This window comes from Faecalibacterium sp. OF04-11AC, from assembly GCF_003460645.1.
Classification (GTDB): Bacteria; Bacillota; Clostridia; order Oscillospirales; family Ruminococcaceae; genus Faecalibacterium; species Faecalibacterium prausnitzii_I.
Genome location: NZ_QTVP01000008.1, coordinates 56682 through 107723 on the forward strand (window position 1 = coordinate 56682; position 51042 = coordinate 107723).

Annotated in this window: 50 protein-coding genes, 2 tRNA genes and 6 pseudogenes (1 of these 58 cut by a window edge); 31 read left to right on the top strand and 27 right to left on the bottom strand. The window is 58.6% G+C overall.

From position 1 onward, the window contains the following. On the top strand, window positions 1-986 hold the final stretch of the coding sequence (locus tag DXA70_RS05910; protein WP_128117881.1) for an MMPL family transporter. The gene continues 1492 nt to the left of window position 1, outside the view; the window shows 986 of its 2478 coding nt (coding positions 1493-2478); the start codon falls outside the window, past its left edge; it ends in the stop codon at window positions 984-986. Then, window positions 955-4785: a GLUG motif-containing protein gene (locus DXA70_RS05915; RefSeq protein ID WP_243001140.1), complete on the top strand. Its 3831-nt coding sequence runs from the start codon at window positions 955-957 to the stop codon at window positions 4783-4785. The genes DXA70_RS05910 and DXA70_RS05915 overlap by 32 nt, the downstream gene beginning before the upstream one ends. A 99-nt stretch (window positions 4786-4884) precedes the next feature. Here the strand turns inward: DXA70_RS05915 and DXA70_RS05920 are convergent, their stop codons facing one another. The 9 genes from DXA70_RS05920 to DXA70_RS05955 all read right to left on the bottom strand — a co-directional run bounded on the left by DXA70_RS05920 (window position 4885) and on the right by DXA70_RS05955 (window position 12471). Further along, on the bottom strand, window positions 4885-6207 hold the full coding sequence (locus tag DXA70_RS05920; protein ID WP_128117882.1) for an MATE family efflux transporter: 1323 nt from the start codon (window positions 6205-6207) through the stop codon (window positions 4885-4887). A 174-nt stretch (window positions 6208-6381) separates the two neighbouring features. After that, window positions 6382-7971, bottom strand: a complete 1590-nt coding sequence (locus DXA70_RS05925) for a hypothetical protein (RefSeq protein ID WP_128117883.1) — start codon at window positions 7969-7971, stop codon at window positions 6382-6384. Between the two features lie 33 nt (window positions 7972-8004). Beyond that, window positions 8005-8817, bottom strand: a complete 813-nt coding sequence (locus tag DXA70_RS05930; protein ID WP_128117884.1) for a hypothetical protein — start codon at window positions 8815-8817, stop codon at window positions 8005-8007. A gap of 16 nt (window positions 8818-8833) precedes the next feature. Next, window positions 8834-9124: a hypothetical protein gene (locus tag DXA70_RS05935; protein ID WP_022256546.1), complete on the bottom strand. Its 291-nt coding sequence runs from the start codon at window positions 9122-9124 to the stop codon at window positions 8834-8836. 67 nt (window positions 9125-9191) lie between these two features. Further along, complete coding sequence (locus tag DXA70_RS14210; protein WP_243001142.1) at window positions 9192-9635, bottom strand: CpsB/CapC family capsule biosynthesis tyrosine phosphatase; 444 nt, start codon at window positions 9633-9635, stop codon at window positions 9192-9194. Further along, entirely contained in the window at window positions 9548-9946 is a 399-nt protein-coding gene (locus DXA70_RS14215; protein WP_243001143.1) for a CpsB/CapC family capsule biosynthesis tyrosine phosphatase, read from the bottom strand. The genes DXA70_RS14210 and DXA70_RS14215 overlap by 88 nt, the downstream gene beginning before the upstream one ends. Continuing rightward, window positions 9939-10769, bottom strand: a complete 831-nt coding sequence (locus DXA70_RS05945) for a CpsD/CapB family tyrosine-protein kinase (protein WP_128117885.1) — start codon at window positions 10767-10769, stop codon at window positions 9939-9941. The genes DXA70_RS14215 and DXA70_RS05945 overlap by 8 nt, the downstream gene beginning before the upstream one ends. 6 nt (window positions 10770-10775) lie before the next feature. Next, the gene (locus DXA70_RS05950; RefSeq protein WP_243001145.1) at window positions 10776-11450 is read right to left on the bottom strand and encodes a Wzz/FepE/Etk N-terminal domain-containing protein; all 675 of its coding nucleotides are present in this window, start codon (window positions 11448-11450) and stop codon (window positions 10776-10778) included. A 361-nt stretch (window positions 11451-11811) separates the two neighbouring features. After that, on the bottom strand, window positions 11812-12471 hold the full coding sequence (locus tag DXA70_RS05955; protein ID WP_128117887.1) for a hypothetical protein: 660 nt from the start codon (window positions 12469-12471) through the stop codon (window positions 11812-11814). Between the two features lie 326 nt (window positions 12472-12797). Here DXA70_RS05955 and DXA70_RS05960 point away from each other — a divergent pair, with 326 nt between their 5' ends. From DXA70_RS05960 to DXA70_RS14220, 3 genes are read left to right on the top strand one after another with little or no spacing between them, the layout of a single operon-like run. Further along, the gene (locus DXA70_RS05960; protein ID WP_112114790.1) at window positions 12798-13058 is read left to right on the top strand and encodes a cation transporter; all 261 of its coding nucleotides are present in this window, start codon (window positions 12798-12800) and stop codon (window positions 13056-13058) included. 29 nt (window positions 13059-13087) lie between these two features. Then, window positions 13088-13789 carry a 2-dehydropantoate 2-reductase N-terminal domain-containing protein gene (locus DXA70_RS05965; protein WP_243001146.1) on the top strand — a complete coding sequence of 234 codons (702 nt, stop codon included), beginning with the start codon at window positions 13088-13090 and terminating at the stop codon, window positions 13787-13789. Next, on the top strand, window positions 13762-14058 hold the full coding sequence (locus DXA70_RS14220) for a hypothetical protein (RefSeq protein ID WP_243001148.1): 297 nt from the start codon (window positions 13762-13764) through the stop codon (window positions 14056-14058). The genes DXA70_RS05965 and DXA70_RS14220 overlap by 28 nt, the downstream gene beginning before the upstream one ends. Here the strand turns inward: DXA70_RS14220 and DXA70_RS13595 are convergent. After that, window positions 14041-14193, bottom strand: a complete 153-nt coding sequence (locus DXA70_RS13595; protein WP_158565138.1) for a hypothetical protein — start codon at window positions 14191-14193, stop codon at window positions 14041-14043. The genes DXA70_RS14220 and DXA70_RS13595 overlap by 18 nt on opposite strands. Before the next feature lie 421 nt (window positions 14194-14614). Here DXA70_RS13595 and DXA70_RS05970 point away from each other — a divergent pair. Continuing rightward, window positions 14615-17541 (top strand): annotated as a pseudogene (locus DXA70_RS05970) (acyl-CoA dehydratase activase). A gap of 3 nt (window positions 17542-17544) precedes the next feature. After that, window positions 17545-18876 carry a 2-hydroxyacyl-CoA dehydratase gene (locus DXA70_RS05975; protein ID WP_128117888.1) on the top strand — a complete coding sequence of 444 codons (1332 nt, stop codon included), beginning with the start codon at window positions 17545-17547 and terminating at the stop codon, window positions 18874-18876. Between the two features lie 76 nt (window positions 18877-18952). Here the strand turns inward: DXA70_RS05975 and DXA70_RS05980 are convergent, their stop codons facing one another. From DXA70_RS05980 to rpsF, 4 genes are all read right to left on the bottom strand, one after another. Further along, a complete protein-coding gene (locus DXA70_RS05980) occupies window positions 18953-19690 on the bottom strand; it encodes a hypothetical protein (protein ID WP_128117889.1) in 738 nt (245 codons plus the stop codon). A gap of 141 nt (window positions 19691-19831) precedes the next feature. Continuing rightward, window positions 19832-20089 carry a 30S ribosomal protein S18 gene (gene rpsR / locus DXA70_RS05985; RefSeq protein WP_022256536.1) on the bottom strand — a complete coding sequence of 86 codons (258 nt, stop codon included), beginning with the start codon at window positions 20087-20089 and terminating at the stop codon, window positions 19832-19834. Window positions 20090-20136: 47 nt separating this feature from the next. Continuing rightward, window positions 20137-20613, bottom strand: a complete 477-nt coding sequence (locus DXA70_RS05990) for a single-stranded DNA-binding protein (RefSeq protein ID WP_022256535.1) — start codon at window positions 20611-20613, stop codon at window positions 20137-20139. A 30-nt stretch (window positions 20614-20643) separates the two neighbouring features. Beyond that, on the bottom strand, window positions 20644-20928 hold the full coding sequence (gene rpsF / locus DXA70_RS05995; protein WP_112114795.1) for a 30S ribosomal protein S6: 285 nt from the start codon (window positions 20926-20928) through the stop codon (window positions 20644-20646). Between the two features lie 347 nt (window positions 20929-21275). Between rpsF and DXA70_RS06000 the strand changes: the two are divergent. Then, a pseudogene (locus tag DXA70_RS06000) lies at window positions 21276-22465 on the top strand (cation:proton antiporter). Between the two features lie 84 nt (window positions 22466-22549). Here the strand turns inward: DXA70_RS06000 and DXA70_RS06005 are convergent. Both DXA70_RS06005 and DXA70_RS06010 read right to left on the bottom strand, forming a co-directional pair. Next, complete coding sequence (locus DXA70_RS06005; protein WP_128117890.1) at window positions 22550-23425, bottom strand: UTP--glucose-1-phosphate uridylyltransferase; 876 nt, start codon at window positions 23423-23425, stop codon at window positions 22550-22552. Window positions 23426-23469: 44 nt separating this feature from the next. Further along, window positions 23470-24438 carry an RING finger protein gene (locus tag DXA70_RS06010; protein ID WP_128117891.1) on the bottom strand — a complete coding sequence of 323 codons (969 nt, stop codon included), beginning with the start codon at window positions 24436-24438 and terminating at the stop codon, window positions 23470-23472. A gap of 198 nt (window positions 24439-24636) precedes the next feature. Here DXA70_RS06010 and prfB point away from each other — a divergent pair, with 198 nt between their 5' ends. After that, complete coding sequence (gene prfB / locus DXA70_RS06015; protein ID WP_128117892.1) at window positions 24637-25758, top strand: peptide chain release factor 2; 1122 nt, start codon at window positions 24637-24639, stop codon at window positions 25756-25758. Window positions 25759-26013: 255 nt separating this feature from the next. Further along, the gene (locus DXA70_RS06020) at window positions 26014-26967 is read left to right on the top strand and encodes a hypothetical protein (protein ID WP_128117893.1); all 954 of its coding nucleotides are present in this window, start codon (window positions 26014-26016) and stop codon (window positions 26965-26967) included. 91 nt (window positions 26968-27058) lie between these two features. Here DXA70_RS06020 and DXA70_RS15350 read toward each other — a convergent pair whose 3' ends face one another. The 3 genes and pseudogenes from DXA70_RS15350 to DXA70_RS14240 form a co-directional block, all read right to left on the bottom strand. Continuing rightward, entirely contained in the window at window positions 27059-27298 is a 240-nt protein-coding gene (locus DXA70_RS15350) for a DUF1653 domain-containing protein (protein ID WP_347553504.1), read from the bottom strand. Between the two features lie 21 nt (window positions 27299-27319). Then, window positions 27320-27457 (bottom strand): hypothetical protein, encoded by a 138-nt coding sequence (locus tag DXA70_RS14235; protein WP_243001165.1) that lies wholly within the window; start codon window positions 27455-27457, stop codon window positions 27320-27322. A 124-nt stretch (window positions 27458-27581) separates the two neighbouring features. Then, window positions 27582-27884, bottom strand: a pseudogene (locus DXA70_RS14240) (DUF1836 domain-containing protein); the annotation flags it as partial. Between the two features lie 144 nt (window positions 27885-28028). Between DXA70_RS14240 and DXA70_RS06035 the strand changes: the two are divergent. The 10 genes and pseudogenes from DXA70_RS06035 (at window position 28029) to DXA70_RS06070 (ending at window position 36053) form a co-directional block, all read left to right on the top strand. Further along, window positions 28029-28868 carry a DegV family protein gene (locus DXA70_RS06035; RefSeq protein ID WP_128117894.1) on the top strand — a complete coding sequence of 280 codons (840 nt, stop codon included), beginning with the start codon at window positions 28029-28031 and terminating at the stop codon, window positions 28866-28868. Window positions 28869-28942: 74 nt separating this feature from the next. Further along, on the top strand, window positions 28943-29344 hold the full coding sequence (locus tag DXA70_RS14245; protein ID WP_243001152.1) for a PLDc N-terminal domain-containing protein: 402 nt from the start codon (window positions 28943-28945) through the stop codon (window positions 29342-29344). Next, on the top strand, window positions 29254-30483 hold the full coding sequence (gene cls / locus DXA70_RS06040; RefSeq protein ID WP_243001153.1) for a cardiolipin synthase: 1230 nt from the start codon (window positions 29254-29256) through the stop codon (window positions 30481-30483). Before DXA70_RS14245 ends, cls begins: the two co-directional genes overlap by 91 nt. Before the next feature lie 102 nt (window positions 30484-30585). Continuing rightward, window positions 30586-31023 (top strand): hypothetical protein, encoded by a 438-nt coding sequence (locus tag DXA70_RS14250; protein WP_243001156.1) that lies wholly within the window; start codon window positions 30586-30588, stop codon window positions 31021-31023. Further along, window positions 31020-31613, top strand: a complete 594-nt coding sequence (locus tag DXA70_RS14255; protein ID WP_243001157.1) for a hypothetical protein — start codon at window positions 31020-31022, stop codon at window positions 31611-31613. The genes DXA70_RS14250 and DXA70_RS14255 overlap by 4 nt, the downstream gene beginning before the upstream one ends. Window positions 31614-31785: 172 nt before the next feature. After that, window positions 31786-32586, top strand: a complete 801-nt coding sequence (locus DXA70_RS06050; protein WP_128117895.1) for an aspartate dehydrogenase domain-containing protein — start codon at window positions 31786-31788, stop codon at window positions 32584-32586. Between the two features lie 17 nt (window positions 32587-32603). Further along, complete coding sequence (locus DXA70_RS06055) at window positions 32604-33500, top strand: NAD(P)-dependent oxidoreductase (protein ID WP_128117896.1); 897 nt, start codon at window positions 32604-32606, stop codon at window positions 33498-33500. A gap of 217 nt (window positions 33501-33717) precedes the next feature. Continuing rightward, entirely contained in the window at window positions 33718-34566 is an 849-nt protein-coding gene (locus DXA70_RS06060; protein ID WP_128117897.1) for an amino acid ABC transporter substrate-binding protein, read from the top strand. 43 nt (window positions 34567-34609) lie between these two features. Then, window positions 34610-35255, top strand: a pseudogene (locus DXA70_RS06065) (amino acid ABC transporter permease). A gap of 15 nt (window positions 35256-35270) precedes the next feature. Beyond that, on the top strand, window positions 35271-36053 hold the full coding sequence (locus DXA70_RS06070) for an amino acid ABC transporter ATP-binding protein (RefSeq protein ID WP_128117898.1): 783 nt from the start codon (window positions 35271-35273) through the stop codon (window positions 36051-36053). Between the two features lie 69 nt (window positions 36054-36122). Here the strand turns inward: DXA70_RS06070 and DXA70_RS06075 are convergent, their stop codons facing one another. From DXA70_RS06075 to DXA70_RS06085, 4 genes are all read right to left on the bottom strand, one after another. Then, complete coding sequence (locus DXA70_RS06075) at window positions 36123-37613, bottom strand: DUF1846 domain-containing protein (protein WP_128117899.1); 1491 nt, start codon at window positions 37611-37613, stop codon at window positions 36123-36125. 35 nt (window positions 37614-37648) lie between these two features. Continuing rightward, window positions 37649-38071 carry a hypothetical protein gene (locus DXA70_RS06080; protein ID WP_128117900.1) on the bottom strand — a complete coding sequence of 141 codons (423 nt, stop codon included), beginning with the start codon at window positions 38069-38071 and terminating at the stop codon, window positions 37649-37651. A gap of 84 nt (window positions 38072-38155) precedes the next feature. After that, entirely contained in the window at window positions 38156-38374 is a 219-nt protein-coding gene (locus tag DXA70_RS15355; RefSeq protein ID WP_347553502.1) for a hypothetical protein, read from the bottom strand. Further along, window positions 38308-38970: a YoaK family protein gene (locus DXA70_RS06085; protein ID WP_347553503.1), complete on the bottom strand. Its 663-nt coding sequence runs from the start codon at window positions 38968-38970 to the stop codon at window positions 38308-38310. The genes DXA70_RS15355 and DXA70_RS06085 overlap by 67 nt, the downstream gene beginning before the upstream one ends. A gap of 221 nt (window positions 38971-39191) precedes the next feature. On the opposite strand from DXA70_RS06085, the gene DXA70_RS06090 reads away from it, so the two are divergent. Then, window positions 39192-40019 (top strand): RNA methyltransferase, encoded by an 828-nt coding sequence (locus DXA70_RS06090; RefSeq protein ID WP_128117901.1) that lies wholly within the window; start codon window positions 39192-39194, stop codon window positions 40017-40019. Between the two features lie 179 nt (window positions 40020-40198). Here DXA70_RS06090 and DXA70_RS06095 read toward each other — a convergent pair whose 3' ends face one another. Both DXA70_RS06095 and DXA70_RS06100 read right to left on the bottom strand, forming a co-directional pair. Beyond that, window positions 40199-40750, bottom strand: a complete 552-nt coding sequence (locus DXA70_RS06095) for a DUF4364 family protein (protein WP_128117902.1) — start codon at window positions 40748-40750, stop codon at window positions 40199-40201. Window positions 40751-40804: 54 nt separating this feature from the next. Then, window positions 40805-41739: pseudogene (locus tag DXA70_RS06100) on the bottom strand (S1 RNA-binding domain-containing protein). Window positions 41740-41929: 190 nt separating this feature from the next. On the opposite strand from DXA70_RS06100, the gene DXA70_RS06105 reads away from it, so the two are divergent. The 6 genes from DXA70_RS06105 (at window position 41930) to DXA70_RS06130 (ending at window position 47029) form a co-directional block, all read left to right on the top strand. Further along, window positions 41930-42118, top strand: a complete 189-nt coding sequence (locus tag DXA70_RS06105) for a DUF951 domain-containing protein (RefSeq protein ID WP_022257080.1) — start codon at window positions 41930-41932, stop codon at window positions 42116-42118. A gap of 53 nt (window positions 42119-42171) precedes the next feature. Beyond that, window positions 42172-43266, top strand: a complete 1095-nt coding sequence (prfA, locus tag DXA70_RS06110) for a peptide chain release factor 1 (RefSeq protein ID WP_128117903.1) — start codon at window positions 42172-42174, stop codon at window positions 43264-43266. A gap of 58 nt (window positions 43267-43324) precedes the next feature. After that, on the top strand, window positions 43325-44350 hold the full coding sequence (locus DXA70_RS06115) for an L-threonylcarbamoyladenylate synthase (protein WP_128117904.1): 1026 nt from the start codon (window positions 43325-43327) through the stop codon (window positions 44348-44350). Beyond that, on the top strand, window positions 44347-44976 hold the full coding sequence (gene coaE, locus DXA70_RS06120) for a dephospho-CoA kinase (RefSeq protein ID WP_128117905.1): 630 nt from the start codon (window positions 44347-44349) through the stop codon (window positions 44974-44976). Before DXA70_RS06115 ends, coaE begins: the two co-directional genes overlap by 4 nt. Further along, window positions 44973-45539, top strand: coding sequence for a lytic transglycosylase domain-containing protein (locus DXA70_RS06125; RefSeq protein WP_243001159.1), 567 nt, complete (start codon window positions 44973-44975; stop codon window positions 45537-45539). Before coaE ends, DXA70_RS06125 begins: the two co-directional genes overlap by 4 nt. Before the next feature lie 86 nt (window positions 45540-45625). Beyond that, window positions 45626-47029, top strand: a complete 1404-nt coding sequence (locus DXA70_RS06130; protein WP_128117906.1) for an aminopeptidase — start codon at window positions 45626-45628, stop codon at window positions 47027-47029. A gap of 77 nt (window positions 47030-47106) precedes the next feature. On the opposite strand, the gene DXA70_RS06135 is transcribed toward DXA70_RS06130, so the two are convergent. Further along, entirely contained in the window at window positions 47107-47937 is an 831-nt protein-coding gene (locus DXA70_RS06135; RefSeq protein ID WP_112114812.1) for a polysaccharide deacetylase family protein, read from the bottom strand. Between the two features lie 173 nt (window positions 47938-48110). Between DXA70_RS06135 and DXA70_RS06140 the strand changes: the two genes are divergently transcribed. The 4 genes from DXA70_RS06140 (at window position 48111) to spo0A (ending at window position 50742) form a co-directional block, all read left to right on the top strand. Further along, window positions 48111-48191 (top strand) — tRNA-Leu (locus DXA70_RS06140). Between the two features lie 226 nt (window positions 48192-48417). Beyond that, a tRNA-Leu gene (locus DXA70_RS06145) sits at window positions 48418-48497 on the top strand. A 144-nt stretch (window positions 48498-48641) separates the two neighbouring features. Further along, entirely contained in the window at window positions 48642-49826 is a 1185-nt protein-coding gene (gene spoIVB, locus DXA70_RS06150) for a SpoIVB peptidase (protein WP_243001161.1), read from the top strand. A 154-nt stretch (window positions 49827-49980) separates the two neighbouring features. Beyond that, complete coding sequence (gene spo0A, locus DXA70_RS06155; RefSeq protein ID WP_199522855.1) at window positions 49981-50742, top strand: sporulation transcription factor Spo0A; 762 nt, start codon at window positions 49981-49983, stop codon at window positions 50740-50742. A 59-nt stretch (window positions 50743-50801) separates the two neighbouring features. Here the strand turns inward: spo0A and DXA70_RS06160 are convergent. Further along, window positions 50802-51042, bottom strand: a pseudogene (locus DXA70_RS06160) (IS3 family transposase); the annotation flags it as partial.

Consider the following 51042-nt stretch of genomic DNA (forward strand, 5'->3'; position numbering starts at 1 on the left):
ACGTCTGTGACGAGGTCGATTCCGGCATTGTCAGCCTGGACCAGGATCAGATCGACGACCTGCATGATGCCCAGACCCAGATGCTGAGCGCAAAGGCCCAGCTGCAGGGCGCGGATTACAACCGTATTCTGGTCTACCTGAACCCCAGCCTCCAGAGCGGGGATGAGATGTATGAGTTCACCGACCAGATGCGCACCATCGCCCGGAAGTATTACCCGGACGGCGACATCTATCTGGCGGGCGACGCCACCAACGAGTACGACTTCCAGAAGTCGTTTGCCATCGACAACATCGTGGTCAGCGTGGTCTCCGTGCTGATCGTCCTGATCGTCCTGCTGTTCACGTTCCAGTCAGTGGCAATGCCCATCCTGCTGATCCTCGTCATCGAGGGCGCGATCTGGGTCAACTTCTCCATCCCCGCTTTTATCCACACGCCGCTGTACTTCATGGGCTACCTGATCGTCAGCTCCATCCAGATGGGTGCAAACATCGATTACGCCATCGTCATTGCAACCCGATACAACGAGCTGCGGGATAAGATGGACCATAAGACGGCCATGATCGAGACGCTGAACTTTGCGTTCCCCACCATCCTCACCTCCGGCACCATCATGACGGTGGCCGGTACCCTGATCGGTCAGATGACGTCCGATGCCTGCATCGTGGGCATCGGCCAGTGCCTGGGCCGCGGTACCATCATCTCCATCTTCCTGGTACTGTTCGTCCTGCCGCAGATCCTGCTGGTGGGCGGCAAGCTGGTGGATATGACATCGTTCTCCATGCATCATGTGGTGCTCCACACCAATACGGCCAGCGGCCGGGTGCGAGTCAACGGCATGGTGCAGGGCGAGGTGCACGGCTCGGTGGCTGGCACCATGAACGCCATCGTGGACGGCGATGTCCACCTGACCGTTCTCTCGGGCAAAATCTTACAGGAGGTGCAGGAGGAAAACCATGATGAACCCAAAGCAGAACCGAAACAGTGAGTCTGCGGCGGGCAGCACCCGGCTGCTGCACCGCCTGACCGCTGCGCTGCTGGCCCTTGTGCTGGCAGTGAGCATTGCATTGCCGGTCTTTGCGGCTGATGAAGCGCAGACCGACACCGTTTATATCAACAGCGTGCAGGACCTGCTGGCCTTTGCTGAGAATTGCGGCTACGACCAGTGGTCCCGCGGCAAGACCGTGATCCTGCAGGAAGACCTCTCGCTGGAGGATACGGAGTGGGCCCCCGTTGCGTCGTTCAGCGGCGCGTTCAAGGGCAACGGCCACACCATCTCGGATGTCAGCCTCATGGGGGCTTATTCTCCAGCCGGCTTCTTCGGCATCCTGGAAGAGGGCGGTTCCATTCAGGACCTTACCATCAAGGGTGTGGTCAATCCCGCTGGTACCCAGAAGACCGCAGGCGGTCTGGTGGGCACCAACTACGGCACCATCATCAACTGCACGTTCTCCGGTGCTGTCCACGGCGAGGAGGAGGCGGGCGGTCTGGTGGGCCGCAATGAGACGAGCGGAACCATCGACCACAGCACCTCCCGTGCCATGGTCAGCGGTGCGTATTCCACCGGCGGCATCGTGGGCTACAACCTCGGTGTCATCACCGGCTGCACCAATGTGGGTGCCGTCAACTCCGAGTATCAGGAGTCCGCCCTCGATATGGAGGGCCTCCCGGCCACTCTGCTGGAGCTGGTCAAGAAGGATATGGGCGATGACCTGAGCAATAACATCTCCAATGTCTCCTCGGATACCGGCGGCATTGCCGGCCGCTCCTCCGGCCTGATCCTCAGCAGTGCCAACGCGGGCGACGTGGGCTATGCCCATGTAGGCTATAATGTGGGCGGTATCGTGGGCCGGACCGATGGCCTGATCTCCGGCTGTGTCAACCAGGGCCTGGTACAGGGCCGCAAGGACGTGGGCGGCATTGCCGGCCAGGCAGAGCCCTATGTGGAGCTGGACCTGGACCAGAGCACCATCAACCGTCTGCGCACCGAGCTGGACACGCTGCACACCATGGTCAACGGCGCGGCCGATGACATGGACGGCAGCACCAGCCTCCTCAATACCGACCTCAACACCCTGAACTCTCAGATGGACACCGCCGTGCAGGCAGCCCGCCGTCTGCAGGAGCAGGGAGGCGATTACTTTGACGAAGTGGCGGACGAGGTGGACCGCACGGGCGACCTCATCTCCGATACATTTACCCGGCTGGAGCCCGTGATGGACACGGGTGCCGACGCACTGGATAAGATGACCACCGCCGTGGGCCAGCTCAAGTGGGTCACCGCGGAGATGGCGGCCGAGATGCTGACCGCCTCCACGGCACTGGCCAAGGCTTCTTCCGGCGCGCACAAGGCCAGCGACGCGCTGGATTCCAGCAAACAGGGTCTGGAGCAGATCAGCAAGGGCCTGGACGACCTGATCGCCTCGCTGCCGGGCAAGGATGACAGCGGCCTGAGCAGCGCCATCAGCACCATTCTGGGCGGCTATTCCAGCGTGTCCGGTGACGCGGTGGACGATCACATCAAAACAGCCATCTCCCTGCTGCAGGTAGCGAATTCCGCTATGAGCATCCTCTCGTTGGGTTCCGGCATGAGCGGCCAGATGAAGCTGCTGACCACCGGCCTGGGCCTGCTGCGGAGCGCCACGCTGCTGGCCGATGACGGCCAGCTGGCTTCCGCCGGCAAGCAGGTCACCCGCGCCGTGGGCAATATGGCAGGCCTGGCCACGCAGATCGGCGCGCTGCTGGGCAACACCGCCAACCTCGTTTCGGAGCAGGGCGATACCCAGATGGCTTCTGCCCTTACCAGCATGTCCGGCGCGCTTGGCAATGTGGGCGACCGGCTGGGCAATCTGGAAGATATTCTGGATCAGCTGGGCTTCAACACCGGCAACATCAGTTCCGGCAATGCCTCCATTCAGGCGGGTCTGGATTCCCTGAGCGATGCCGCACAGGATCTGGGCAAGGCTGCGGATGATTTTGACAAGTCTCTGGATATCCTCAAGACGGATTCCGCCCTCACCAGCGCAACGCTGGGCCACATGTCCGCCAGCCTCGGCATCATGGCGGAGGGCATGAGCGGCCTGACCAGCATGACCAGCCAGGCGGCAGATATCGTCCACTGGCTGGCGGAGCAGGATCCCATCCATGTGCCGCGCCCCTCTTCCGAGATGACCGCGACCAAGGATGAACTGTTTGACGCTGTGACGAACATGACCGACCAGATGAGCACCCTCAACCGGGATATGCTCTCGGCCAGCAATACCCTCACCAGCAACCTCCGCTCCATCAACGACCAGATCAATGTGGTCTCCAACCTGCTGCTGGATGCTGTGGAAGAGATCAGCGACCCCGGCAGCAAGAACATCTTTGAAGATGAGTCCGAGAACCTGACGGCTCAGAACGAGGGCAAGATCGAGGGCTGTACCAACCGCGGCACCGTGGAAGCCGACATGAATGTGGGCGGCATTGCGGGTACCATGGCGGTGGAGAACACCCTTGACCCCGAAGACGACGATAAGGATGAGAACCGTTCGCTCCTGCGCACCGAGTACACCATCAGCGCGGTGGTGATGAACTGTGTCAACGAGGGCACCGTTACCTCCAAGAAAGAGGCGGCGGGTGGCATCTGCGGCGAGATGGATCTGGGCTACATCACGGGCTGCGAAGCTTACGGCAAAGTGGATGGCAACAACAAGGTGGGCGGCATTGCAGGCCGTTCCTCCGCAAAGCTGATCTCCAACTGGGCCAAGTGTGAGCTGACCGGCAGCAAGTACATTGGCGGCATCGTGGGCCAGGGCGCGGACAGTGTCCTGACCGGCAACAGCTGCATCATCAAGGATAACCGCGCCATGGTGGATATCCATGAGCCGGACGATGACGGGGATGACTCCGAAGTGGCCCTCTCCACGAGCAGCAGCAACACCGACGGTCAGTATTGGGGCGCCATTTCCGGCGGCCAGGATGGTACGTTCACGGGGAACCTGTTTGTCTCCGATACCCTGCACGGCGTTGACCGCATCAGCCGTGCCGGTCAGGCAGAGCCCATTGATTACGATACCATGCGGGCACTGGAGGGCGCGCCCAAGGGCTTCCAGAAGCTGACGCTGACCTTTATGGCCGACGGCCACATCGTGGACCAGCGCACCTTTACTTACGGTGCATCGTTTACCGAGGCGGATTACCCCGAGCTGCCCCGGAAAGACGGCTACTTTGCCGAGTGGAACACCCCGGTGCTGGATGACCTCCATCTGGATACCGTGGTCACGGCGCTGTACACCTCTTACATCCCGGCACTGAAGAGCATTGATGTCCGCACCAACGGCCGTCCGATCTTCTATGTAGATGGCCTGTTTGGCGGCTCCAATACCCTGAGCGTTACTTCCCAGACGCCGTCCGGCGTGGCCAATGCCACCGAGCAGTGGCTGCTGGACTTCTCGGACGACGGGCAGGAGACCCACACCATTCGCTATCTGCCGCAGGGCAAGCAGGGCAGCGTCTATGTCCAGCAGGATGGCAAATGGATCAAAGTGCCTACCGATACCTTTGGCAGCTACATCACCTTTACGGCTGCCGGGACCGAGATCGTCATGGCCTTTGTGCCCAAGGGCATCCCGCTCTGGGAGCTCTGCGGCGGCACGGCAGCCGCGCTGCTGGTGGCAGCATTCCTCGCACGGAAGCTGATCCACAAGCGTAAGGCCCGTAAGGCCAAAAAGAACGCTGCCCCCGTGGAGGAACTGGAAACGCCGATTGAATCGGACGACCAGAGCACCGAGCAGCACACCAAATAAAAACCAGCCCTTGGGCTGAAATGGAAAAGGCTCCGGGCCTGCCTCCCTGTGAAAGGGGAGTGCAGGCCCGGAGCCTTTTTTGCGTATACGGAAAACGTGTCAGACGCTCTTTTTGTAGACGATAAGGGAAACGATGGCGGAGAGCACTTCCGTGGCCCAGAACGCGTTCCAGACGCCCACAGGGCCAAACTGTCGGCAGAGCACCCAGGCCAGCGGCATGATGAAGACGATGTAGCGGCACAGGGAGATCACCAGCGACTGCGTGCCCTTGCCCAGACCCTCCAGCGCGCCGGAAGAGGTGGTGGAGATGGCGGAGATCACAAAGCCCAGGCAGATGATCCGCAGAGCAACTTTTCCGGCTTCCACCGTCTCCGGGGTAGAGGTAAAGAGCCGCATGAGAGGCTCCGAGGCTGCCAGACAGCCAAGGGTGCCCGCTGCCATGATGGCGGCGCTCAGGATGAGGGTGATCTGGTAGAGCTGGCGTACCCGTTTGTGCTCCCCGGCACCGTAGTTGTAGCCGATGAGGGGACGCATTCCCTGCACGATGCCGTTGGCGGGCAGGTAGAGGAATGTCTGTAGTTTGTAGTAGATGCCCAGCACCACCACATAGCTGCCCGAGAACGCGGCCAGCAGGCTGTTGAGGAACGTGACCAGCAGAGAGGGAAGCGCCAGATTGAGGATGGCCGGGATGCCGATGGAGTAGAGCCGGGTGTCCAGCTCTTTGTCCAGCTTCAGGCAGGCACGGCGCAGCCGGACGGGCAGCTCCGTGGAAGCGTACACCACGAGGTAGACACCAGTGCTCAGTGCCTGGCCGATACCGGTGGCCAAAGCCGCGCCTGCAATGCCCATGGCAGGGAACGGCCCGATGCCAAAGATGAGCAGCGGGTCCAGGATGATGTTGCCCACACAGCCCACGATGAGGGCTACCATGGTCACTTTCATCCGGCCCACGGACTGGAAGATCTTCTCAAAAGCCAGGGAGGCCATGTTGACCGTGGCAAAGCCAAACACGATGCGGGAATAGGTCAGGCCCATGGAGAGCACTTCGGCATCCGTTGTAAAGCGCCCCAGGAAAAACGGCATGATGGCAATGGCAATGGCCGAGCCGAGGATGCCGTGCAGCAGGGAAAACGCCATGCCGTGGGTAGCGGCCTGATCGGCTTTTTCGTGCTCCCCGGCACCCAGGCAGAGGGCCACCAGTGCATTGATGCCGATGCCAAAGCCGATGGCAATGGCGTTGAGCAGGTTCTGCACCGGGAAGACCAGCGAGAGGGCCGTCATGGCGGATTCGTTGATGCGGGCCACAAACAGGCTGTCCACAATGTTGTACAGCGAGTTGACCAGCATGGAAATGACATTGGGCAGCGCCATGGACATCAAAAGCGGGAAGACCGGGCGCTCTTTCATAAAGGTGTTGTTCACAGAAGAGATCTCCTTTCATCGGGTGGGGCTGCAGAGGTTTGGACGCAAAAAGCCACACAATGGCTTTTGCACCATTGTGTGGCGAAAAATAGCTTGATACTGTAAAAATCCACACGATATTTTAGGAGTTTTAGGATATCACAGCCGAGGCGATTTGTCAAGAGGGCCGAGCGCTCAATCCTGCATGGTCAGGTTGCCGCCTGCGGAAAGGCCCTCTTTCACGCCTGCATCGGTATAGCTGTAGGTGCCGCCTTTCCGCGCTTTGCCTGCTTTCCAGGTGCCGCGGTAGGTGGTGCCATTGGCCCAGGTGTAGGTGCCGCTGCCGTCCCGCAGGTCGGCGGCAAAGCTGCCGGAGAACTGATCCCCGTTGGCATAATTCACCGTGCCGGAGCCGCTGCGCTGGCCATCGGCCCAGCTGCCCGTGTAGGTGCTGCCGTTGGCATACTTCATGGTACCGGAGCCGCTGGGCTGGCCACCTGCAAAATTGCCGTCATAGCTGTTGCCGCTGGCGGCTTTCAGGGTACCTTTTCCCTCCAGCTTGCCGTCCGTAAAGGTGCCAGTATAGACATCGCCGTTGGGTTTGGTCAGGGTGCCAGTCTGCTTGGAGCCGTCCACCTTGCCCACAAACTTGCTGCCGTCGGCAAGGGTCAGCGTCTGGGTCACGTTTTCCGGGGCCGCGGAGCTGGCAGCAGCCTCCGAAGAAGCCGTGCTGGATGCACTGCTGGCCGAAGAAGCGGGCTTCTCCTCTTTTTTGCTGGAAGCGCTGGCGGCCTTGGAACTGCTGGCTGCACTGGATGCTACCTTGGAAGAAGCCGCGCTGCTGGCGGGCTCCTCCGGCTTGGTGGAGGGAGCGCTGGCCGGAGCTTCGCTGGCGGCGGGGGAGGAGGCAGCAGCCTCACTGGAAGAAGCTGCTTCGCTCTCTGCCGCACTGGAAGCGGCTTCACGTTCCGGTTCCGCGGCTTTGGAGCTGCTGGAAGTCTTGGTCGTTGCCGTGGGCAGGAAGAGCTCTTCCGCCGTCGGGGTGCCCCGCAGGGTGAACTGATAGGCCAGCAAGCCGCCCAGGAACGCAACCGAGAGGACAGCCACCGGGAGCAGGGGGCCAAGCTTGACGGATTTTTTCTGGGCCGTGGGTTTGTAGACCGCCTGCGGCCCCTTGGGTGCATCGACGGTGCGTACCTTGCTCAGGTCCAGCTGGCCTGCCTGCAGGGCGGGGGTGTCGTCGGTTTTTTCAGGAGTGTCATCCACCGCGATCTCGATTTTGGTGGCATCGACCAGAGCCGCCCGGAATGCCTCCAGCGACGGCCAGCGGTCGGCTGCGTTCAGAGCAAGGCCTTTCTGGAGCACGTTGTTCAGCGCGTCCGGGATGTCGGGCAGGGTGCGAAGCGCCGCACCGTTCAGCCGGGCTTTGGCCGCCATGGGCAGGTGGCCGCTCAGAGCGCCGAACAGGCAGGCCGCGACCGGGTAGACCTGAGCAGCCGGGGTGCGGGCACTCCAGGCGTTCCAAAACTCCCAGGGCAGCAGCTGCGGGTTGGCGGCATCGGCGGCGTCCCACTCTTTCAGGGAGTGGGGCTTACCGCAGGAGAGCACTTCCCGGGCGTCTTTGCTCAGTACGATCTGCTCCGGGCAGACATCTATATAGGTGGTTTCCGGGTCTGCCTGAGCCGAAATGGTTTGGATGGTCAGCAGCGTCAGGCGCACAGCGTCCTGCCAGGGCAGGGAACCGCCGTTTGCCGCAACGTGCTGCGAAAATGTGAGTTGTTCCACGCTGGTTCCTCCAAAGGGTGATCAAAAAGCGGCTCAGCCGTAAAGCTGGCTCATCAGAGCCGCCCGCCGGGCGCTCTTCTGGCTTTTGTAACTGCTCATGGCCTGGTCTGCCAGGGCGGTGCTCTGGCCGTTGGCCTTGAGCACCGAGCGCATCTGGCTCACAATGCGGTTGACCTCACTGTCGCAGGAGGCCTGCAGGGCCGAGAGCTGGCCGGCTTTGGACATGCAGATGGCAATTTTGCGGCTGCGGGTCTGCTGCTCCGGCGGCAGAGATTTATACTCTGCCTTGGCGGAAGCAATGCAGGCATTCAGGCCGCCTTCCGCCCGGCCTTTCACAGCATAGAGCTGCTGGACCAGTGCCTTGACTTCGCCCTCATAGGCGGCCTCCGAGAGGCTGGCATTGCCGGAAGCTCCGGTGCTGCCAGAGACAGCACTGCTCTGGGCGGGCGTTTCTGCATCGGCCTGTGCCTCACGGGAAACAGCGTCCGAAGAAGCTTCGCTCTCTGCAATGGCAGAAGCGGAAGTCTCGTCCGCAGGGGAGCGATTGGCCGCGCCGCCGCCCAGGGCGGCACCTGCCGTGGTGCCGACGGGCTCCACGGTGATGACGCCGGGCAGGTCGGCCAGTGCATCCAGGGTCAGCTCACCGCTGATGAGCTGGGAAAGTTCGGTATCCGAGATGGTGACCACCTCCCGCGTGCTGCTTTCGGCTTCCAGGATGGTCTCATCCAGCGGAGCCGTGCGGGCCTTGATGTAATTGCTCACCGGCACGAGCCAGAAGCCGATCACGGCAGCCAGAACCGCGCCCACAGCCAGAAGCACGAGCTGAAAAATTTGTTTCTTTTGCATATACGTTACTTTTTAATTAGCCCAGGTAGCCCTTAACGTCTCTCCAGATGTGCCAGAAGCCGTAGAAGTAGCCCAGGTGTGCAATGACACCCATGTCGTCCACGTTCTTGAACCAGTTGGCAATGGGAGTGAAAGAACTCTGCTTGGCGCTGTTCCAGATGGCGTTGCGGACGTCGCTCTTGACGGTGTCACGCAGGAAGTCGCCGATGAAGTAGTTGAACAGCTTCTCGTACTGAACATCGCCGCTGCCGACGATGTAGGTCTTTTCTTCTTCGGGAATGACAGCATAAGCAACAGGATAGTTCATAATAAAATTCCTCTTTTCCAAAGTTTGTGATAAAAATATCGGATTTTCAATCAAAGACAAAAGATGATCAAATCCACATGCCCAGCATCTTTTTGGGCTGGTGCGGGGAGATGATGTCCAGCTCCTGGTCGTCAAACAGCTCGTCACCGTTGCGGACGATCCGGTCGGCGATCTCAGTGCCCAGAGTCTTCTGCAGCATCTGGATGCCCTCCGCCATCCGGGGCGGGCGCTTGTCCGGGGAGTGGGTGTCCGTGGAGAGCACATGCACGAGCCCCCACGAGATGAATTTACAGAGCTTCTTGCGGAGCTTTGCATCTTGCAGCAGGGCCCCGGCGTTGATTTGCGCGTAAGCACCGGCGGCCACCCACTCATACAGCAGGGTGGGGTCGTCCAGCACATAGGGGTAACGCTCAATGTGCGCGATCAGCGGCAGGATGCCCTGTTCCTGCAAAGCGTACAGGGTCTGCTTGATAAAATGAGGCTTATGGGTGGTGGGAAACTCAATGAGCATGTAGCGGTGTCGCCCATGCAGAGGGCCTTGGCGTCCAGCTCACAGAGCTTGGGAGAAAAGTAAACTTCGCTGCCCAGCTTGAACCGGAAGTCCATCGGCTCTTCTTTCAGTGCCTCGGTCAGCCGCGCGTAGGCGGCGGCACGCTTTTCCAGAAAAGCTTCCACCGTGGTGCGCTCGCTGTTGAAATGGCTGGTGAACGCGATGTTGCGCACGCCGTCCTCATACTCCTTGTGGAGCAGCTCCAGCGAGACCGAGACATCTTTGGCACCGTCGTCAATACCGGGCAGGATATGGCAGTGCAGATCAGTCATGGTTCGTTACCCTTTCGGCTGGCTTTGCGTGCTTTCGCTTTTCCAAGCCTTGCGATGCCGCCGGATCCGTCTGGGAGGGGGTACCGTAGGAGTAGCCGTAGCTATAATAGTTGTAAGCGTAGTTGGAGCCCTTGAGCGCCGTCTTGGCGTCATAGCGGGTCAGCACGGCACCCAGCACTTTTACGCCGGTGTCTTTCAGCTTCTTGACAGCGGCCTCCACGGACTCGGCCGGGGCGTAGCTGGAACGAACAACAAACAGAGCACCGTCCACCTGATTGCCGATGACCGCCGCGTCTGTCACCATGGAGATGGGAGGCGCGTCAAAGATGACATAATCAAAAGTGGCGCGCAGCTGCTGGATCATCTGCTGCATCCGGGCCGAGCCCAGCAGCTCCGAGGGGTTCGGAGGGGGCGTGCCGGCGGGCAGGAACGTGATCTTGAACTGTTCCAGCCGCAGCAGAGCCTCTTCCAGCTTGCACTGGTTGGAGACAATATTGGAAACGCCTTTCACATTGTGACCGGCTTTCAGGTATTTGTGCAGCACGGGCTTGCGCAGGTCGCAGTCCACCAGGGCTACATTTTTGCCGTCTTCGGCCAAGGTCAGGGCCAGGTTGACCGAGACGTTGCTCTTGGCCTCTTCCGGCATGGTACTGGTGACCACAATGGCGCGGGCTCCGGTGGAGCTGGTCAGAAAGTTCAGGTTGGTGCGCAGGGATTTATAAGCTTCCACATACGCAAAGGGCATTCCTTTCTGGGAGATCAGCTGCAGGGAGCGCTGGCCGGGGTCAGAGTTTTCAATTTTCGGTTTGAACGGATTCCACATCTTACATCACACCTCAGGGATAAAGCCCAAAACAGGGAGGTCCAGCTTCTTCTGAACATCTTCGTCGTCTACAATGTAGTTGTGCAGCAGGTGGCTGACCACCAGCAGAGCGCAGGCCGCTACCATACCGGCCAGAGCGCAGAGCAGCATGGTTTTCTTGGTCTGGGGATAGACAGGCGTGGTGCCGATCTCCACGTCGCTCACTGCCTTGCAGGAGCCCGCCTCGACCTTTTCCACGATCACGTCCGGCGCGACCTCCGCGATCGTCTGCGCGATCTTGCCCGCCAGGCCCGGGTTCTCATTGGTCACCGTAATGGCCATGATCTGGGTGGAGTTGACGCTGCCCACCGTGATGTTGTCTGCCAGCTGGCTGTAACTCATGCTGAGCCCCAGCCGCTGGATGACATCGTTGAGCACGAGGTTGCTCTTGATGATGACTGCATAGGTGTCGATCATGTTTTTTGCCGAGGTGATGTTGTCGTTGCTCACGGTCGTCGTGTTATCCTGCCGGGTATTGACGATCATGTTGACGGACGCCTGATACCGGGGCGTCAGCGCGAACGTGCATACCAGAAAGCTGATCACCGCCGCCACAAGGCCCACCGCCACGATCTGCAGCACATGGCTCCACAAAAGCCGCAGCAGCTCGCTCAGGTCGATCACTTCTTCTTCCATTTCCATTTGTCTCATCGCCTTTCTCAGTTGAAATTACGTGGGAACATGCCTTTCGCCTCTCTAAAAATTGACGCAGAAAAACAAAGGCTCTAACACCCCATCTAATTTTAAACGGTATGTCCCCACAATTCAAGCAAAATTGGAAAAAAAACCGGAATATGCAAAAGATTGGCGAAATTTACAAACGGAAGTAAAACTCTGGCAATGATTTTGGAGCGGATACCGTGCAGGGGTGGAACAGAAACCTGACCGGAGTTGTAAAATGCGGCTGCCCGACAGGAACAGAATTTCTCCGGGCAAAAAAGGACCCCTGCAACGGGTACCGGGGATATTCCGGCACAAATTGCAGGGGAAACGCGTTCGGCGCTCAGCCGTAGAGTTTGCTGGTGAGGGAAGAGACCATTTCGCTCTTCTGGGCCTTGTAGGCAGCCAGTGCCTCGTCGGCCAGGGCGGTGCTCTGGCCGTTCTGGGTCAGCAGGGCGCGCATCTGGTTTACGATGTCGTCCACCTCTTTGTCACAGGAAGCCTCCATGGCTTTCAGCTCACTGGCCTTGCCCATCACGATGGCGATTTTGCGGCTCTTGGTCTGCTTGGCGGCAGGCAGAGCCTTGTACTCTGCCGTGGCCGACTGGATGGTGTTGTTCAGGCTGCTCTCGGCCCGGGCCTTGACGGCGTAGAGCTGGTTGATGAGAGCCTGCAGCTGCTGCTCATACTCCGGCAGGGCAGTGGTGCTCCCCGTGCCGGGGTCAGCGGCCTCGGCACGCTGCTGGGTCAGCTGCTCCAGCGTGGTGCTGCCGGAGACGAGTTCCTGCAGCTCGGAGGAGGTCAGGCTGCCCAGCACCTCGGTCTGCTGGCTGGCAGAGGGAGTCCCGGCGGAAGTGTCCTGCTGGGCGGTGCTCTGGGCAGGCTGCGTGGTTTGGGTGCTGCCCGATGCGGCGGAGCCGTCAGCCGTCTCGGAGCAGGCGGTTAGAGTCAGTGCCAGCACAGCGGTCAGTGCCAGCACGCAAAAACGATTGTTCTGTTTCATAAAACCCCTCGTAAGATCATATACGATAAAATGGAAGCGATTGCCCGTTTACTGTACCACATCTTCCTGCCCTTGACAAGAGACGATTTTTTACGCTGTGGAGCTGGATGCACCGCTTGCGCATTCCCCATCTCTGTGGTATGATAAAAGCAGAGATCAGGCTCTGATCCCGCCGCGGGGCGGCCGCTGCCCGGTGTGCTTCCGGACAGCGATTTGTTTGGTTTGCTGGTTAGCTTCTGCTAACAAAATGCCTAAATTTAAGCTGCTGCCTTTGTGCAATCTGCAAAAGCTGCGGCAGAGGCAAAAATTCTTGGAGGTTTCCTCAGATGATCGAGACGATTTTAAAAGTAGATGGCATGATGTGCGGCATGTGCGAGAGCCACGTCAATGAGACGGTCCGCAAGACGGCGGATGTCAAAAAGGTGACCTCTTCCCACACCAAGGGCGAGACGGTCATCCTCTCGGAGCAGGAGCTGGACATTGACGCCCTCAAGGCGGCCATTGCCGAGACAGGCTATACCGTCAAAGGTGCCCAGAGCCATCCCTATGAGAAAAAAGGTTTTTTGAGCTCGTTGTTCCATAAATAACCATCTTTCATTGCAGGAGGTGCGTTTCCATGAGGATCTTAGTGTACGGTGCAGGCGTGCAGGGCTGTGAGCTGGCCCACCGGCTGGCACAAAACGAGAAAAACACGGTGACTCTGCTGGCGCGGGGCGAGTGGAAAGAGCGGATCGACCAGAAAGGCCTCACCATCCGCCACTGGGCCCAGCTCAAAACGACTGTGGACCGTGTGCCGACCATTGAAACGCTGGCCCCGGAGGAAAGCTATGACATCGTGTTTGTTACGGTGCAGGCAGGCCAGCTGCCGGAGATCCTGCCCGTCCTCAAGCAGAACAAGAGCGAGTTTTTTGTGTTTGTGGGCAACCAGCCCCATGCTCGCTCTGTCCTGCAGGCCATGCAGCGCCCGGCGGATAAGATCGCATTCGGCTTCCAGAACAACGGCGGACGTCGGGAGAACGGCCAGGTCATCAGTATCCACGCGGGCATTGGCATGACGGTAGGCGGCGCGACAGCGCCGCTGTCCGGTACATTCCGCCAGCGGCTGCAGGCGGCGTTTGCGGGCGTCAAGTACAAGCTGACGTTCTACAGCGATATGGACGAGTGGCTCAAGTGCCACCTGGCCCTGATCCTGCCGGTGTGCTATGTCTGCTACGCCTGCAATGGCGACCTGACCAAGGCCACCGCCGAGCAGCGCAAGCTCATGCTCGACGCGGCGTGGGAGGCTGCAGGATGCTCAAGGCGGCAGGCGTCCCGGTAAACGACGCGGAGAACACCAGCTACTACGAGGCCTGCACCCCCGGCCGCAAAAAGATGGACAGAATGATGCTGATGATGACGAAAACGCCGCTGGGCCGCCTGTGTGCCAGCGACCACGCCATGCATGCCGTGGAAGAGATGCACTACCACGATGAGGCGTTTGAGGCCATCCGTGCCACTACCCGGACGGCGATGCCTGCCTGGGACACCCTGCGCAATGAGATGCCCAGCTGGAAGACCTTGCTGCTGCGGTCAAAGCATCGCGTATAAAAACTCAGAACCACAAAAGGGCAGGCCGCGCGCCTGCCCTTTTTGAGCGTTGCGGAAAAACGGGGAAAACTGTAAAATAAAAAGTCGATTCGTTTCCATGCGCTTGGCCGCACCCGCGCCGAAGAGGGCTGCCATTGCCAGACTGCCGAGAACACCACCCGGAGGATCGTCCCATCAAGATCTTTCATCTTTCTTCACCAAATCTTAGCCAGCAAAAATTTCAAAAAGAACCCGCTTTATGTTAAAGTATAATCAATGTGGGCAGGAAAGTTTCGCTTGGAACGATGCAAGAAGCGGATGGTAAAAATCCTTTGCCAAAATGCCGAAAAATGGGTTGCCGCTTTTGGCAAATTCACAAAATGTTTAACTTTTTGCATCGAAATTACTATTTTTAACGTGTAAAATAAACCCTGCGGATTGAATGTCCCGCCTATTTGGTTTATAATACCCCCGTATGCGGGCCGGAGAGTGTTTCTTCGGCTCCTCCCTGTTTTTTGCCCCTGCACGCATCGGGGCAGGGCAGGGGAGCACGATCCTTCAAGGAGGAAAAACAACTGTGAGAGTAGGTCTTGACATCGGCAGCACCACCATCAAGTGCGTGGTGCTGGATGAAAACGATGCGCTGGTGTATTCGACATACGAGCGACACTATAGTCATATTCTGGAAAAGGCGCAGGAACTGCTGCGCCGCATGGATGCCGAGCAGCTGCACGGGCAGACCGCCCTGCTCAGCATCTCCGGTTCGGCAGGCATGGGCCTGGCCGACAGCTGCAAGGTGCCCTTTGTGCAGGAGGTCTTCTCCACCCGTGTGGCTGTCAAGCGGTTTGTCCCCCGGACGGACTGCGTGATCGAGCTGGGCGGCGAGGATGCAAAGATCCTGTTCCTGACCAACGGCACCGAGGTGCGGATGAACGGCAGCTGTGCCGGCGGCACGGGTGCGTTCATCGATCAGATGGCAACTTTGCTGAAAATGAGCGCCGACGAGATGAACAAAGCAGCCGAGCAGGCACAGCGTACTTATACCATCGCTTCCCGCTGCGGCGTGTTTGCCAAGAGCGACGTCCAGCCCCTCATCAACCAGGGTGCCCGGACGGAAGATATCGCGGCCAGCATCTATAAGGCAGTGGTCAACCAGACCATTGCCGGCCTGGCACAGGGCCGCCCCATCCAGGGCAATATCCTGTATCTGGGCGGGCCGCTGACGTTCAGCACCGTGCTGCGCAAGAGCTTTGATGAAGCGCTGGGCGTAACGGGCACCTGCCCTGAGAACAGCCTGCTGTATGTGGCGCTGGGTGCCGCCCTTTACGCGGATAAGGCGTTCAACCTCTCGGAGGTGGCCAAGGCGCTGGATGAGTACGCCGCCACGGCCACCTATGCCAGCGAGCCGCCCCTCTTTGCCAACAAGGAAGAGTACGAGGCGTTCCATGCCCGGCACATGTCCCATAGCGTGCCCAGGGTGCCGTTCAGCGCCCAGTGCGGCCCGGTGCATATCGGCATCGACTCCGGCTCCACCACCGTCAAACTGGTGGTCGTGGACGAGAAGAGCCAGATCCTGTATACCAACTACCAGCCCAACCTCGGCAACCCGCTGCCTCTGATCCGGGAGCAGCTGCTCAAAATTTACAAGGAGCACCCGGGCCTGCAGGTGGCCAGTGTGACCACAACCGGCTATGGCGAGGAACTGGTGAAAAACGCGTTCCGCTGTGATTACGGTCTGGTGGAAACGGTGGCCCACTTTACGGCCGCCAAATACTTTATGCCGGATGTCGATTTTATCATCGACATCGGCGGCCAGGATATGAAGTGCTTCAAAATCGAGGATGGTGCCATCAGCAACATCTTCCTGAACGAAGCCTGCTCTTCCGGCTGCGGCAGCTTTTTGCAGACCTTTGCCCAGGCGCTGGGGTATGACGTCAAGGAGTTTGCCGCTCTCGGCCTGTTTGCAGACCGCCCCGTGGATCTGGGCAGCCGCTGCACCGTGTTTATGAACAGCTCGGTCAAGCAGGCCCAGAAAGATGGCGCTTCCATCCAGAACATTTCGGCCGGTCTGTCCATCAGCGTGGTCAAAAACGCGCTGTACAAGGTCATCCGCGCTTCCAGCCCCGAGGAGCTGGGCCGGAAGATCGTGGTGCAGGGCGGTACGTTCTATAACGAAGCCGTCCTCCGTGCCTTTGAAAAAGAAATGGGCGTCGAGGTCATCCGCCCCGACATCGCGGGCCTGATGGGCGCTTACGGTGCGGCACTGTTCGGTCTGCGCCAGAGCAAAAAGAACGGCAAAACGGTCTCCGATATGATGAGCCAGGCCGAGCTCAAGAACTTTGACCAGAAAGTGGTCAGCGTCAAGTGCGGCGGCTGCGGCAACCACTGCCAGCTCACCGTCAATACCTTTGCCGATGGCCGTAAATTCATCTCGGGCAACCGCTGCGATAAGCCGGTGACGGGCAAGAGCGAGGACAACAGCCTCAACCTCTACGCCTACAAACAGCAGCTTCTGGCCAGCTACAAGCCGGTACCCGGCAAGCGCGGCTCCATCGGCATCCCGCTCTGCCTGGGCTTCTATGAGCTGCTGCCGTTCTGGTACGCGTTCTGGACCAAGCTTGGCTTTGCCGTCCACACCAGCCGGTGTCCAGCCGCGGCCTCTATCTGGCTGGTCAGGCGACCATCCCCAGCGATACGGCCTGCTTCCCGGCCAAGCTCAGCCACGGCCACATCAAGGCCCTGAGCCAGATGCAGCTGGATGCCATCTTCTACCCCTGCCTGACCTACAATGTCGATGAGGGGCTGGGGGATAACCATTATAACTGCCCCGTGGTGGCTTACTACCCCGAGGTTCTGGCAGGCAACTGCCCGGAGCTGGAGGGCAAGAAGTTCATTTACGATTACGTCGGCATCCATCGCCCGAAAGATTTCGTCCACAAGATGGCGAAAAATGTTCTGCCCAAGTACTTCGGCGGCATCTCGGAGAAAGAGGTGCAGGAGGCAGCCGATGCAGCCTACGCCGAGTACGAGGCCCACATGGCAAAAATTCGGGTCAAGGGCAGCGAGATCATTGACGAAGCCCGCCGTCAGGGCAAACGGATCATCGTGCTGGCGGGCCGTCCGTATCATGTGGACCCGGAGGTCAACCACGGTATCGACCACCTCATCACCCGCCACGGCGCGGCAGTGGTCACCGAGGACAGCATTTCCAACCGGGTGGAGAAATTCCCCACCAGCGTCCTGAACCAGTGGACCTACCACAGCCGCCTGTATGCAGCGGCCAAGTACTGCACCACCCAGAAAGACATGGATCTGGTGCAGCTGGTTTCGTTCGGCTGCGGCGTGGACGCCATTACCACCGACGAGACCCGCGAGATCCTGCAGGAGGGCGGCAAGCTCTATACCCAGCTCAAGATCGATGAGATCACCAACCTTGGCGCGGTCAACATCCGCCTGCGCAGCCTGTTTGCTGCTCTGGATGAGCGCGATGAGGACAGGAGATAACCTATGGAACATCAATATCCAAAATTTACCCCGGAGATGAAGAAGACCCATACCATCCTCATCCCCAACATGGCCGTCACCCAGTTCCGGCTGCTGAAATATGCACTGGAATACGATGGCTACAAGTGCGAGATCCTGGGCAACTGCGGCAGCGCCGTGGCACAGCTGGGCCTGAAGTACGTCCACAACGATACCTGTTACCCGGCGCTGCTGGTCATCGGCCAGTTCCTGGATGCCCTGAACAGCGGCAAATATGATCTCGAACATACGGCCCTGCTCATCACCCAGACGGGCGGTGGCTGCCGTGCTTCCAATTACATCCACCTGCTGCGCAAGGCGCTGGTCAAGGCAGGCTACCCGGAGATCCCGGTGGCCAGCCTGAACTTCTCCGGCCTGGAGAAAGACAGCGGCTTCCAGATGACTCTGCCGCTGGCCCGCCGCGCGCTGGCCTGCATCTTCTATGGCGATATGCTCTGCGCCCTGCGCAACCAGACCGCCCCCTATGAGAACGAAAAGGGGAGTGCGGACAAGCTGGTGGACAAGTGGGTGGAGCGTCTGGGCCGTGTCCTGCTGGCCGGCAAGGGCTTTACCGCCAAGGAGATGAAGCACACGTTCCCCCTCATCGCCCGCGAGTTTGCGGCCATCCCGGTTACCCGGGTGCCCAAGGTCAAGGTGGGCGTGGTCGGTGAAATTTACGTCAAGTACAGCCCGCTGGGCAACAATGACCTGCAGAAGTTCCTGGAGAGCCAGGACTGCGAAGTCAACTTCCCGGGTCTGATGGGCTTTGTGCAGTATTGTGCCTTTAACATGGGCGAAGATCATGTTCTGTACGGCGGCAAACTGGGCACCAAAGTGGTCATTGACCAGTTCCTCAATTATCTGGACAGCATTGAGCGCTCCATGCTCAAAGCCACGGCAGACGCCGGTTTCTACGCTCCCGGCCCCTTTAAGGAGCTGGTGGAGAAGCCCAAGGGCGTTATCTCCCTCGGTGCCAAGATGGGCGAGGGCTGGCTGCTGACGGCGGAAATGATCGAGCTGGTGCAGGGCGGTTACGGCAACATCGTCTGTGCCCAGCCGTTCGGCTGCCTGCCCAACCACATTGTGGGCAAGGGCATGGTCAACAAGATCCGCGCCCTGTATCCTGCTTCCAACATCACCCCCATTGATTACGACCCCAGCGCCACCAAGGTCAACCAGGAAAACCGCATCAAGCTGATGCTGGCCGTGGCGAAGGAGCGGCTCAACAATCCGGTACAGGAGCCCGTCAAGCCCCTGACCGCGGAGGAGCTGGCAGGCGGCGCGCCCCGGCTGAGCCACGAGACGGCAAACGTCTGAGAAAGAGAGAGCACCAAAAGAGCAAAGCCGCCCGGCGTAAAAACCGGGCGGCTTTTGTAGTGTCAGAATCAGGCGATTACTGGAAATACGGATGCTGGTAGGGTGCAGGCTCCGGACCGCAGTAGAGGCCGTAGGCGTCGCAGATCCAGTAAGTGTCCCCCACAGGCACACGGCACCACTGGTGGCTGTACTGGTTCTCGTTGACATGCTCGTAGGGGATGCCCAGCACATTCAGGCAGAGCCCGGTGGCACGGGTGCAGCCGGCACAGGAGGCAGAGCCCAGCACAAAATAGCCATAGGGATCATTGTAGTGGTCGGCGTCGTCCATGGAGTAGCTCATGCCGCTGTCAAACCGTTCCCGCAGGGCCGCGGCAATGTAGGTCAGCTGCTCTTCGCGGCTACTGAGAGCTACGGGCAGCACCAGATTAACGGCTTCCTGATAGGCGGCCTGGTACTGCTCATCGGTCATCTTCTTTTTCAGGCTCTTGTAATTGGCTAGATCCTTGAGGGGGACAGGGGACCATACCAGCGCGATCTGCTCATTCGTCAGTTTCAGGCTATCACCGGCCTTCCCCCGGGCCGAGGGTTTGCGGCCCTCCGCCTGGCCGCTGGAAAGGTAATGCCGGAGCAGGGAGGCCTCGTCGGTGCCGCAGGCGGCCGCAACGTCCGGGTTGGCTTCCGCGTAGTAGGCCGCATCAAAAGCAGAGGCCGCACAGGCTCCCACGCCCAGCTGGGCGGCCAGCAGCAGGGAGAGCCCAACACCGCCGCGCGGCGGAAATGAGAAGAAAGCTTCATAAAAATTCCTCCTTTGCAAAATACCGCAAAATAAGCTTCTGAGCTCAGTATACCATAAAAATGGCAAACGAAAAAGCCCGTTTTCCTGTGTCGGCAGGAAAACGGGCTTTGCTGATTGCTGATTATTTTGAAAGGGTTGGTTGATTTTTTAAATCAAAGATTAGTCGCTGACGTAGGGCATCAGAGCAACGTGACGAGCACGCTTGATAGCCACGGTCAGTGCGCGCTGATGATAAGCGCAAGTGCCGGTAACACGGCGGGGAATGATCTTTGCACGCTCAGAAACGTACTTACGCAGACGGGGCACGTCCTTGTAATCGATGGTGTCGATGCGATCGACACAGAAGCTGCAAACCTTCTTGCGGCCGCGGCGGATGGGGCGTGCGGGGCGAGAGCCTTCGGTTCTTTCAAAAGCCATTGCTTATTACCTCCTGTTGGATTTTTTACGGTAGACCGTTTTGTGTGTTAGAACGGCAGGTCATCGCTGTCATCAATCACAGCGAAATCATCTGCACTGCCGGACGAGTAGCTGGGAGCAGCCTCCACAGCAGCCGGACGGGCAGGGGCCTGGTTCTGGTAGGACGGAGCAGCGTTCTGATAGCTGCCGCCGCCTTGATTGTTGCTCTTGGGGCCTGCAAAGCTGATGTTGTTGGCAACGACCTCCACAGCGGTACGGTTGTTTCCGTTCTTATCCTGATACTGGCGGGTCTGCAGAGAGCCTTCAATGGCAATCAGACTGCCTTTCTGGAAATACTTGGAGACAAACTCGGCCTGCTGACGCCATGCGACGATGTCGATAAAATCGGCCTGACGCTGTTCACCCTGGCGGGCGAAGTTGCGGTCACATGCAATGCGGAAGCTGACCACATTGATACCACTCTGGGTGGTGCGGAGCTCAGGGTCGGCCACAAGGCGGCCCATGATGGCAACAACATTCAACATAATACGGACTCCTTTTTGGTCACGAAAAGATTACTCCTCGTGGGCAACGATCAGGCTGCGCATAACGCCTTCAGTGATCTTGTACACACGGTCCAGCTCAGCGGGGAAGCTGGGCTCGCTGGTGAAGTTGATCACGGTGTAGACGCCTTCCTCCTCGTCGTTGATGGGGTAGGCCAGACGGCGCTTGCCCCACTCGTCGATGGAATCGATCGTACCGTTAGCCTCGATCAGGGACTTGAACTTACCGACCAGAGCGGAAGTTGCCTCCTCGTCGAGAGCGGCGCTGGTAATCAGCATGGTTTCGTACTTTGCCATTTTGTAGCACCTCCTTTTGGACTTGAGGGCCTCAGGGTCCTGAGGCCAAGGGTACACGGAGCGCGGCATCGCGCTCCGTGCGGCGTGTCTGTTCAGACAGCAATTTATTATAGCAAGTGCGGACGGAATTGTCAAGCGTTTTGCATCATAATTTTGCATAAAAATAGGGAAACCTGCACGATGCAATTTTTAGCTGCCTTTTTGCCGGATTTTTTGAAATTTGTTTTGATTTTAACAAACAAAAACGTTATAATAAGGAATCAGCAGGGCAGGGAGGAGTGGTGCTCCACCGGCGCGCGGCCGGGCTGCCCTGCCAGAGTAAAAGTGTGTGAAAGAAGGTTAAATCCATGTATTCTGTCTTCCGGAACCTCGCCATCATCATGATCAGCGCCAAGTTTTTCGGGTTGGTGGCCCGCAAATGCAAAGCGCCGCAGGTGGTAGGCGAGATCATCGCGGGCCTGCTCATCGGGCCCTGTCTGCTCAACCTGGTGCACACCAGCGATACCATTGAGATCTTTGCGGAGATCGGCGTGGTGCTGCTGATGTTTACCACGGGCCTTGGCACCAATTTGAAAGAGCTGCTGCGGGCCGGCCCCATTGCGACCCTCATCGCCTGTGTGGGCGTGGCGGTCCCGCTGGGCGGCGGTACGCTGCTGTACAGCCTGTTCTACGGTTTTTCTGCCGTGGGCAGCCCGGAGTTCTATAAGGCACTCTTTATCGGTACCATCATGACAGCCACCAGCGTGTCCATCACAGTGGCTACCCTGCAGGAGCTGGGCCATTTGAAGAGCTTTCTCGGGACCACCATCGTCAGTGCCGCTGTCATTGATGATGTCATCGGCATCGTGGTGCTGACCTGTGTGCTGGGGGCCAGCTCCGGCACGGGCACAGGCCTTGGCAAGGTGCTGCTGAACACGGTGCTTTTCTTTGTAGCAGCCATCATCATTGGTTTGGTGTGTCACCGTGCCATGAAGTGGTTGGACAACCGCAACCCCCACACCCAGCGTATCACCATCGTCAGCATGGCGTTCTGCTTTGCGATGGCCTATATTGCGGAGCAGTATTTCGGCATCGCGGATATCACGGGCGCGTACATTGCAGGCATCGTGCTCTGCTCCATTCAGGATGCCTCCTATGTGGAGCGCCGGGTGGATATCAGCAACTACACGCTGTTTGCGCCAGTCTTCTTCGCCAGTATCGGCCTGAAGACCGATATCAGCGCCTGACGGCAGAAATCCTGCTGTTCAGCGTCTGTTTTGTGGTCATCGCCCTCATCACCAAGATCATCGGCTGCGGTCTGGCCGCAAAGCTCTGCCGTTTCAGCTGGGGCGATTCCCTCAAGGTGGGTGTCGGCATGATGACCCGCGGCGAGGTGGCCCTGATCGTGGCCCAGAAAGGCCTGGAGGTCGGCGTGGTGGACCCGGTCTATTTCACTGCCGTCATCCTGCTCATCGTGGTCTCCTCGGTTCTGACGCCGCTGGTGCTCAAGGTCCTCTTTACCAAAATGCCCCCGCAGCCCCACCCGAGCCAGGCATAACAGAAGCATAAGAAGAAGCATAAGAAGAAGCATAAGAAAAAATCCTCCGACCTGTGTCGGAGGATTTTTTCGATATCAGAAATTTTACAGCGTCTTGCAGAACTCTTTCAGGTAAGCGCGGAATGCCTCGCCGATCTCCGGGTGCTGCAGGGCCAGCTCTACCTGAGCCTCCACGACCTTGAGCTTGTTGCCCATGTCGTAGTGCTTACCGGTGAACTCCACTGCCGTCATGCCGCCGTGGTTGCGGGCGTACTCGGCCATGGCGTCGGTCAGCTGGATCTCGCCGCCGGCACCGGGCTTGGTATTGGCGAGAATGTCATAAATCTCCGGGGTGAGCAGCACGCGGCCCAGGATGGAGTAGTTGCTGAACTCCTGGCCCTTTTTGGGCTTCTCGATCATGTCATCCACAAAGAAGTAGTTGTCGTGGATGGGGGTGGTCTTCAGGCTGCAGTAGCGGCTCACATCGGCCCAGGGCACCGCGCTGACACCGGCACAGGGGCGGCCAAACTCTTCGTAAGCACGGATGAGCTGGGCGCAGACCGGGTCTTCGCCCCAGATGACGTCGTCGCCGTAGATGACCACGAACGGATCATCGCCCGTAAAGGCTTTGGCGACGCTGACAGCGTGGCCGAGGCCGAGAGTCTGCTTCTGGCGGACAAAGTAGATGTTGGCCATGTTGGCAATGCCAAGGCACTCTTCCAGCATCTTCTCCTTGCCAGGAGCGGCCAGCTTTTCCTCCAGCTCAGGGCTGCGGTCAAAGTGGTCTTCAATGATGCTCTGGTTGCGGCCCAGGATGATCAGAATATCGGTGATGCCAGAACGCACGGCTTCCTCCACCAGATACTGGATGGCAGGCTTGTCCACGATGGGGAGCATCCCCTTGGGCATTGCCTTGGTGGCGGGGAGCACGCGTGTGCCCAGACCCGCAGCCGGGATGACGGCTTTCGTGACTTTTTTCATGATTTGGACTCCTTCACAATTCTCTATAATGCGCAGCTGAGATCTCAGCCGGAAACGATGTCAAGCAGGGCCTGCATATTGGGTCCAAGCAACAGGGTGAAAGCGCTGCCCAGAACGAAGAGCAGAGCCAGGCTGCCAAACACGGCGGCCAGGCTGGTGCCGCCCTGTGCGCTAAGAACGGCCCGACGCTGCTCGGCATCCGGAAACTCGTTCTGGATGCGGCGGATGCGGGCGGCCGCGCTCTTGCGGTAGAGCCATTTGCCGTACATGCCCCGCAGCACCATCAGCAGAAAGCCCAGGAACGAGCACACCCGCGAGAGCATCAGCAAAGCCGAATTGCTCAGGCCGGGAGAGAGGCTGCTGCCGGTGATCTGCAGCATATCAATAAAGTAAGGGGCTGAGAGCAGCAGCTCGGCAAACAGGAAACCAAAGGCGGGCTTCCATGCCTTGCGGTAGAAGAAATAGAACGGGCCGAACAGCAGAGCGGAAAAGCTCATGGCGATCTTGCTGTGGGTCAGCTCCATCCGGCTGTAGGTCGTCATGTAAGACGGAGCCGAGCGGCCGATGTAGGCATTCCAGTCCTTGCAGGAGATGCCGTCCATCTGCTCTTCCTTGCCAAAGGCGGCCTGATAAGCCTCCTTGAGCGGGTCGGGCACATTGCCCTCCTCAAACTGGCGGTAGAAGCTGGCATAATCAAAATCCTGCTCTTCTTCAGCGCGGTCGTTGGGCTGCTCCGCACCCTCCGGGGGCAGCTTGGCCCCGCAGCAGCGGCAGTGTTCTTCGCTGCGCAGGGTGCGCTCGCCACAGCTGGGGCAGGTGCGCAGCTCATTTTCCTGGTACGGGAATTTCCATTCGTACCCTGCTGCGTGGGCCGGGCTGTGGATGCAGCGGCCCAGTTTCTCATAACAGGTGCGGTGATAAGGCGCGCCGCAGTCGGGGCAGACAACGATGTCGTCCCGGAGGGTGAGCGGTTGGCCGCAGCCCTCACACGGGCAGCCATAATATTTCGGCATAAGTTCCTCCCATAAAATAAGGTAGTTGCTGTTATTATACTCCCCCAAAAGGGAAAAGAAAAGGTGAAAATCTTCAAATTTCCAGCATGATAGTAAATTTTCCCCTTTACTTTACCATGGATTCTCGGTATACTAATGAAGTATCTGTGTATAAACTGTATCTTTTACCGGTTTCAATATATAGGAGAGGACTAGACCATGATTACCACTGACGAACTGAAAGTGCAGCTGGCCGATTACGGTACCGCTGTCAAGGATCTGGAAGAGGCTCTGGCCATTGATGCTTCCCGCAAGCGTGTGCAGGAGCTGGAGCATACCATGTCCCGCCCCGGCTTTTACGATGACGCCGAGCTGAGCAAAAAGGTGTTTGACGAAGTCGGCGACCTGAAAGGCAAGCTGAACCGCTTTGAAAAACTGCAGGGCCTGTACGACGACGCCGAGACCATGCTGGTGATGCTGGACGAGGAGTACGACCCCGAGATGGTGCCCGAGGCGGAGGAAGCTGTCAATGCCGTGGGCAAGGCTGTGGACGAGCTGCAGCTGATGACCATGCTGAACGGCGAGTATGACCACAGCAACGCCATCCTGACGTTCCACGCCGGTACCGGCGGCACCGAGGCACAGGACTGGGCCGAGATGCTCTACCGTATGTACAACAAGTGGGCCGCTGCCCATGGCATGAGCGTGGAAGTGCTGGACTATCAGGACGGCGACGAGGCCGGCATGAAGAGCGCTTCCATGATGGTCAAGGGCGCAAACGCCTACGGCCTGCTCAAGAGCGAGAACGGCGTCCACCGTCTGGTGCGCGTCTCTCCGTTTGACGCCAACGCCCGCCGCCAGACCAGCTTCGCCTCGCTGGAAGTGATGCCTGAGCTGGACAACACCATCCAGGTGGACATCCGCCCCGAGGACATTGAGATGCAGGTCTACCGCTCCTCTGGTGCCGGCGGCCAGCACATCAACAAGACTTCTTCCGCAGTCCGTCTGATCCACAAGCCCACCGGCATCGTGGTCAGCTGCCAGACCCAGCGCAGCCAGTTCCAGAACCGTGACTACGCCATGGAAATGCTGAAAGCGAAGCTGTATCAGATCGCAAAGCAGCAGCACATGGACAAGATCGAGGACATCAAGGGCGTCCAGAATGAGATTGCCTGGGGCCACCAGATCCGCAGCTATGTCTTCATGCCCTATACCATGGTCAAGGATCACCGCACCAACTACGAGACCGGCAACGTCGATGCCGTGATGGACGGCGACCTCGACGGATTCATCTTCGCTTACCTGAAAGCCGCTTCCCGTGGCGAGCTGCAGGACACCTGATAGCGTCCTCGCCCTCTCCGTCTGCTTCGCAGACACCTCTCCCAAAGGGAGAGGCAAGAACGTCCCGGCAAGCCCCTTGGCTCTCCCTCTGGGAGAGCTGGCGCGTCAGCGCCTGAGAGGGCGAGCAATCTAAAAATTAGCAAAGGCACCCACCGTTTCACGACGGCGGGTGCCTTTTTGCTTGCAAAACACATCGGGATAAAGTATAATGAGCTTGGGATAGCTTGGCAATTTTATTATTTGGAGGTGTTTTGCATGAAAAAGAAATTTGCGGCGATTCTCTGTACATTTGCTCTTCTGGCAACGTGCTTGTGCTTTTCTGCATTTGCGGCGGGAAAACCAAGTATCGAACTGATGTCTCTATATGCAACTTGGAACAGCAATCGTGTGTACGCCCCTAAAATATGTTTTCGCGTGAATTCTGCGAAAACCATCAAGTACGCGGACTGGTACATTACGGCTTACAATCGTGTTGGAGATAGGATTTCAGATGATGTATTGGGCGCGACTAAAAAATTGACGGAGATAGGGCCGCTCACGACATTTTCGTTGCAAAGAAGTTCGGAGTATCCGCTAGAGACTCAATATGATGCATCAGAGGATAGCCCGTTTCGTCATTATAAAAGAGCTCCTTATAAAATTGCTATTGGTGATGATGTTTGTTGGGTTTTTCAAGATGAGTATGATAACTTTTTCGTTTGTCCGAGCGGAAATAGCTCGAATGAATGTGTTTATCTGAGCGAAGATGAAATCGTTAATGCAATGTTTGATTATGATGTTGCAGAATTTCCGGATATTGCTTGGTATAGCAGAGTAGTTGATTATTTACAAGTAGATAAAGTGGTACTTACTTATATAGATGGAACAACAGAGACCTTGACGAATGTTGATTCCAAGTATCGCGATATGTCTCTGCAAAACCCGCCTTTCGTCCAGCAGCTTGCCCAGTATCAGGCAGTGTACAACTATCAGGACTACCTCAATTGTAACCCGGATTTGGCGACGCAGTTTGGCGCAAACCAGAAAGCGCTGTTTGAGCATTTTGTAACGCAGGGCATGAAAGAGGGCCGGCAGGGAAGCGCAGAGTTCAATCTGAATGCCTATAAAGCGAATAACCCTGATTTGGTTGCTATGTTCGGTGACGACAACGTGAAATATTACGAACATTTCATTTCTTCGGGCAGGGCTGAGGGCCGCGTGGCCGTCTGAGAGGATTTCCTGCGACCTGTAAGAAAATAGAAAAAACGGAAAACGCACTCGTGTGGGAGAATCACTCCATCACACGAGTGCGTTTGATTTTTTAGTGTCCCGCTTTGCTGGGAATCTCCTGCAACTCAAAACGGTACTCCTGCGGGCAATCCGGGTACTTTTCTTGATCCACCTTGCTCAGAAACATCTCCAGCGAGCGGAGCCAGAGCCCGCCGTCGCCGTAAAGCTTGCGATAAATGACAAACGGGCCCCAGTCTCGGAATCGTTGGCGACCCCCTCCACCAGATAATAGTCCCCTTTGAAGTGGCGGTATACCCGCCCAATCTGCAATTCACGCATGAGCAAAACTCCTTTAGGTCAGGTCTGCCAGAATATCCGGCCAGAGAGCTTCTTCCTGCCGCTGGGCCGCGAAGAAACAGTCCAGATACATTTTGTTGGCAGCGGCCAGAATGGTGCTGCGGAGGAGCCGTTTCTCGGTGGCGGCATCCACAGCGAGGTCCCGGATGGTATTGCGCGCCCGAAAACAAAGGCAGGCAGTTTTCCATCTCGTCGCAGAAGTAGTTGTAGGCTTCCTCGGCGGTGCAGTGCGCGCGCTGCATCTGGAACAGCGCGTCGATGTTTTCCATCGAGAGCACGGTCTTGGAAACCGCAATATACATGAGAGAAGCAAGCTGCTCCCGGGTATACTTCTTTTTGACGGGGTGACTGATGATGCCTTTCTTCACATAGTTGCTCACCATGGAGGGGGTGAGCTCCACCCCGGGGAAATCCCGGAAATAGCCGTTGATGAACTGGACGGTCTGGTCCAGATACAGCCCCACCTGGGGCAGGTCACTGTACCGGGGCAGGGCAAAGCCTGCGGCACAGGCCGCAACGCGGCGGTTCAATTCCTGTTTCATGCTGCCAGTATAGCGCATTTTAAAATGAGGGTCAACGGGAAAACAAAAACTTTTTAAATAATTTTTGAAATCTGTTGACAGGTTTTTGAAAAACTGATATAGTGTTTTTACAACCAGAGAAAAAAGCGGCAGACGTCCGCTTGTAAGATAGGGAGAATTGCTATGAAAACCAAGATCGTTGTGGACTCGGCTTCCAGCCTGTACGCATTGAAAGGTGTGGACTTTGCCTGCGTCCCGCTCAAGATCATCACGGACGATGCCGAATATCTGGACGATGGCACGCTGGATACTGTGGGCATGGCCCGGACCCTGCGCACCTATAAGGGGAAAACGTCTACTTCCTGCCCCAATGTCAGCGATTGGCTGGCCGCCTATGAGGGGGCCGATGAGGTCTATGCCATCACCATCACGGGCACTCTCTCGGGCAGCTACAATGCCGCCCAGCTGGCGGCGGAGGAGTACCAGCAGGAGAACCCCGGCAAGCGGGTGTTCGTGCTGGACAGCCTTTCCACCGGCCCGGAGCAGTACCTGCTGGCGGAGCACCTGCAGAGCGAGCTTGCCGCCGGGCACGAGTTTGACGCCGTCTGTGAGGAGATGCTGCGCTACCACAAGCACACCCATCTGCTCTTTTCGTTGGAATCGCTGGCCAATCTGGCCCGCAATGGCCGGGTGAAGCCCGCCGTGGCCGCTGTGGCGCGGATGCTGGGCATCCGGGTCATCGGGCAGGCGAGCGAGATCGGCGAGCTGGATGTTCTCTGCAAGACCCGCGGGGAACACGGTGCTCTGGAGCGCATCGTGCTGGAGCTCAAGGACCACGGCTACAACGGCGGCAAACTGCAGATCTCTCACTGCGACAACCCTGCGGCGGCCGAGCGCCTCAAGCACATGGTGCAGGCGGTCTTTGACGGGGCTAAGGTAACGGTGACGCCCTGCGGCGGCCTGTGCAGCTACTATGCAGAGCTGGGCGGCCTGCTGGTGGGCTATGAGGACGGCGAAGCCTGAGCTTGATAAAACGGGAAAAACGCGCTATACTATCTTCATTCCAAAGAAACTGACCGGGGAGAGAGGTGGCGCGGATGTTCTTTCGACTGCCGATCGTAAAATTTTTCAGCAGACTTCTCAACAGGGCTACCATTACGGTGGCCCTTGTTCTGTTGCAGGCGGGCTGGCTGCTCTGGGCGTTCAGCTACCTGACCACAGGCCGGATATGGGTCAATGCGGCACTCCGGCTGCTCAGTCTGCTCATCGTGCTGTATCTGGTCCGCAAGGATGAGGACAGCTCTTATAAGATCATCTGGATCGTTCTGATCGGTCTGCTGCCGCTGCTGGGCGGAGCCTGTATCTGGTATTTGGCAACAAAGCACCCTCCAAAGGGATGCGCCGCCGGATGCAGAGCGTGGAGAAAGCCCACACGGGAGATCTGGCCCAGCAGCCCGGGCCGGCGCGGCAGCTGGCGGGGGATCATTTTTCCGGCCTGAGCCGCTATGTGGCCCGGTACGGTCCGTTCCCGGTATGGGATAGGACACAGGCGCGGTATTTTTCCTGCGGAGAGGCCATGTACCCGAAGCTGCTGGCCGATCTGGAAAAAGCCAAGAGATTCATCTTTCTGGAATACTTCATTGTCCGCTCCGGCAAAATGTGGAGTGGCGTGGAAGAGATTTTGATGCGCAAGGCCGCGCAGGGGGTGGATGTCCGCCTGATCTACGATGATTTTGGCAGTCTTCTGGGCCTGCCCAAGGATTTCGTGGTCCGGATGGAGCGGCATCACATCCGCTGCATCCCGTTCAACCCGGTGGTGCCGCTGGTCTCCGTGGTGATGAACCACCGGGATCACCGCAAGATCGTGGTGGTGGATGGCAGTGTGGCCTACACGGGCGGCGTCAACCTGGCGGATGAATATATCAACGCGGAAAAACGCTTTGGCTACTGGAAAGATGCCGCCATCCGGCTGGAAGGAGCCGCCGCCTGGAATTTTACGGTCACATTCCTCAACGTCTGGAACGCGTTCCGCCCCAGTGAGACGGATTATACCCCCTTTGCCCCAACGCCGGAGCAACTGCCCGAGACTTCGGACGGGCTGGTGCAGCCCTACGCGGACAGCCCGCTGGACGAGGAAAACATGGCTGAGACGGTTTATCTGAACATTCTGGCCCAGGCCAAGCGCTATGTCTATCTCTATACGCCCTACTTCTCCGTGGGGCAGGAGCTGCTGGGGGCCATGAAAGGCGCGGCCAAGCGGGGCGTGGACGTCCGGCTCATCCTGCCCGGCATCCCGGACAAAAAGCTGGTCTTCCGGCTGACTCGCTCCTACTATGTGCCTCTCCTCCGGGCCGGGGTGAAAATATACGAGTACACGCCCGGTTTCCTCCACGCCAAGTGCTATGTCAGTGACGACCATGTGGCCGTGGTGGGCAGCATCAATATGGATTACCGCAGTTTGTTCCTCCACTTTGAGTGCGGCACCCTGCTTTACCGCAACAGCCAGATCCTGGCCCTGCGGGACGATGCCCTCAACACCCTGCGCAAATGCCGGGAAGTGCAGCTCTCGGACTGCCGAACCAACCTGCTGGGCACCCTGCTGGACAGTGTGCTCCGCCTGCTCAGCCCCCTGATGTGATTCGGTTGGATTCTGAACCATGAATATTCTTGGGAGCCTCCGGGTAAACTTTCCCCAAAAGCCTCCGCCTGATCAGGGCGGATGGAAAGGGGAGCGTAACAAATGAAACTGAAACACACGGCGCTTTGGAGCGGAGTGGTGGCAGCGGCGCTGCTGCTGACGGCCTGCGGCAAATCGAATTCCGGCTCCGGCAGTATGAGCTCGTCCGGCATGAGCAGCAGCACCGCCAGCACGGCTCAAAATGGGGCCTGGAAAACCGGCCTGGGAGTCCTGACCGAGACAACGGACGACCACCGCACAGGCAAGATCAACCTTGTGGCGGCGGCTGTCCTGCTGGACGGTGAGGGGAAGATCATCGACGTGACCTTTGATGAGCTGGAGAGCACCCTCTCTGCCGATGGCAGCGGGGTGCTCTCCATGCCTACGGATTACCGCACCAAGCGCCAGAAAGGGGACGATTACCCGTTGGCGGCGCCTCCGGCATCAAAAAAGGGTGGACGGAGCAGGCGGATGCCTTTGCCGACTACCTCAAAGGGATGACAGCCGAAAAAGTTGCCAAGCTGGAGACGGAGGAAGACGGGAAGCCCAAGGATGCCGACCTGCTTTCCAGCTGCACCATTGCCATTGACGGTTACCGGGACGCCGTTGCGAAAGCCTGCGCCAACGCCGAGGCGCTGGGTGCCGCCAAAGGCGACCGGGTCTCGCTGGGGATTGAGGCAGCCAACGCTTCTTCGGACGTGACGGCCACCGATGACAAAGATGTCAACGCGCAGGTGGATGTGACGATCGTGGCCCTGACCACCGATTCCGATGGCCGGGTGACCAGTGCCATCGGGGATATGGCGGAGCCCGCCCTGACCGTGATGTCGGACGGCAATGTCATGGCTCCGGACGCCGTGAAAACCAAGCTGGAGCAGGGCGACAGCTACGGGATGCGGGGTGCTTCCTCTCTGGGTAAGGAGTGGTACGAGCACAGCGAGGGCTTCTGCTCTTACCTTAAGGGAAAGACCGCTGCAGAGATCGCAAAGCTCCCGACGGATGGCTCGGATGCGGACCTGGCTGCTCTGTGCACCATTGATGTGACCGAGCTGCAAAAAGCCGCCGCCAAAGCGCTGGAAGAAGCAAAATAAAGGATGATTTTTGAAGCCGCTCTGCAAAGGGCGGCTTTTTGCGATGTTTTGGAGAAAACTTTGGCAGAATGCTCGAAGTTGCGGCGTGCACTTTGGATAGAATGCCAGCCAAAGAAATGGTATACTAAATATGATACGGCCATTGGGCCGGAACGGAAAAGGAGAAACGAACATGAAAACGAAATTTGGCATCGTGGGCTGCGGTTTCCTGGGCAATATCGTGGCAGACGCCTGGAAAAACGGTCTGTTGGAGGATTATGAGCTGGTGGGTGTCACCAGCCGTACCCCTGCTTCCAGCGAGAAAACTGCTTCCAACGTAGGCTGCAAGGCCTGTGCGGATGTGGAAGAGCTGCTGGCATTGGAGCCGGAGTACATTGTAGAGACGGCTTCGGTGGAGGCGGTCCGTGCCATGGCCACCCCGGTGCTGCGCCGGGGAGTCAACCTTGTGATCATTTCCATTGGAGCCTTTGCGGATCTGGATTTCTACGCACAGGTGCAGCAGGCCGCCCGGGAGGGCGGGGCAAAGGTGCATCTGGCCAGCGGCGCCATCGGCGGCTTTGATGTGCTGCAGACCGTTACCCTGATGGCGCGGGCCCGGCAGCTGAGTGAGACGGCAGGCATCGAGACGCACACGGGGGCCAAGGGCTTCCGCAACACGCCGGTGTGGGCCGACCACCTGCTGACAGATACCGAGAAGACAACGGTGTTTACCGGCAACGCCAAGCAGGCCATTGCCACATTCCCGCGCCGGGTCAATGTGGCGGTCGCTACCTCGCTGGCCACCACGGGCCCGGAGATCACCGGCGTGACCATGCACTCGGTGCCGGGCTGGGTGGGCGATGACCACCGCATCACGGCCGAGATCGAGGGTGTCAAGGCAGTGGTGGACATCTGCTCCAGCACCAGTGCCATTGCAGGCTGGAGCGTTGTCTCCCTGCTGCGCAATCTGGCTTCGCCTGTCTGCTTCTATTAAAAAGGAGGAACTTTGCCATGTTTGAAAAACTGGTTGCCATTGAGCCCGTCAGCCTTATCCCGTCCGCTGAAGAAAAACTGCATGATTATGCTAAGGAAGTCGTCCTTTACCGGGATATTCCGGCGGATGACGAAGAGATCGTCCGCCGCATCGGGGACGCGGATGCCGCCCTGTTGAGCTATACCTCCCGCATGGGCAAAAATGTCATTGAGCGCTGCCCCAACCTCAAGTACATTGGCATGTGCTGCAGCCTCTACTCGGAGGAGAGCGCCAATGTGGACATCGCATATGCCCGCCAGCACGGCATCAAAGTGCTGGGGATCCGGGATTACGGCGATAAGGGCGTGGTGGAGTATGTGCTCCACGAGCTGACTGGGCTGCTCCATGGCTTTGGAATGCCCATGCTGCGGGACGAACCGGTGGAGATCACCGGCCTGAAAGTGGGCATCGTGGGTCTGGGCGTTTCCGGTAAAATGATCGCCGATGCACTGGCCTATCTGGGGGCCGAGATCTCCTACTACAGCCGCACCCGCAAACCGGAGGCCGAGCAGCAGGGGATGCAGTACAAGCCGCTGGCTCGGCTGCTGGCCGAGAGCGAGGTGGTGTTTACCTGCCTGAATAAAAATGTCCTGTTGCTGGGCAGGGAAGAGTTTGCCCGGCTGGGTGCGGGAAAGGTGCTGTTCAACACTTCCATCGGCCCCGGCTTTGATTCTGAGGCTCTGGAAGCATGGCTGGACCAGCCCGGCACTTATTATTTCTGTGACACCCGCGCCGCAGCCGGCCCGGTGGCCGAAGGCTTCTTTGAGCGGCCCAATGTCCACTGCGCCAATGTCTCGGCAGGCCGCACCAAGCAGGCCTTTGTGCTGCTGAGCCAGAAAGTGCTGGCCAACATTGAGGCGGCGCTGGCAGAGTAACCCCGCGGTACTTGTGCAGATTCACCGCCATAAGGGCAGAATGTCCCTCTCAAACCGTCAAACTGCGAAAAAACGCGTTTGCCTCTTGCAAAACGGAGGCAAACGCGTTATTCTATAGTCACAGTTTAACAATTTAGCATGGTAAAGCGGTGAAACGAAGCCGCCCGCCCCGATCGTACGGGGCTGGTGCCATGGGACAATGAGAGGGGAATATCTTATGAAACGAATCGTATCTGCATTTCTGGTCGGTGCCATGGCACTGAGCCTGGCTGCCTGTGGTGGTGCTTCCAGCACGGCTGCTTCTTCCACGGCTTCCAGCGCGGCGGCTGGTTCTGCCGCTGCTTCCGCTGTCTCGGACGCGGACAGCGACCTGGCCTACCTCCAGTCCAACGGCAAGATGGTCATTGGCTACACCGTGTATGAGCCCATGAACTACACCGATGCTGACGGCAACTTTACGGGCTTTGACACCGAGCTGGCAACCGCCGTCTGCGAGAAGCTGGGTGTGGAGCCGGAGTTCGTGGAGATCAACTGGGACACCAAGGAGACCGAGCTGGCCGCCAAGAGCATCGACTGCATCTGGAACGGCCTGACCCTGACGGATGACCGTGAGGAGAACATGGCCTGCACCAAGCCCTACGTCAAGAACGCACAGGTCGTTGTGGTCAAGGATGGCACCGAGTACACCTCCACCGCAGACCTCGTGGGTAAGACCGTGGTCGCCGAGGCCGGTTCCGCCGGTGAGACCACCATCCAGGAGGACGAGAACCTGGCACAGGCCGATTACGTTTCCAAGAGCGTCCAGACTGACTGCCTGATGGAAGTCGCCGCCGGCACCGCCGACGCTGCTGTGCTGGACCTGACCCTGGCTTCGGCCATGATCGGCGAAGGCACCGATTACGCCAACCTGAAAATGGTGGACGAGCTGAACGTGGAAGAGTACGGCGTGGCATTCCGCAAGGGCAGCGATGTGGCCGCCGCTGTGGACACCGCCTTTGACGAGCTCAAGGCCGATGGCACCATGGGCGCTCTGGCCGAGAAATATGGTCTGACTCTGGCAGAGTAAAAACCGAACGTACGTTTGAATTGATGGGTGTGTATTTGTGGCTGTGATTCTTGAGCGCCTTTCCGGCGCGTTTCTGCTCAACTGTGAGCTCTTTTTCTGGACACTGGTGTTCTCCCTGCCGCTGGGGCTGGTGGTGGCGTTTGGCTCCATGAGCCGCTGCGCCCCCCTGCGGGGGGCCGTCAAGACGTTCGTCTGGATCATCCGCGGCACCCCGCTGATGCTTCAGATCATCGTCATCTATTTAGCCGGGCCTGATGGGCTTCAATAATCCCTGGCCCTCCGGCTCCAATGGCCGTCTGGTGGCGGCGGTGGTGGCTTTTGCCATCAACTACGCCTGCTACTTCTCGGAGATCTACCGCGGCGGCATCGAGGCGGTGCCCAAGGGCCAGACTGAGGCCGGGCAGGTGCTGGGCATGACCAAGACCCAGATCTTCTTCAAGGTCACATTGCTGCAGGTGGTCAAACGGATCCTGCCTCCCATGGGCAATGAGATCATTACCCTGGTCAAGGATACCTCGCTGGCCAACACCATTGCAAACAAAGAGATCATCATGATGGCAAAGGAATACAGCGCAAAGGGCCTCATCTGGCCTCTGTTTTCCACCGCGATCTTCTTCCTGGTCTTTGTGGGAGCCCTCACGCTCCTGTTCAACTGGGCTGAAAAGAAAATGGACTATTTCCGCTGCTGAGGAGGGCGAAACATTATGGCATTACTCGAAGCCTCCGGCATCGGGAAAAATTTTGAGGACACCAAGGTCCTCAAGGACATTTCACTGACTTTGGAAAAAGGCGAGGCGCTGGCGATCATTGGTTCCTCCGGTTCTGGCAAAACCACGCTGCTGCGCTGCCTCAACTTTCTGGAGCGGCCGGATACCGGCGTCATCAAGGTCAACGGTGAGACCATGTGGGATGCCGCCGACCCCGCCACCCAGCGGGAGAGCGAGATCCGCAAAAAGCGGCTCCACTTCGGCCTCGTGTTCCAGAACTTCAACCTCTTCCCGCAGTACACGGCCCTGCAGAATGTAATGTTGGCCGGAGAGCTGCTGGCAAAGGAGCGGCCGGATTATAAGACCAACAAAAAGGCCATCCACGCCGAGCTGGAAGCACAGGCCAGAGAGCTGCTGGCCCAGATGGGCCTCTCGGAGCGGGCAAACCACTACCCGCACCAGCTCTCCGGCGGCCAGCAGCAGCGCGTGGCCATTGCCCGCGCGCTGGCTCTCCACCCGGACATCCTCTGCTTTGACGAGCCCACTTCCGCGCTGGACCCGGAGCTGACCGGCGAAGTCCTCCGGGTGCTGCGAGACCTGGCCGATCGGAAGACCACGATGATCATCGTCACCCACGAGATGCACTTTGCCCGCGACGTGGCAGACCGCATCCTCTTTATGGATGGCGGCGTGGTGGTGGAAGAGGGCCCTGCCAAAGAGCTCATCGACCATCCCAAGGAGGAGCGCACCAAACAGTTCCTGGCACACTATTCCGAATAAAACGCATCAGAAAAGCCCGTTCCGTGAAAGCTTCGCGGAACGGGCTTTTTGTGTCATAGGGGAGGAAAATCAGCGCTTGTGGTACTTGCGGTCCTCTTCCTCATAAACCGGCTCACAGGTCAGGTACATGCCCAGCCGTTTGATGGTATCGGTGTCCACACTGGACAGGATGACGGTCGAGTGCATGTCGCAGCCTTTCAGCTTGGAGAGCTGGCGCAGGGCCTTGGCGGCAGTCTCGTTCTCGGCAGCCGAGCTGGAAAGGGCAATCAGGATCTCGTCGGTGTGCAGGCGGGGGTTCTTGCTGCCCAGATAATTGGTTTTCAGGGTCTGGATGGGCTCAATGGCGCGGCAGGAGACGAGGTCTTCTTCCTGGTCGATGCCGGCCAGCTTCTTGAGGGCATTCAGCAGGGCAGAGGAAGCAGCACCCAGCAGAGGGCCGGTCTTGCCGGTGACAACGGTACCGTCCGGCAGCTGGATGGCGGCAGCGGGAGCACCGCCGGTCTTCTCAGAGATAGCGTGAGACTGCTGCTCTACCGGGCGGCTGCCCACGGTGAGGCCTGCCTGATTGAGGAGCAGTTCCAGCTTGAACAGCTCACTGCTGGCGTTTCCGCTGACTTTCTGGTCGCACAGGGCCTTGAAGTAGCGGCGGACGATCTCATTGCGGGAAGCCTCGCGGCAGACAGCATCGTCCACAATGCAGTTGCCGGCCATGTTCACGCCCATGTCGGTGGGAGAGTGGTAGGGGCTCTTGCCCGCGATCAGCTCAAACATGGCGTTGACCACCGGGAAGATCTCAATGTCGCGGTTGTAGTTGACAGCGGTCTTGCCGTAGGCCTCCAGATGAAACGGGTCGATCATGTTCACATCGTTCAGGTCGGCGGTAGCGGCCTCGTAGGCCAGGTTGACCGGGTGTTTGAGGGGAATGTTCCAGATGGGGAACGTTTCAAACTTGGCGTAACCGGCCTTGACGCCTCGCTTGTACTCGTGGTACAGCTGGGACAGACAGGTGGCCATTTTGCCGCTGCCGGGGCCGGGGGCCGTGATGACCACCAGCGGGCGCTGGGTCTCGATGTACTCGTTCTTGCCGTAGCCCTCGTCGCTGACGATGCGGGCCACATCGTTGGGGTAGCCGGGGATCTTGTAGTGGCGGAACGTCCGGATGCCCAGCCCGTTGAGCCGCTGCTCAAACTGCTCCACCTCGGGGGCGGCGGTGTACATGGTGATGCAGACACTGCCCACAAACAGGCCAACGCCCTGGAACGCGTCGATGAGGCGGAGCACGTCCAGATCATAGGTGATGCCGTAATCACCGCGAACCTTGCTGCTGATGATGTCCTCCGCGCTGATGACGATGACGATCTCCGCCTGGTCTTTCAGCTGGAGCAGCATCTGCAGCTTGGAATCCGGCTGGAAGCCGGGCAGCACGCGGGAGGCGTGGTAGTCATCAAACAGCTTGCCGCCAAACTCCAGGTAGAGCTTGTTGTCAAACTGGGCAATGCGCTCCCGGATGTGCTGGGACTGCATGAGAAGATATTTATCGTTGTCAAAGCCTTTTTTCATTCGTTGACCCCTCTTCCTGTTTCAATAACACAATGTTAATAGTATACCACACCAATTACGGCTCTGCAATTGGATTCTGCGAGAAAATGACAAAAACCGCAGCCTGCCTGCATAAGACTGCAAGTGGACTGCGGTTTTGAAAATCGGTCAGACGCGCGGCACGGGGGAGGGGATGTTCTCCCGCTCACAGACGGTCTGGATGAATGCCCGTACCTGGGGCAGCTCCGTTTCCCGCCTGCGCAGCCTGCGATCTCGCCCACGGCCATGGTGCCCTTGGTGGCCTCCTCTTTGGTGGTAGCGCGGCCGGACTTCTGGGCCACTTCCTCGGGGCAGGAGCAGATCGTTTCGCCGTTGACCAGGTAGATGCCGTTTTCACACTCGGTTTCTGTGGCAGCCCGCACCAGAACGATGGGATTGGAGGCATCCAGTATGATATTTGTAGAATACGGAATTTTCATCACATCCATTCCCCGGAAGAATGGATGCAAAAAGGCCGCCCATCCCCCGGCGGGAGGAAAAAAGCGGCCATTTGAAAAATAGATTCAGTTTTTGTGTTCCAGCGTATCGCGGAGAGCCTCGTGCTCCTCGTGCAGTTCCTCTTTCAGCAGGTGGTCGATCTCGCCTGCTTCCTGCCGGATCTCGGCAAGGTCCTGCTCAATGGCGGGGTTGTCCTCCAGATCTTCCCGAATGAACATCAGCGCGAAGCAGATGACCAGCAGCAGGCAGGACCACCAGATGGCCCGGGTGGCAAAATGCTCCACGGCCACCCAGCCAAGGCCCGCACCCACGCCAAACAGGAAGATGATGTCCAAATAATGGAAACTTTGCGCAGGGCTTTGGGGTCGTGCTTGACGATCCAGACAGCCAGAGCTTCCATGCCGCTGCGCATGTTGCCGATGCACATGGTGCTGGCATATGCATAGCCGTTCACCTTGCGGAACGTCTGTACCTGCATGGCGCAGGAGAACGAGACGATGGCGTTGGCCAGCAGGTTCAGCTCCTGCGGGAAAAATCCCACGCTGAACAGGAGCAGGATCTCTGCCAGAACGATCATCTGCCGCCAGTGCAGGGCTTTCAGGCTCTGGAAGTGTTCCCGGAACAGTTCCGCCGCCAGGATGCCGGAAGCGAAAGCGACCAGCGGGATCAGGTAATGAAGCGCTGTGAGAAAATCTCCGGTAAACAGGTGCTGGCTCAGCAACACGATGTTGCCCGTCTGGGCATTGGCGTAAACCTTGCCGCGGAAAAAGTAGGTATATGCGTCCTGTAAGCCGCCTGAAAGGGACAAAAACATGGCCGTGACGAACGATTCCGACATCTGGCCGTGCAGCAGGCGCTTGGACGCCGAGCTGGTCTGCATGGAGTATTCCACCTCTCTTAAATTTCAAAGACTGCCGCCGCAAAAGGCAGCTCCTTTATTATAAGCACATTCGGCAAAAAGCACAAGATAGATTCCGGGGTATGGCTGACATGTGGAAATGATATGCCAGCCAAAGGCGGACTCTGCATTTTTGCATTCTGGAGCCGGATGTGCTAGAATAAGGCCACACAATTCTGAACAATGCCAAAGGAGAGCATCCTATGCCGAATATCATCGAGATCACCGATTTTCACGCCCCGGAGTTGGACCCCTACGCCCGGCTGACCCAGAACCAGCTGCGCAATCGTCTGGAGCCGGAGAAAGGCATCTTTATTGCCGAGAGCCCCAAAGTTATTTCCCGGGCGCTGGATGCAGGCTATCAGCCGCTCTCCCTTTTGATGGAGCGCAAACAGATCACCGGTCCGGCGGCAGAGATCCTGACCCGCTGCGGAGATGCTCCTGTTTACACGGCGGATCGAGAGCTGCTGGCGGCTCTGACGGGCTTTGAACTTACCCGGGGCGTGCTCTGCGCATTCCGCCGTCCGGCAGCCCGTTCCGTGGAAGAACTCTGCAAAAATGCCCGGCGGGTGGCTGTTCTGGAGGGCATTGTGGATTCTACCAACGTGGGGGCCATCTTCCGCAGTGCAGCGGCCCTCAACATGGATGCCGTCCTCATCAACCCCTCCTGCTGTGACCCGCTCTGCCGCCGGGCGGTGCGGGTGAGCATGGGAACTGTCTTTCAGGTGCCCTGGGCGCAGATCGGCCAGACGCCCGCCGACTGGCCGGAAAAGGGAATGGAGCAGCTCCATGCGCTGGGCTTCAAAACGGCTGCCATGGCCCTGAGTGACCGTTCTGTCAGCATCGACGACGAACAGCTGGCCAAGGAACCCAAGCTTGCCATCGTGCTGGGCACCGAGGGCGACGGCCTGGCCTGCTCCACCATTGCCGCCTGCGATTACACGGTCAAGATCCCCATGTCCCACGGGGTGGACTCCCTCAATGTGGCGGCAGCCAGCGCCGTGGCGTTCTGGCAGCTGGGAAAGCAGTAAGAGCCTTTATTTCTCTTTTTTGCCGGGCAGAACATGGGCTTTGAAGCCTCCCACAGGGCGACGACCCGCTCCCGGGGCAGGTAATAAAAGTAGAAAAATTAACAAAGAAAAAAGACCCTCGCCTTACAGCCCGGCCTATCTTAGGCCGCTGCGGCGGGGGTCTTCGGTTCCTGCAAAAATCAGTTTTTTTCTTCGGTCAATTTGGTAATGAGCATCTGATAGATCTCATTGCCTTTCAGGATGAACTGCTTTTTGACCAGCTCGGCGCTCAGACGGTCCGGGGTGCCCAAATCCAGGCAGAACAGCTCCTGGTCCAGCGCTTTGACCGTGCAGCGGACGGAACAGTGCCCATCCTCTTTTTCGGTGATGCGGGCACTGTACTCTGCCTCTTTCCGGGCCCAGGTCTGGGCGCGCAGCACGGCAGCCACCGCTCGCTCCCGCACACTGCGGGGCAGATCGTAGGCCAGCTCCTGCGCTACCTTGCGGCCTTTCTCCGTGATGGCGTAGCGGTCGTTCTGCAAAGTGACAAGGCTCTGCCGGGTAATATCGTCCAGACAGGAGCCGATCTCAAAGTAATTGACCAGCGCTTCCTCCATCAGGGCGTTTTCGATCTCCGTCCGGGTAATGGGCCCGGCATTCTTGACCAGATAGCACAGCAGCAGCCGGATCTCGGTGCTGTTCGTCAGCCCGCCGGGACGTACTCCGGCAGTAAAAGCATCGTTGGCGGCCATCGTTCACACATCTCCTCTGGTTTTATTTTCTATTCCACCCTAGTATAAAGGGTTTCAGGCCGGATTGCAAGCCGCAACCGCAAAATCCGTCTCGATCCGTTTGTGGCTCTCCGGGGTGGAGTAGAGCCAGTGATTCAGGTGCCCCTCCGTGATGAAATACCGCAGCTCAAACCGGTGGCTCTGGCTCAGGCTGTGGTTGACGATGACCAGCTTGATCTTCATTTTGTCCGGGAGGATATTTTTGATGTAGACACTCACAGGCTGGCCGGGGTGCAGGTCGGGGCAGCTTTCCGCCAACCCGGCCAAGTTGGGCGCGATCTCAATAAAGGTGCCGTATTCCTCCACGCTCCGCACGATGCCCACGACCGTTTCCCCTACGGTAAAAGCGGCGGCGTTCTCGGCCCAGGTGCCCAGCAGCTCCCGGATGGTGAGCACGAACCGCCCCTGTACATCCCGGCTCTTAATGGCGCACAGAATCTGCTGCCCTACGCTGACCCGGTCAGCGGGGGAAGAAATGCGGCTGACGGACATGCAATCAATGGGCAAAAGGGCGCTGATGCCGCAGCCCACATCACAAAACGCGCCAAAGGGTTCAATATGGGTCACGGTGCACGGCAGGATATCGCCGGGCGTCAGGGTGTCGAGATACTCCGCCTTGCACATCCGCTGGGCCTCAGCCCGGGAGAGCCGGTAGAACGGCTGGCCGCTCTCATCGGTATCCAGAGATCAATGATAAAACAGGTGGGGCGGCCCACCCGTGTCAGCACGGCAATATCCCGCACCGAGCCGTTTTCCGCTCCGTCGGCACACTGGGCAAAGGGCATCACCGCTTTGGTGCCGCCCAGCTCAAAGCGGAGCTGCCGCTGGGTATCAAAGGCGAGGGCGGTGCTCTGCAAAATCTCGCGGTTGGCCATGGCGGCCCGCAGCTCCGCGGGGGAGAGGCGGTTAGCACTGCGGTAGTTGCTTTCGGTTCTGAATGTTTGCATCATCTTTCATTCCTCTTTCTCTTGTGTTTTGCCTGCGGTCCGGCTGGTGGCACCAGGCTGGTACACCATATGCGCAGCCGGCAGCAGATATTTGCATTTTGCACGAGTTTGGTTTATACTATATCTGTATGCGTGGGGTTGTGCCCCGCCCATACGGCCTGTACCACTTTGTACAAGCAGGAGGGATACACTTATGGACATTGCAGTGGGAGATACCATCCTCACCCGCAAAAAGCACCCCTGCGGCGCTGCAAGCTTTGAGGTGCTGCGCGTGGGCATGGATTTCAGGATCCGCTGCACGGGCTGTGGCCGCGAGGTCATGCTGCCCCGCGCAAAAATTGAAAAGAACATCAAAAAAGTCATCAAACCGGGCACGGTGTAGCGCCTTGCAGCTGTCAGCACATTCGGAAATTGTTGTAAGGAGAACTGCCCAATATGCCAAAACTGTTTTCCCAAATGGAGGCGGTCAGCCACCGGTTTGAGGAGCTTTCCATCCGCCTGAACCAGCCGGAAACGGCTGCAGACCCGGCGTTGTTCCGCCGCCTGATGCAGGAGTACCACGAGCTGGAGCCTGTGGTGGACGCCTACCGGAAGCTGGTTACCGCCAAAGATCATCTGGAACAGGCCAAAGCCCTGCTGGAGGGGGAGACCCTCGATGCGGACTTTAAGGAAATGGTACAACAGGAACTCGGCGAAAAGAGTCAAGAAGTGGCGGAGCTGGAAAATAATCTCAAAATTCTGCTGCTGCCCAAGGATGCAAATGACGAAAAAAGCGTGATTTTGGAGCTGCGCGGCGGAGCCGGCGGCGAGGAAGCGGCCCTGTTTGCCCACAGCCTGATGCGGATGTACAGCATGTACGTCCAGAGCCGGGGCTGGGAGTGGGAAGTGCTCAACCTCAACGAGACCGAGCTGGGCGGCGTGAAAGAGGCCATCATCGCGGTGAACGGGCGGGGCGCCTACAACCGCCTCAAATATGAGAGCGGTGTCCACCGAGTGCAGCGAGTGCCGGAAACGGAGACGCAGGGCCGCATCCACACCTCCACGGCAACGGTAGCCGTAATGCCCCAGGCCGAGGAAGTGGATTTTGCGCTGGACATGAAAGACCTCCGCATTGATACATTCCGCTCTTCGGGTGCCGGCGGCCAGCACATCAACAAGACTTCCAGCGCCATCCGTGTGACACATCTCCCCACCGGCATGGTGGTAGAATGCCAGAACGAGCGCAGCCAGTTCCAGAATAAAGATAAGGCCCTTGAAATTCTGCGCAGCCGCCTGCTGGCCCAGAAGCAGAAAGAGCAGCAGGACGCCATCAACGCCAACCGGCAGGGGCAGGTGGGTACCGGCGACCGGAGCGAAAAGATCCGCACCTACAACTTCCCGCAGGACCGCTGCACGGACCACCGCATTGGCCTGACGGTCCATAATCTGGACAAGATCATGGACGGCAATCTGGATGAGGTCATCGATGCGCTTGCCATGCGCGAGCAGGCTGAAAAGCTGCGCCAGCTGGACACGCAAAGCGATAGATAATACGCACGAAACGGTGTAAAGAAACTATACTTTACAGTAGAAAAGAGCGATGATTTGTATGAAAATAAAAACAGAACTTCGCCCGGCGGATGCGGCAGGCATCGCCCGCGGCGCAGAGCTTCTGCGGCAGGGAGAGCTGGTGGCTCTCCCTACGGAAACGGTGTATGGTATTGCGGCTGACGCCCGCAACGGGGAAGCCGTCAAAAAAATCTTTGTGGCAAAGGGACGCCCGCAGGATAACCCCCTCATCGTCCACATTGCAGGCCCGGACATGCTGCCCGGCCTTGTCAGTGAGGTGCCGGAGCGTGCCCAGCTGCTGATGGCGGCGTTCTGCCCTGGCCCCCTGACCATCATCATGCCCCGCGGCCCGGAGGTGGCAGCGGAGTGCTGTGCCGGTCTGGATACCGTGGGCATCCGGATGCCCAGCCACCCGGTGGTGCAGGCCATCATCCGGCAGAGCGGCTGCGCCTTTGCAGCTCCCTCGGCCAACCTCTCCGGCAAGCCCAGTCCCACCAACGCGCAGGATGTCTTTACCGATATGGATGGCCGCCTGCCGCTGATCTTGGATGGCGGCGAGTGCGCGGTGGGCGTGGAATCCACCGTCATCTCGGTGGTGGGCGAGAAGCCTACCCTGTTCCGCCCCGGTCATATTACATTGGAAGAGCTGGAACGCGCCCTCGGCGAGGAAGTGGAAGTTTCCAAAGCCATCCTCGAAAAGCTGCCGGAGGGCGCTGTGGTCCGCAGCCCCGGCATGAAGTATAAACACTACGCCCCCAAGGCGGATGTGACCCTGCTGGAGGGCAGCTTTGAGCAGTTCAAGGCGTATTTGGACGCCCACGCCGACCAGAACCCCAGCTGCCTCTGCTTTACCGGCGAGGCCGAAAAGCTGGGAGTGCCCTGCGTGGAGTATGGCCGCGAGGGCGATGGTGCCGACCAGGCCAAGCACATCTTCCGGAGCCTGCGGGCCCTGGATGAGCAGGGAGATTCCGTGGTCTATGCCCGCTGCCCCCAGAAAGACGGCCTCTCCATGGCTGTTTACAACCGCCTGATCCGGGCGGCGGCATTCCGGGTGATCAAGCTATGATCACGCTGGGCATTACGGGCCGCAGCGGCTGCGGCAAATCCACGGTCACGTCTATTTTTGCTGCACACGGTGTCCCGCTGGCCGATGCCGATCAGATGTCCCGGGAGATCTTGCTCCCGGGCTCGCCATTGCTGCCCCGGCTGGCGGAGCGGTTCGGGGACGATATCCTCCGGGCGGATGGCACGCTGGACCGCCGCCTGCTGGCAGACCGAGCCTTTGCAACGCCGGAGGGCAAGCGGGCGCTGGATGCGCTGACCCACCCGGAGATCCTCCGCCGCATCCGGGCAGCGAAACAGGCGGCGCAGGAAGCTGGAAACCGCCTCTTTGTGCTGGATGGGGCTGTCATTGTGGGCACGGAGGCGGAAGCGGAATGTGACCGGTTGGCGGTCGTGACCGCTCCCTTTGCCACCAGTGTGGCCCGCATTGCGGCCCGGGACGGCATTTCACCGGAGATGGCTGCCCGCCGCCTGAATGCGCAGACACCCGAAGAAACACTGCGTGCCCATGCGGATTACGTCCTTTGCAACGACGGAGCGCTGGAGGCGCTGGAAGCTTCCGCCAACACACTGTGTGAGCAGCTGCTGGCTGAGGCGGCCGGGAAAGACGGGGTGGCGCGTCCATTTTGAAAAAATTGATGAAAGCTCTGGTGCTTCTGGCGCTGGTGGGGATGGTGGTGCTCTCGGTGCCGTCGGTCCGCCGGGGCGTGGAGCGGCAGCTCTACCCCCGCAAATATCAGGCCCTTGTGGAGCAGTGGGCGCAGGTCTATCAGCTGGACCCGTTGCTGGTCTACTCGTTTATCCGCACGGAGAGCGGGTTTGACCCGGATGCCACCTCTACCGTAGAGGCCCGGGGCCTGATGCAGATGACGGAGGAAACATTCCTCTGGCTGCGGAGCAAGATCGCCCCGGACGAGGACCTGACATTTGGTGACCTCTACGACCCTGCCGTGAGCATCCGGTTTGGCTGCTACTACCTGCACCTGTGCATGGAACGCTACAGCAACGATGTAGCCACGGCAGCGGCTGCCTACCACAGCGGCTGGGGCACGGTGGATACCCTGCTGCAGATGGAGGAGCATTCCTCCGACGGGCAGACCCTGAAAGGCTTCCCGTACAACCAGATGCACCACTATGTGGAAAAGATCACCGCCTGCTACGGCGTGTACACCCGGCTTTACGGCACGCCGTGAGCCGGACAAAATTTGGTAAAACCGGCAGGGAAGACCCGCTGGTTTAAAATATCTAGGATAGAAAACAGAAAGGCAGGAGAAATTCTATGGCAGAAAAAACTCCGACCCAGCAGCTGGCCGAAAAGCTGCTCTATACCCCCGCTTACGCGGCGGACAAATCCGCAGATGTCAAAAAGGCAGCCGCCGATTTTGCAGAGGGCTACCGCAAGTTCCTCGATAACGGCAAGACCGAGCGCGAGGTGGCCGCTGAGAGCGAGCAGATGCTGAAAGACGCTGGCTACCAGCTGTTTGACCCCAAAAAGACTTACGCCCCCGGTGATAAGGTCTACTTCATCCAGCTGAACAAGGCTGTTGTGGCTTCCACCATCGGCACCCGTCCCTATGAGGAGGGCTTCCACCTGGTCATTGCCCACACCGACAGCCCCCGCCTGGATCTGCGCCCCAACCCGCTGTACGAGTCCGACCATTTCAGCTATTTCAAGACCCACTACTATGGCGGCATCCGCAAGTATCAGTGGGGCACCATGCCGCTGGCCATCCACGGCGTGTTCTCCCGTGCCGACGGCACCACCGTCAGCGTGAATGTGGGCGAGGACGAGTCTGATCCCGTCTTCTGCATCACGGACCTGCTGCCTCATCTGGGGGCTGAGCAGAACGAGCGGAAGCTGAGCGAGGGCATCAAGGCGGAGGAACTCAACATTCTCATCGGCTCCGAGGCTGTGGAGGATGCCGACATCAAGGAGGCCGTCAAGCTCAACACGATGATCCTCCTCAACGAGAAGTACGGCATCACCGAGAAAGACTTCACCCGCGCTGAGATCGAGGTCGTGCCCGCTTACAAGTGCCGTGACGTCGGCTTTGACCGCGCCCTGCTGGGCGCCTACGGCCACGATGACCGGGTCGATGCTTACCCCGCTCTGATGGCGGAGATCGAGACCAAGAACCCCGCGTTCACCACCGTCTGCGTCCTGACCGATAAGGAAGAGATCGGCTCCGACGGCGTGACCGGTATGCAGAGCATGTACGTCTTCCACTTTATGCAGCAGCTCTGCCGCGCCGCCGGTCAGGATGACATCATTGCATTCCAGAACAGTGTCTGCCTCTCTGCCGACGTGACCGCCGCTTACGATCCGTCCTGGGCCAGCGCCTTTGAGCCCAAGAACGGCACCTACGCAGGCCGCGGCATCGCCCTGTTCAAGTACACTGGCAGCCGCGGCAAGAGCGCTGCCAACGACGCTTCCGCCGAGCTGGTGGGCTATGTTACCCGCATGATGGACGAGAACGACGTGGCATGGCAGATCGGTGAGCTGGGCCGTCTGGATCTGGGCGGCGGCGGCACCATTGCCAAGTATGTGGCAAACCGCGGCATCCCCGTCATTGACATCGGCGTGCCCGTGCTCTCCATGCACTCTCCGTTCGAGATCATCCACAAGACCGACCTGTACATGGCTTACCGTGCATTCGTCCTGTTCAACCAGGCAGCACAGTGATCTGATTCTAATAGAATAAGGCTCAATGAAAACGCCCCGGAACGTCTGCACTGCAGACCCTCCGGGGCGTTTTTGCGCTATGGCAGCGGCACGACCTGCTCCACCGTACAGAATGCAAACCCGTTATCTTTGTACCATGCAATGATATCCGGCAACGCTTCCGCCGTAGTGCGGGTAGAAGAGGAGTCGTGCATCAGAACAATACACTGTGTCTGCTCGCCCGTTTCCCGCACGACATTGCGAAAAATAGTGCTGGCACTGGGCTTGCCGCCCACAGCATCCTCCGCGCAGACGTTCCAGTCTACCCACTGGTAGCCTTTCTGCTCCACTTCGGATTTTAATTGTTTCATCAGCCCTTTTCCGCCATAACGGCGGCTGACGGTATTGGTGCTTCCGCCCGGAAAGCGCAGATATCGAATGCTTTCGGCGTTGATGTAAGGACTGACGCGCTGTTTCAGCAGGGCGATGTCCTGCCAGTAGGCATCAGAGCCGCGGTAGATGTCGCTGTATTCGTGGGAGGCAGAGTGGAGCGCGATTTGGTGCCCGGCGGCGGATGCTTCCGCCAACAATGGCAGATATTTTTCGTTGTAGCCCGTGGCAACGACAAAAAATGTCGCTTTGACCCCTGCATTGTTCAGAGCCTCCAGCACTGCGGGCGTTGTTTTGCTGGGGCCGTCGTCAAAAGTCAGGCAGACCCATTTTTCGGGTGGTGCAGGCGGCTGTGAGACGGCGGGCTCAGAGCTGGGGGCAGGTGTGAGGAATTCCGTGTCCGGCACCGGGGTCAAATCGTTCTCCCGGCAGCCAATGAGCGGTGCCGCACCAAAGAAATTCCCGAGGCCAAACCCAAGCGCCGTGCCCAAGAACAACAGTGCTGCACCGAGCAGAAAATTCTTTTTGGAAAACCGCATCTCCAAAATCCTCCTTTGTAAGTTGTTTCTTGTTTCAAAGGGTCTTTTATAGGATATGAGCACCAAAAAAATCTATGAAAAAGCTTGACTTTCCAGGAGCAATATGATAATATACTCAAGCAGTCCGCACAACGGTTTCAACCTCAAAACCGCAGGACGCACCACCGATGTATGCGAAGGTGGCGGAACTGGCAGACGCGCACGTTTGAGGTGCGTGTGGTTTATCCTTGGGGGTTCAAATCCCCTCCTTCGCACTAAAGACCAGAACACATTGTGTTCTGGTTTTTTTGTTGTGCGGAGGAGAGGATTTGAACAGCACGGCCACGCCGTAGGCGGGGCAGTAAACAACAGCCCAGTGGGCTGTTTACGAGTGCGCTGGTTCTGGAAAGTCAGGAACGTCTACCGGGGGAAATAGGGGAATCGTGCGGCAAATGATTGACATTTTACATGAATCTTGCTAAACTAATCAAGTTGGTATGTGCGGAAGTGGCGGAACGGCAGACGCGCTGGTTTTAGGCACCAGTTCTTCGTGAGTGAGGGTTCAAGTCCCTTCTTCCGCATAAAGACAGATGAGCTCATCAGCTTTGGCTGAGGGGCTTTTTTTGTTTATAATTCGCATTTCTTTTGCACATACTACCCCCAAACCGCAAAAGGGGGCAAAACGCGTGGAAGAGCAGAACCGCAGGAGCGGAAGAGGACGGCGGGTGAAGCTGGCAGCAGTGTATCTGCTGGCGGCGCTGGCCGCCGCGCTGGGCTGGCTGAACGCCTGCCTGCCGGACCGCGTGTACCTGGAACCTGAGCAGGCCCTTGTGCTGCCCCGGTTTGGCTGGGTGGAGCCGCTGCGCCTGCACGGGAGCCAGAATGTTGTCAGCACCCGCGCGGTGGGCAGCTACCAGACCACGCTGGCCCTGGGCGGCTGGCTGCCCGTCAAGACCATCCGCACGGTGGTGACAACACGCCCCAGCGTAACCGTCTGCGGGACGCCCTTTGGGGTCAAGATGTTCTCCGAGGGGGCGCTCATCGTGGGCTTTTCCGATGTGGACCGGGCAGATGGCGGTACCGCTAACCCCGCCAAGGCGGCGGGCCTGCACCTGGGAGATCGGGTGGTCTGCATCGGAGAAACCGCCACAGAAAACAATGACGCCGTGAAAGCTGCGCTGGACGCGGCACAGGGAGCGGAAGTGGAGGTCATCTATATCCGCGGCGGGGAACAGCTGCAAACCACCCTGACCCCTGCCTGGGACGCCACGGCAGACCAGTGGCGGGCCGGGATGTGGGTGCGGGACTCCTCGGCAGGGGTGGGGACCCTGACCTTTGCCGACGAGAAAAAGGGCGTGTTCGCAGGGCTGGGCCATCCCATCAGTGACAGCGATACCGGGGAGAGCATCGCCCTGCGCAGCGGCGAGATCGTGCCCTGCCAGATCACCGGATGCAGCAAGGGGACGGCAGGCAGTCCCGGAGAGCTGAAAGGCCGCTTCCTGAGTGCCCACGCCATCGGCACCATCCGGATCAATGGGGAAAACGGGGTCTACGGCAGCACCCGCGCCCGGTTTGCAGGCCAAAAGATGGAGGTGGCCTTTGCGCAGGAGGTGGAGGCTGGGGACGCTGAGATCTGGACGACCACCTCCGGCGAGACGCCCCGGGCTTACCGGGTCAAAATTGAGAAGATCAGCGATGCGGACCCCCGCCGCAACATGGTCCTCCGGGTGGTGGACCGGGAACTGCTGGCCCAGACGGGCGGCATCGTGCAGGGGATGAGCGGGAGCCCCATCGTGCAGAACGGCCGCCTGGTGGGGGCAGTCACCCATGTGCTGGTCAACGACCCCACCCGGGGGTACGGCATCTTTGCGCAGACCATGCTGGAACAGGCAGAACGGGTGACCGAGTAAAATCTGGGAATTTATAGCAAAATAAATAAATCCAAAACGACATTACTTTCCTAAATATGTCAAAAATAACCATTGAAAAGAATGGAATAATATGGTAAAATATAAATCGTTAAGGGAACTGCACAGATTGAAGCACACATTGGAGGAAAGTACGATGGATAAAGTGAAATTTTTGATGTCGGATACCAGTGCAGAAGTCACGGCAGCCTGCCGCGAGGCGCTGGAGCTCAAAGGCGTCGAGGTGACGGTCGTGGAGAAAGACGGGCTGAAAGTCCTGCAGAAAATGCTCGCAGTGCGGCCGCAAGTGGTCCTGCTGGATGCATTTATGCCGGGGCTGGACGCGTTGGCCGTCAAACAGAAGTACAATGCCGCCGGGGAGCGCCACACCGCGTTTTTTGTGACAGGTGCGTTCCAGAGTGAAGAAATGGTGCAGGAACTGCTGGATGAGGGCTTCGCGTACTATTTCGTCAAGCCGTTTGACGAAAATGTTCTGGCCAGCCGGGTTCTCAAGGTGGCCCTTGGCCACGAGAAGCGCGTTCTGGTGCAGACCAGCGTGGACAGCGACGAGCTGACCGTTACCGAGATTTTGCACCAGATCGGTGTCCCTGCCCACATCAAGGGCTACCAATTCCTGCGGGACGCCATCCTCCTGACGATGGATGAACCGGATTACATCAATGCCGTGACCAAGCGCCTGTACCCGGAAATCGCCAAGAAAAACGGCACCACCGCCAGCCGGGTGGAGCGCGCCATCCGCCATGCCATCGAGGTGGCGTGGGACCGGGGTGACGTGGATACCCTGAACAGCTATTTCGGGTATACGATTCATAACCTGAGAGGCAAACCCACGAACAGCGAGTTCATCGCAATGATTGCGGATAAGATGCGGCTGGATAAGCGGCAGAGAGTAGGGTAAAATAAAAAACGGCCATAGCCGTTTTGAAATGAACCCCAAAAGTTAGACAAAATTTAAAATCAAGCAACCTGAACGGTCTGAATCCTGTATTGCACAGGCTCAGGCCGTTTAGTTTTAATTTGATTCGGCAGTTGTTGTAGTAATCGATATACTCAACAATGGCCTTTTCGAGCTGTTCAACGGAATCGAATTTTTCCAAATAGAACAGTTCCGTCTTGAGCAAGCCAAAGAAGTTTTCAGCAACCGCATTATCCAGACAAGTGGCTTTCCGGGACATACTTTGTGTAATGCCTTTCGCTC

Coding starts and splice junctions, on each gene's coding strand:
- rpsF (WP_112114795.1), bottom strand. CDS start 20,928: ATGGCAAAGTACGAAACCATGCTGATTACCAGCGCCGCTCTCGACGAG.
- DXA70_RS05955 (WP_128117887.1), bottom strand. CDS start 12,471: ATGAAACAGAACAATCGTTTTTGCGTGCTGGCACTGACCGCTGTGCTG.
- DXA70_RS06080 (WP_128117900.1), bottom strand. CDS start 38,071: ATGAAAATTCCGTATTCTACAAATATCATACTGGATGCCTCCAATCCC.
- DXA70_RS06050 (WP_128117895.1), top strand. CDS start 31,786: ATGAAAACGAAATTTGGCATCGTGGGCTGCGGTTTCCTGGGCAATATC.
- DXA70_RS06090 (WP_128117901.1), top strand. CDS start 39,192: ATGCCGAATATCATCGAGATCACCGATTTTCACGCCCCGGAGTTGGAC.
- DXA70_RS05975 (WP_128117888.1), top strand. CDS start 17,545: ATGGAACATCAATATCCAAAATTTACCCCGGAGATGAAGAAGACCCAT.
- DXA70_RS05990 (WP_022256535.1), bottom strand. CDS start 20,613: ATGTTGAATGTTGTTGCCATCATGGGCCGCCTTGTGGCCGACCCTGAG.
- DXA70_RS06070 (WP_128117898.1), top strand. CDS start 35,271: ATGGCATTACTCGAAGCCTCCGGCATCGGGAAAAATTTTGAGGACACC.
- DXA70_RS05965 (WP_243001146.1), top strand. CDS start 13,088: ATGAGGATCTTAGTGTACGGTGCAGGCGTGCAGGGCTGTGAGCTGGCC.
- DXA70_RS05915 (WP_243001140.1), top strand. CDS start 955: ATGATGAACCCAAAGCAGAACCGAAACAGTGAGTCTGCGGCGGGCAGC.
- DXA70_RS05935 (WP_022256546.1), bottom strand. CDS start 9,124: ATGAACTATCCTGTTGCTTATGCTGTCATTCCCGAAGAAGAAAAGACC.
- DXA70_RS05950 (WP_243001145.1), bottom strand. CDS start 11,450: ATGGAAATGGAAGAAGAAGTGATCGACCTGAGCGAGCTGCTGCGGCTT.
- DXA70_RS06115 (WP_128117904.1), top strand. CDS start 43,325: ATGAAAATAAAAACAGAACTTCGCCCGGCGGATGCGGCAGGCATCGCC.
- coaE (WP_128117905.1), top strand. CDS start 44,347: ATGATCACGCTGGGCATTACGGGCCGCAGCGGCTGCGGCAAATCCACG.
- DXA70_RS06005 (WP_128117890.1), bottom strand. CDS start 23,425: ATGAAAAAAGTCACGAAAGCCGTCATCCCGGCTGCGGGTCTGGGCACA.
- DXA70_RS05960 (WP_112114790.1), top strand. CDS start 12,798: ATGATCGAGACGATTTTAAAAGTAGATGGCATGATGTGCGGCATGTGC.
- DXA70_RS06035 (WP_128117894.1), top strand. CDS start 28,029: ATGAAAACCAAGATCGTTGTGGACTCGGCTTCCAGCCTGTACGCATTG.
- DXA70_RS06105 (WP_022257080.1), top strand. CDS start 41,930: ATGGACATTGCAGTGGGAGATACCATCCTCACCCGCAAAAAGCACCCC.
- DXA70_RS06055 (WP_128117896.1), top strand. CDS start 32,604: ATGTTTGAAAAACTGGTTGCCATTGAGCCCGTCAGCCTTATCCCGTCC.
- DXA70_RS14220 (WP_243001148.1), top strand. CDS start 13,762: ATGCTCAAGGCGGCAGGCGTCCCGGTAAACGACGCGGAGAACACCAGC.
- DXA70_RS13595 (WP_158565138.1), bottom strand. CDS start 14,193: ATGGCAGCCCTCTTCGGCGCGGGTGCGGCCAAGCGCATGGAAACGAAT.
- spo0A (WP_199522855.1), top strand. CDS start 49,981: ATGGATAAAGTGAAATTTTTGATGTCGGATACCAGTGCAGAAGTCACG.
- DXA70_RS06085 (WP_347553503.1), bottom strand. CDS start 38,970: ATGCAGACCAGCTCGGCGTCCAAGCGCCTGCTGCACGGCCAGATGTCG.
- DXA70_RS14215 (WP_243001143.1), bottom strand. CDS start 9,946: ATGACTGATCTGCACTGCCATATCCTGCCCGGTATTGACGACGGTGCC.
- DXA70_RS14255 (WP_243001157.1), top strand. CDS start 31,020: ATGACAGCCGAAAAAGTTGCCAAGCTGGAGACGGAGGAAGACGGGAAG.
- prfB (WP_128117892.1), top strand. CDS start 24,637: ATGATTACCACTGACGAACTGAAAGTGCAGCTGGCCGATTACGGTACC.
- DXA70_RS05930 (WP_128117884.1), bottom strand. CDS start 8,817: ATGCAAAAGAAACAAATTTTTCAGCTCGTGCTTCTGGCTGTGGGCGCG.
- prfA (WP_128117903.1), top strand. CDS start 42,172: ATGCCAAAACTGTTTTCCCAAATGGAGGCGGTCAGCCACCGGTTTGAG.
- DXA70_RS05945 (WP_128117885.1), bottom strand. CDS start 10,769: ATGTGGAATCCGTTCAAACCGAAAATTGAAAACTCTGACCCCGGCCAG.
- DXA70_RS14250 (WP_243001156.1), top strand. CDS start 30,586: ATGAAACTGAAACACACGGCGCTTTGGAGCGGAGTGGTGGCAGCGGCG.
- DXA70_RS14210 (WP_243001142.1), bottom strand. CDS start 9,635: ATGCTCATTGAGTTTCCCACCACCCATAAGCCTCATTTTATCAAGCAG.
- DXA70_RS06130 (WP_128117906.1), top strand. CDS start 45,626: ATGGCAGAAAAAACTCCGACCCAGCAGCTGGCCGAAAAGCTGCTCTAT.
- DXA70_RS06010 (WP_128117891.1), bottom strand. CDS start 24,438: ATGCCGAAATATTATGGCTGCCCGTGTGAGGGCTGCGGCCAACCGCTC.
- DXA70_RS14245 (WP_243001152.1), top strand. CDS start 28,943: ATGTTCTTTCGACTGCCGATCGTAAAATTTTTCAGCAGACTTCTCAAC.
- DXA70_RS06135 (WP_112114812.1), bottom strand. CDS start 47,937: ATGCGGTTTTCCAAAAAGAATTTTCTGCTCGGTGCAGCACTGTTGTTC.
- DXA70_RS06075 (WP_128117899.1), bottom strand. CDS start 37,613: ATGAAAAAAGGCTTTGACAACGATAAATATCTTCTCATGCAGTCCCAG.
- cls (WP_243001153.1), top strand. CDS start 29,254: ATGCAGAGCGTGGAGAAAGCCCACACGGGAGATCTGGCCCAGCAGCCC.
- rpsR (WP_022256536.1), bottom strand. CDS start 20,089: ATGGCTTTTGAAAGAACCGAAGGCTCTCGCCCCGCACGCCCCATCCGC.
- DXA70_RS06020 (WP_128117893.1), top strand. CDS start 26,014: ATGAAAAAGAAATTTGCGGCGATTCTCTGTACATTTGCTCTTCTGGCA.
- DXA70_RS06095 (WP_128117902.1), bottom strand. CDS start 40,750: ATGGCCGCCAACGATGCTTTTACTGCCGGAGTACGTCCCGGCGGGCTG.
- DXA70_RS06060 (WP_128117897.1), top strand. CDS start 33,718: ATGAAACGAATCGTATCTGCATTTCTGGTCGGTGCCATGGCACTGAGC.